The sequence below is a fragment of the Pseudogemmobacter sp. TB195 genome (genome assembly GCF_058313095.1).
This window is the reverse complement of the sequence record NZ_JBZEGG010000020.1, coordinates 1-56,168: the sequence shown is the minus strand read 5'-3', so window position 1 is coordinate 56,168 and position 56,168 is coordinate 1. Positions and strand designations below refer to the sequence as shown.

The 56,168-nt window shown below is 63.6% G+C and carries 53 protein-coding genes and 1 tRNA gene (1 of these 54 running past the window's edge); 30 read left to right on the top strand and 24 right to left on the bottom strand.

The annotated features are described in order from the left end of the window. The 3 genes from AC4FS3_RS19420 to carB all read right to left on the bottom strand — a co-directional run. On the bottom strand, positions 1–439 hold the start of the coding sequence (locus AC4FS3_RS19420; protein WP_491021916.1) for a DEAD/DEAH box helicase. 923 nt of this gene lie to the left of the window's left edge; 439 of the gene's 1,362 nt are visible here — the first part of the coding sequence; its start codon is at positions 437–439; its stop codon lies beyond the left edge, outside the window. Between the two features lie 300 nt (positions 440–739). Next, a complete protein-coding gene (locus AC4FS3_RS19415) occupies positions 740–1,336 on the bottom strand; it encodes a PRC-barrel domain-containing protein (protein ID WP_491021915.1) in 597 nt (198 codons plus the stop codon). Positions 1,337–1,555: 219 nt separating this feature from the next. Next, positions 1,556–4,885, bottom strand: coding sequence for a carbamoyl-phosphate synthase large subunit (gene carB, locus AC4FS3_RS19410; RefSeq protein WP_491021914.1), 3,330 nt, complete (start codon positions 4,883–4,885; stop codon positions 1,556–1,558). 227 nt (positions 4,886–5,112) lie between these two features. On the opposite strand from carB, the gene AC4FS3_RS19405 reads away from it, so the two are divergent. The 5 genes from AC4FS3_RS19405 (at position 5,113) to AC4FS3_RS19385 (ending at position 11,668) form a co-directional block, all read left to right on the top strand. Continuing rightward, positions 5,113–6,270, top strand: a complete 1,158-nt coding sequence (locus AC4FS3_RS19405; protein WP_491021913.1) for an aminodeoxychorismate synthase component I — start codon at positions 5,113–5,115, stop codon at positions 6,268–6,270. Beyond that, on the top strand, positions 6,228–6,845 hold the full coding sequence (locus AC4FS3_RS19400) for an aminotransferase class IV (RefSeq protein ID WP_491021912.1): 618 nt from the start codon (positions 6,228–6,230) through the stop codon (positions 6,843–6,845). Before AC4FS3_RS19405 ends, AC4FS3_RS19400 begins: the two co-directional genes overlap by 43 nt. A 576-nt stretch (positions 6,846–7,421) precedes the next feature. Then, positions 7,422–7,778 carry a roadblock/LC7 domain-containing protein gene (locus AC4FS3_RS19395; RefSeq protein ID WP_283177065.1) on the top strand — a complete coding sequence of 119 codons (357 nt, stop codon included), beginning with the start codon at positions 7,422–7,424 and terminating at the stop codon, positions 7,776–7,778. Between the two features lie 378 nt (positions 7,779–8,156). After that, positions 8,157–10,292 (top strand): dynamin family protein, encoded by a 2,136-nt coding sequence (locus tag AC4FS3_RS19390; RefSeq protein WP_491021911.1) that lies wholly within the window; start codon positions 8,157–8,159, stop codon positions 10,290–10,292. Then, positions 10,289–11,668 (top strand): dynamin family protein, encoded by a 1,380-nt coding sequence (locus tag AC4FS3_RS19385; RefSeq protein WP_491021910.1) that lies wholly within the window; start codon positions 10,289–10,291, stop codon positions 11,666–11,668. The genes AC4FS3_RS19390 and AC4FS3_RS19385 overlap by 4 nt, the downstream gene beginning before the upstream one ends. A 23-nt stretch (positions 11,669–11,691) precedes the next feature. Here AC4FS3_RS19385 and recQ read toward each other — a convergent pair whose 3' ends face one another. Further along, positions 11,692–13,755 (bottom strand): DNA helicase RecQ, encoded by a 2,064-nt coding sequence (recQ, locus tag AC4FS3_RS19380; RefSeq protein WP_491021909.1) that lies wholly within the window; start codon positions 13,753–13,755, stop codon positions 11,692–11,694. Further along, positions 13,755–14,042, bottom strand: a complete 288-nt coding sequence (locus AC4FS3_RS19375; RefSeq protein WP_491021908.1) for a YggT family protein — start codon at positions 14,040–14,042, stop codon at positions 13,755–13,757. Before AC4FS3_RS19375 ends, recQ begins: the two co-directional genes overlap by 1 nt. 591 nt (positions 14,043–14,633) lie before the next feature. Here AC4FS3_RS19375 and AC4FS3_RS19370 point away from each other — a divergent pair. The 5 genes from AC4FS3_RS19370 to AC4FS3_RS19350 all read left to right on the top strand — a co-directional run bounded on the left by AC4FS3_RS19370 (position 14,634) and on the right by AC4FS3_RS19350 (position 19,057). Next, the gene (locus tag AC4FS3_RS19370) at positions 14,634–16,112 is read left to right on the top strand and encodes an MFS transporter (RefSeq protein WP_491021907.1); all 1,479 of its coding nucleotides are present in this window, start codon (positions 14,634–14,636) and stop codon (positions 16,110–16,112) included. Beyond that, positions 16,109–17,029, top strand: a complete 921-nt coding sequence (mepA, locus tag AC4FS3_RS19365; RefSeq protein WP_491021906.1) for a penicillin-insensitive murein endopeptidase — start codon at positions 16,109–16,111, stop codon at positions 17,027–17,029. The genes AC4FS3_RS19370 and mepA overlap by 4 nt, the downstream gene beginning before the upstream one ends. A gap of 264 nt (positions 17,030–17,293) precedes the next feature. After that, entirely contained in the window at positions 17,294–17,914 is a 621-nt protein-coding gene (locus AC4FS3_RS19360) for a queuosine precursor transporter (RefSeq protein ID WP_283177060.1), read from the top strand. A gap of 251 nt (positions 17,915–18,165) precedes the next feature. Beyond that, positions 18,166–18,588 carry an alternative ribosome rescue aminoacyl-tRNA hydrolase ArfB gene (gene arfB, locus AC4FS3_RS19355; RefSeq protein ID WP_491021905.1) on the top strand — a complete coding sequence of 141 codons (423 nt, stop codon included), beginning with the start codon at positions 18,166–18,168 and terminating at the stop codon, positions 18,586–18,588. Then, entirely contained in the window at positions 18,581–19,057 is a 477-nt protein-coding gene (locus AC4FS3_RS19350) for a GNAT family N-acetyltransferase (protein ID WP_491021904.1), read from the top strand. The genes arfB and AC4FS3_RS19350 overlap by 8 nt, the downstream gene beginning before the upstream one ends. A gap of 146 nt (positions 19,058–19,203) precedes the next feature. Here the strand turns inward: AC4FS3_RS19350 and AC4FS3_RS19345 are convergent, their stop codons facing one another. The 3 genes from AC4FS3_RS19345 to pncA all read right to left on the bottom strand — a co-directional run bounded on the left by AC4FS3_RS19345 (position 19,204) and on the right by pncA (position 21,539). Then, positions 19,204–19,512, bottom strand: a complete 309-nt coding sequence (locus AC4FS3_RS19345; RefSeq protein WP_491021903.1) for a DUF2834 domain-containing protein — start codon at positions 19,510–19,512, stop codon at positions 19,204–19,206. Between the two features lie 43 nt (positions 19,513–19,555). Then, a complete protein-coding gene (pncB, locus tag AC4FS3_RS19340; protein WP_092895550.1) occupies positions 19,556–20,848 on the bottom strand; it encodes a nicotinate phosphoribosyltransferase in 1,293 nt (430 codons plus the stop codon). 76 nt (positions 20,849–20,924) lie between these two features. Continuing rightward, positions 20,925–21,539, bottom strand: a complete 615-nt coding sequence (gene pncA / locus AC4FS3_RS19335; protein WP_491021902.1) for a bifunctional nicotinamidase/pyrazinamidase — start codon at positions 21,537–21,539, stop codon at positions 20,925–20,927. A 96-nt stretch (positions 21,540–21,635) separates the two neighbouring features. Here pncA and trhO point away from each other — a divergent pair, with 96 nt between their 5' ends. Beyond that, the gene (trhO, locus tag AC4FS3_RS19330; protein ID WP_491021901.1) at positions 21,636–22,553 is read left to right on the top strand and encodes an oxygen-dependent tRNA uridine(34) hydroxylase TrhO; all 918 of its coding nucleotides are present in this window, start codon (positions 21,636–21,638) and stop codon (positions 22,551–22,553) included. Between the two features lie 126 nt (positions 22,554–22,679). Here trhO and AC4FS3_RS19325 read toward each other — a convergent pair whose 3' ends face one another. Both AC4FS3_RS19325 and AC4FS3_RS19320 read right to left on the bottom strand, forming a co-directional pair. Beyond that, positions 22,680–23,810, bottom strand: a complete 1,131-nt coding sequence (locus tag AC4FS3_RS19325) for an S-(hydroxymethyl)glutathione dehydrogenase/class III alcohol dehydrogenase (protein WP_092895544.1) — start codon at positions 23,808–23,810, stop codon at positions 22,680–22,682. A 192-nt stretch (positions 23,811–24,002) separates the two neighbouring features. Continuing rightward, a complete protein-coding gene (locus AC4FS3_RS19320) occupies positions 24,003–24,131 on the bottom strand; it encodes a hypothetical protein (RefSeq protein WP_283177053.1) in 129 nt (42 codons plus the stop codon). Between the two features lie 22 nt (positions 24,132–24,153). Here AC4FS3_RS19320 and AC4FS3_RS19315 point away from each other — a divergent pair, with 22 nt between their 5' ends. Next, positions 24,154–24,453: an I78 family peptidase inhibitor gene (locus AC4FS3_RS19315; RefSeq protein ID WP_491021900.1), complete on the top strand. Its 300-nt coding sequence runs from the start codon at positions 24,154–24,156 to the stop codon at positions 24,451–24,453. A 37-nt stretch (positions 24,454–24,490) separates the two neighbouring features. After that, a complete protein-coding gene (locus AC4FS3_RS19310; RefSeq protein ID WP_491021899.1) occupies positions 24,491–24,793 on the top strand; it encodes an I78 family peptidase inhibitor in 303 nt (100 codons plus the stop codon). Positions 24,794–25,717: 924 nt separating this feature from the next. On the opposite strand, the gene AC4FS3_RS19305 is transcribed toward AC4FS3_RS19310, so the two are convergent. Continuing rightward, positions 25,718–26,149 (bottom strand): c-type cytochrome, encoded by a 432-nt coding sequence (locus tag AC4FS3_RS19305; protein ID WP_491021898.1) that lies wholly within the window; start codon positions 26,147–26,149, stop codon positions 25,718–25,720. Positions 26,150–26,288: 139 nt separating this feature from the next. Here AC4FS3_RS19305 and AC4FS3_RS19300 point away from each other — a divergent pair, with 139 nt between their 5' ends. Then, a complete protein-coding gene (locus AC4FS3_RS19300) occupies positions 26,289–26,735 on the top strand; it encodes a hypothetical protein (protein WP_491021897.1) in 447 nt (148 codons plus the stop codon). Between the two features lie 279 nt (positions 26,736–27,014). On the opposite strand, the gene AC4FS3_RS19295 is transcribed toward AC4FS3_RS19300, so the two are convergent. Further along, positions 27,015–27,278, bottom strand: coding sequence for a penta-EF hand family protein (locus AC4FS3_RS19295; protein ID WP_198839041.1), 264 nt, complete (start codon positions 27,276–27,278; stop codon positions 27,015–27,017). A 478-nt stretch (positions 27,279–27,756) separates the two neighbouring features. Between AC4FS3_RS19295 and AC4FS3_RS19290 the strand changes: the two genes are divergently transcribed. Continuing rightward, positions 27,757–28,662 carry a LysR family transcriptional regulator gene (locus AC4FS3_RS19290; RefSeq protein ID WP_198839040.1) on the top strand — a complete coding sequence of 302 codons (906 nt, stop codon included), beginning with the start codon at positions 27,757–27,759 and terminating at the stop codon, positions 28,660–28,662. Positions 28,663–28,762: 100 nt separating this feature from the next. Here the strand turns inward: AC4FS3_RS19290 and AC4FS3_RS19285 are convergent, their stop codons facing one another. From AC4FS3_RS19285 to AC4FS3_RS19275, 3 genes are read right to left on the bottom strand one after another with little or no spacing between them, the layout of a single operon-like run. Continuing rightward, on the bottom strand, positions 28,763–29,791 hold the full coding sequence (locus AC4FS3_RS19285; protein ID WP_491021896.1) for an OmpA family protein: 1,029 nt from the start codon (positions 29,789–29,791) through the stop codon (positions 28,763–28,765). 54 nt (positions 29,792–29,845) lie between these two features. After that, positions 29,846–30,553: a GNAT family N-acetyltransferase gene (locus AC4FS3_RS19280; RefSeq protein WP_491021895.1), complete on the bottom strand. Its 708-nt coding sequence runs from the start codon at positions 30,551–30,553 to the stop codon at positions 29,846–29,848. Then, entirely contained in the window at positions 30,550–31,269 is a 720-nt protein-coding gene (locus AC4FS3_RS19275; RefSeq protein WP_198839037.1) for a competence/damage-inducible protein A, read from the bottom strand. Before AC4FS3_RS19275 ends, AC4FS3_RS19280 begins: the two co-directional genes overlap by 4 nt. Positions 31,270–31,433: 164 nt before the next feature. Here AC4FS3_RS19275 and map point away from each other — a divergent pair, with 164 nt between their 5' ends. From map to AC4FS3_RS19260, 3 genes are all read left to right on the top strand, one after another. After that, complete coding sequence (map, locus tag AC4FS3_RS19270; protein WP_491021894.1) at positions 31,434–32,255, top strand: type I methionyl aminopeptidase; 822 nt, start codon at positions 31,434–31,436, stop codon at positions 32,253–32,255. Next, on the top strand, positions 32,255–32,725 hold the full coding sequence (locus AC4FS3_RS19265) for a YbaK/EbsC family protein (protein ID WP_491021893.1): 471 nt from the start codon (positions 32,255–32,257) through the stop codon (positions 32,723–32,725). Before map ends, AC4FS3_RS19265 begins: the two co-directional genes overlap by 1 nt. A gap of 134 nt (positions 32,726–32,859) precedes the next feature. Beyond that, the gene (locus tag AC4FS3_RS19260) at positions 32,860–33,951 is read left to right on the top strand and encodes a hypothetical protein (RefSeq protein ID WP_491021891.1); all 1,092 of its coding nucleotides are present in this window, start codon (positions 32,860–32,862) and stop codon (positions 33,949–33,951) included. A gap of 171 nt (positions 33,952–34,122) precedes the next feature. On the opposite strand, the gene AC4FS3_RS19255 is transcribed toward AC4FS3_RS19260, so the two are convergent. Together AC4FS3_RS19255 and AC4FS3_RS19250 are read right to left on the bottom strand one after the other, a co-directional pair. After that, positions 34,123–34,896: a DUF6478 family protein gene (locus AC4FS3_RS19255; RefSeq protein ID WP_491021890.1), complete on the bottom strand. Its 774-nt coding sequence runs from the start codon at positions 34,894–34,896 to the stop codon at positions 34,123–34,125. Positions 34,897–35,070: 174 nt separating this feature from the next. Further along, a complete protein-coding gene (locus AC4FS3_RS19250; RefSeq protein ID WP_491021889.1) occupies positions 35,071–35,721 on the bottom strand; it encodes a hypothetical protein in 651 nt (216 codons plus the stop codon). Positions 35,722–36,074: 353 nt separating this feature from the next. On the opposite strand from AC4FS3_RS19250, the gene pheT reads away from it, so the two are divergent. Further along, on the top strand, positions 36,075–38,495 hold the full coding sequence (pheT, locus tag AC4FS3_RS19245; protein WP_491021888.1) for a phenylalanine--tRNA ligase subunit beta: 2,421 nt from the start codon (positions 36,075–36,077) through the stop codon (positions 38,493–38,495). A 55-nt stretch (positions 38,496–38,550) separates the two neighbouring features. Continuing rightward, the gene (xth, locus tag AC4FS3_RS19240) at positions 38,551–39,330 is read left to right on the top strand and encodes an exodeoxyribonuclease III (RefSeq protein WP_491021887.1); all 780 of its coding nucleotides are present in this window, start codon (positions 38,551–38,553) and stop codon (positions 39,328–39,330) included. 6 nt (positions 39,331–39,336) lie between these two features. Here xth and AC4FS3_RS19235 read toward each other — a convergent pair whose 3' ends face one another. Both AC4FS3_RS19235 and dksA read right to left on the bottom strand, forming a co-directional pair. Then, a complete protein-coding gene (locus AC4FS3_RS19235; protein WP_491021886.1) occupies positions 39,337–40,518 on the bottom strand; it encodes an FAD-dependent monooxygenase in 1,182 nt (393 codons plus the stop codon). Positions 40,519–40,660: 142 nt separating this feature from the next. Then, entirely contained in the window at positions 40,661–41,083 is a 423-nt protein-coding gene (dksA, locus tag AC4FS3_RS19230) for an RNA polymerase-binding protein DksA (protein ID WP_092901232.1), read from the bottom strand. Positions 41,084–41,266: 183 nt separating this feature from the next. Between dksA and AC4FS3_RS19225 the strand changes: the two genes are divergently transcribed. The 6 genes from AC4FS3_RS19225 to AC4FS3_RS19200 all read left to right on the top strand — a co-directional run bounded on the left by AC4FS3_RS19225 (position 41,267) and on the right by AC4FS3_RS19200 (position 47,526). Next, on the top strand, positions 41,267–42,106 hold the full coding sequence (locus tag AC4FS3_RS19225) for an AAA family ATPase (protein WP_283177039.1): 840 nt from the start codon (positions 41,267–41,269) through the stop codon (positions 42,104–42,106). Between the two features lie 826 nt (positions 42,107–42,932). Continuing rightward, positions 42,933–44,225, top strand: coding sequence for a DUF2927 domain-containing protein (locus AC4FS3_RS19220; RefSeq protein WP_491021885.1), 1,293 nt, complete (start codon positions 42,933–42,935; stop codon positions 44,223–44,225). Positions 44,226–44,282: 57 nt separating this feature from the next. After that, positions 44,283–44,450 (top strand): hypothetical protein, encoded by a 168-nt coding sequence (locus AC4FS3_RS19215; protein WP_171909442.1) that lies wholly within the window; start codon positions 44,283–44,285, stop codon positions 44,448–44,450. Positions 44,451–44,467: 17 nt separating this feature from the next. Then, positions 44,468–45,649: a vWA domain-containing protein gene (locus AC4FS3_RS19210; RefSeq protein WP_491021884.1), complete on the top strand. Its 1,182-nt coding sequence runs from the start codon at positions 44,468–44,470 to the stop codon at positions 45,647–45,649. Positions 45,650–45,727: 78 nt separating this feature from the next. Beyond that, positions 45,728–46,777 (top strand): aromatic ring-hydroxylating oxygenase subunit alpha, encoded by a 1,050-nt coding sequence (locus tag AC4FS3_RS19205; protein WP_491021883.1) that lies wholly within the window; start codon positions 45,728–45,730, stop codon positions 46,775–46,777. 41 nt (positions 46,778–46,818) lie between these two features. Next, a complete protein-coding gene (locus AC4FS3_RS19200; RefSeq protein WP_283178755.1) occupies positions 46,819–47,526 on the top strand; it encodes a M48 family metalloprotease in 708 nt (235 codons plus the stop codon). 198 nt (positions 47,527–47,724) lie between these two features. Here the strand turns inward: AC4FS3_RS19200 and rpsI are convergent, their stop codons facing one another. From rpsI to AC4FS3_RS19180, 4 genes are all read right to left on the bottom strand, one after another. After that, positions 47,725–48,228, bottom strand: coding sequence for a 30S ribosomal protein S9 (rpsI, locus tag AC4FS3_RS19195; RefSeq protein WP_092895504.1), 504 nt, complete (start codon positions 48,226–48,228; stop codon positions 47,725–47,727). A gap of 5 nt (positions 48,229–48,233) precedes the next feature. Then, positions 48,234–48,698: a 50S ribosomal protein L13 gene (gene rplM / locus AC4FS3_RS19190; protein WP_092895502.1), complete on the bottom strand. Its 465-nt coding sequence runs from the start codon at positions 48,696–48,698 to the stop codon at positions 48,234–48,236. 154 nt (positions 48,699–48,852) lie between these two features. Then, positions 48,853–49,659 carry an SseB family protein gene (locus AC4FS3_RS19185; protein WP_283177033.1) on the bottom strand — a complete coding sequence of 269 codons (807 nt, stop codon included), beginning with the start codon at positions 49,657–49,659 and terminating at the stop codon, positions 48,853–48,855. After that, positions 49,656–50,312: a uracil-DNA glycosylase family protein gene (locus tag AC4FS3_RS19180; protein ID WP_491021882.1), complete on the bottom strand. Its 657-nt coding sequence runs from the start codon at positions 50,310–50,312 to the stop codon at positions 49,656–49,658. Before AC4FS3_RS19180 ends, AC4FS3_RS19185 begins: the two co-directional genes overlap by 4 nt. A 201-nt stretch (positions 50,313–50,513) precedes the next feature. On the opposite strand from AC4FS3_RS19180, the gene AC4FS3_RS19175 reads away from it, so the two are divergent. From AC4FS3_RS19175 to AC4FS3_RS19165, 3 genes are all read left to right on the top strand, one after another. After that, a complete protein-coding gene (locus AC4FS3_RS19175) occupies positions 50,514–51,812 on the top strand; it encodes a Na+/H+ antiporter NhaA (RefSeq protein ID WP_491021881.1) in 1,299 nt (432 codons plus the stop codon). Between the two features lie 219 nt (positions 51,813–52,031). Beyond that, entirely contained in the window at positions 52,032–52,682 is a 651-nt protein-coding gene (locus tag AC4FS3_RS19170) for an ABC transporter ATP-binding protein (protein ID WP_092895495.1), read from the top strand. Next, the gene (locus AC4FS3_RS19165; RefSeq protein WP_491021880.1) at positions 52,669–54,414 is read left to right on the top strand and encodes a KpsE/RkpR family capsule polysaccharide export protein; all 1,746 of its coding nucleotides are present in this window, start codon (positions 52,669–52,671) and stop codon (positions 54,412–54,414) included. Before AC4FS3_RS19170 ends, AC4FS3_RS19165 begins: the two co-directional genes overlap by 14 nt. Before the next feature lie 88 nt (positions 54,415–54,502). Here AC4FS3_RS19165 and AC4FS3_RS19160 read toward each other — a convergent pair whose 3' ends face one another. Then, a complete protein-coding gene (locus AC4FS3_RS19160) occupies positions 54,503–55,690 on the bottom strand; it encodes a BaiN/RdsA family NAD(P)/FAD-dependent oxidoreductase (protein WP_491021879.1) in 1,188 nt (395 codons plus the stop codon). A gap of 75 nt (positions 55,691–55,765) precedes the next feature. On the opposite strand from AC4FS3_RS19160, the gene AC4FS3_RS19155 reads away from it, so the two are divergent. Beyond that, positions 55,766–55,840 (top strand) — tRNA-Gln (locus tag AC4FS3_RS19155). The last annotated feature ends 328 nt before the right edge of the window (positions 55,841–56,168 follow it).

Here is a 56,168-nt window from a genome sequence, read left to right as displayed (position 1 = left end):
GGCTGACATCGCCGCGCCCAAGCAGGTCGATCAGGCGGCCAGGCGTTGCCACCAGCACATCGGCGCCGCGCACCAGCGCCTGGGCCTGTTTGTTGATCGAAGCCCCCCCGACCACAATCACCACCTTCACCGCAGTACCCTGGGTGAACATGGTGATATTGTCCTTGATCTGCGTCGCCAGCTCGCGCGTCGGCACAAGGATCAGGGCGCGGATATTCTTCGGCCCCGGCGGGTGGCCAAGGTCAAGGATGCGGTGCAAAAGCGGCAGGCCGAATGCGGCGGTTTTGCCGGTTCCGGTCTGAGCGAGGCCCATCAGATCCTTCCCCGCCATGATATGCGGGATGGCCTGGGCCTGAATGGGGGTCGGCGCCTTCAGCTGGGTCTTTTCCAGCGCGGCGAGAATTTTCGGCGAAAGGCCGAGATCTGCGAAAGTCGTCATGTTCATTCCATACGTCAAGGAAGACAGCGGCCCTCGCCCCCGGAGAATTCCGGATGCCGTGCGCGCCATCGGCGCCCCTGCGTGATGGTGGGAACCTGTCGTCCGGGCCTTTCAGTGCTCACGCGGCACGGGCTGTCGGACCGGGCAGAAATGGGCTTACCACACCCGAAAGTCAAGACAGAACGACCCGCAGCTGACTGCGGGCCGTCCCGACCAGGATCGTGGGCATGGAAATGATCCTGGTCATACACCCGTCAGGCCCTGAGCCCGCCCGACGGGTGATCGGGATAAGACTTGCGCTTACTGCGCAGGCTCCCAGGCGGGCAGCGCTTTCAGCGCCTCGGCGCCAAGCGTGGTCGCCGCAATCACCGTGCCGCTCTCATTGCGGTAAAGGGTGACCTGGTCATGGCCCAGATTGACGCGATGCGTGCCGATACCAAGGAAGCCGCCGACATCGGCGACGACGCCCTGAACCGGCCCTTCGGTGCTGAGCACAAGGTCGGCGACCGAGCCCATATTCGAGCCATCGGCCGCATAGAGCGTGGCGCCCATAAGCTGATCGGCGGTCACAGCCGTCCAGTCGCTGACCACACTATACCCTTCGGGCACGGTGAAAGTGTCAGTGGCAGGCATTTCGGCGGGGGCCACCGGGGTCTCGGTCGTATCGGGCAAAGGCGGCACATCTGCGGTTGCCGGGTCAGGCGCTGCCGGCGTGGCCTCGGGTTGCCCCTCGATCAGCGGATCTGCAGGGGCGCCGGTCTCATCGACAGTTCCGGCTTCCGGCATCGTCTGCGCCGGATCAGATGTGGTCTCCTGCGCCAGGGCGGCGGTGCCAAGCATCAGCGAAGCGGCCAGCGCGATAACAGGCGGGGCGGCGAAGGGGGGGATCCGTTTCATGGTTCACTCCTTTGGTTCGTTAGCCTCACGTTCAGTGGACGCGGGGATAACTGGCCGAATGCGGAATGGGTCCATGCGCCCCGAAAGCATGGCGAAGCCCCGCCGGAATCGTCATGAAAATATGGGGGAAAACCGCCAGTTCACGAGATTGTTGAGAAAACTGACGCAAAAGCCGCCCCGAAGGGCGGCTTTTACCGGATGAGTGCTGCTCGGGGCAGATCAGCCCTGCAGCGTCCTGACCCCATAGCCTTCGCCACGCGCTTTCATCGCGGCGACAGCGGCAACCGAGGCCGCGGCCGTGGTGAAATACGGGATGCGGTCCATCAGGGCCACCCGGCGGATGTCACGGCTGTCGGCGACGGACTGCGTGCCCTCGGTCGTGTTCATCACCAGCGCGATGTCTTCGTTTTTCAGCCGGTCGACGATATTCGGGCGGCCCTCATAGACTTTATTGACCGATTCCGCCTCGATCCCTTCGGCTTTCAGCCAGGAGGCCGTGCCGCGCGTGGCGACGATGGAAAAGCCCATCGAGATCAGATCGCGCGCCGCCGAGGCCAGCGCCTCAGACTTGTCGGCATCCTTGACCGAGAGGAACACACGCCCTGTCTCGGGCAGCACCATGCCCGCGCCCATCTGCGCCTTGAGGAAGGCCAGCGCGAAGCTGCGGTCCCAGCCCATGACCTCGCCGGTCGAGCGCATTTCCGGCCCGAGAAGCGGGTCCACACCGGGGAAGCGGGCGAAGGGCAGCACTGCCTCTTTCACCGAATACCAGGGCGTGATCGGGTCGGCGAGCGTCATCGCATCTGCCAGCGGCAGCGGGCTGTCGGGGCCGACACCTGCATCATAGGGCGCGCGCTGCGGGAAGGCCGAGAGCTTTTCGCCCGCCATCAGCCGCGCCGCGATCGAGGCAATCGCCGAATCGGTGGCCTTGGCCACGAAAGGCACCGTACGCGAGGCGCGCGGGTTGACCTCAAGCACGTAGATCACATCATCCTTGATCGCGAACTGCACGTTCATCAGGCCGACAACCTGCAATGCCAGCGCCATCTGCACGGTCTGTTTCTTCAGCTCGGCCACGGTCTCAGCTGACAGCTGGTGTGGCGGCAGGCAGCAGGCAGAATCGCCCGAATGGACCCCCGCCTCTTCGATATGTTCCATGATCCCCGCGACATGGACCTCTTCGCCATCCGAGAGCGCATCGACATCCACCTCGACCGCGCCCGAGAGATAGCTGTCCAGAAGCACGGGGCTCGTGCCCGAGACCTGCACGGCGGTCGCGATATAGCGTTCCAGCTGAGCGTCATCGCGCACGATCTCCATCGCGCGGCCACCGAGCACATAGGACGGGCGGATCACCAGCGGATAGCCGACGCGCGCGGCGATCTCGAAAGCCTCGTCGCGGCTGTGGGCGATGCCGTTGACCGGCTGTTTCAGCCCAAGATCGTTCAGGAGCGCCTGGAAGCGTTCGCGGTCTTCGGCGAGGTCAATCGCGTCCGGCGTGGTGCCGAGGATCGGAATGCCCTCATCCTTCAGCGCCTGGGCCAGTTTCAGCGGGGTCTGGCCACCGAACTGTACGATCACGCCATGCAGCGTGCCGTTTTCCTGCTCGACCCGCAAAATCTCCAGCACATGTTCCAGCGTCAGCGGCTCGAAATAGAGCCGGTCCGAGGTGTCGTAATCCGTCGAAACCGTTTCCGGATTGCAGTTGACCATGATGGTCTCATAGCCGGCCTCGGTCAGCGCGAAACAGGCATGGCAGCAGCAGTAATCGAACTCGATCCCCTGGCCGATCCGGTTCGGACCACCGCCGAGGATAACCACCTTTTTCGCCGCCGAAGGCCGCGATTCGCATTCGACATCGCCCATCGCGGGCATCTCATAGGTGGAATACATGTAAGGCGTCTGCGCCTCGAATTCGGCAGCACAGGTGTCGATCCGCTTGAAGACGGCAGTCACGCCAAGGCCACGACGTGCGCGGCGCACCGAAGATTCGGCCTGGCCGGTCAGCCGCGCCAGACGCGCATCTGTAAAGCCCATGATCTTCAGCGCGCGCAGGCCTTCCGCCGTAGATGGCAGGCCATGGCTGCGGATTTCATGTTCCTGATCGATGATTTCGCGGATCCGCGCGAGGAACCAGGGATCGAAAGAGGTGATCGCCTGGATTTCGTCATTGGTCAGACCCTCACGCATCGCCTGCGCGATCACACGCAGCCGGTCGGGGGTCGCCACGCTCAGAGCTTTGGAAATCGCGGCGCGGTCAGGCGCGCCGGCAATCTCGATCTCATCAAAGCCGGACAAGCCGGTTTCCAGCGAGGCCAGCGCTTTTTGCAGCGATTCGTGGATAGTGCGGCCAATCGCCATCACCTCGCCCACCGATTTCATCGCAGTGGTCAAAAGCGGCTCAGCGCCGGGGAATTTCTCAAACGCGAAGCGCGGGATCTTGGTCACAACATAGTCGATGGTCGGCTCGAACGAGGCCGGGGTCACCTTGGTGATGTCGTTGTCCAGCTCATCGAGCGTGTAGCCCACCGCCAGTTTCGCGGCGATTTTCGCGATCGGGAAGCCGGTCGCTTTCGAGGCCAGCGCCGAGGACCGCGACACGCGCGGGTTCATCTCGATCACCACCATACGGCCATCCGCCGGGTTGATCGCCCATTGCACGTTGGAGCCGCCGGTCTCGACCCCGATCTCGCGCAGGACGGCAATCGAACCGTTGCGCATGATCTGGTATTCCTTATCGGTCAGCGTCAGCGCCGGGGCGACGGTGATCGAATCGCCGGTATGAACGCCCATCGGATCGATATTCTCGATGGCGCAAACGATGATGGCGTTATCCGCTTTGTCGCGGACCACCTCCATCTCGTATTCCTTCCAGCCAAGCAGCGATTCATCGACCAGAACCTGCGCCATCGGCGAGGCTTCAAGGCCGGACTTAACAATCGCTTCATAATCGTCACGGTTGTAAGCTACGCCGCCGCCGGTTCCCCCGAGCGTGAAAGCGGGGCGAATGATCGCGGGCAGACCGATATGTTCCAGATCACCCATGGCTTTCGCGACGCCTGCCGCAATGTCGTATTTGCCGTTCGGCAGCTTCGGCGCCGCGACGATGGTCGCCTTCGGGTTCTCGATCCCCAGCCGGTCCATCGCCTCGCGGAACAGCTTGCGGTCCTCTGCCATTTCAATGGCTTCGCGCTTGGCCCCGATCAGCTCGACATTGAATTTATCGAGCACGCCCAGATCCGCCAGCGCCAGCGCGGTGTTCAGCCCGGTCTGGCCGCCCATCGTCGGGAGAATCGCATCGGGGCGCTCTTTCTCGATGATCTTCGCCACGACTTCGGGGGTGATCGGCTCGATATAGGTGGCATCCGCCAGCCCCGGATCGGTCATGATCGTCGCCGGGTTCGAGTTCACGAGGATGACCCGATAGCCCTCTTCGCGCAGCGCTTTGCAGGCCTGGGCACCGGAATAATCGAATTCGCAGGCCTGGCCGATCACGATAGGACCAGCACCGATAATCATGATCGAGTGGATATCTGTCCGCTTCGGCATGTCGGGAACCTCAGGTTTTTTGGCTGGCTGTCGCTAAATTTTCCGGGGTTATAGAGGGGCGCGGCATGGGCGCAAGGGCAAACCGACACCCGCGCCAGAGCACGCCGGGCCGCGTCTCCCATCGCGCCCCCCTGTCGCGCCACCGATCTCGGCCAGTGGTCGCGATGGCTCCCACCCGTTATTCCGGCTGGCGCAGTCCTCCGCCAGCCCCTATTCCTGTGCCCATTATGCAAAGCAGCAGACGCCAGATTTTTTTCGAACACGGCCCCGGGGAGAGCCCGGCGCTGTTTGATGACGCGTTGTCGGTGAAAACCGCACGCAACCCTGAGGAAGTCGAGACGGTATTGCGCGACGCCGAAGAGGCGCGCCGGGCCGGGGCATGGATTGCGGGTTATATCTCGTATGAGGCGGGATATGCGTTCGAGGACCGGCTTCTTCCGCTGATGCCCGGGGATCGCCGCCTGCCGCTGGTGCATCTCGCGACCTTTACCGGCCCCCGTGACCCCGCAGCTGTTCTGGCGAGGATGGAAGAAGAGGCCGGGGCGACGCGGATCGCCGCCCCCGAGCCGGTGATCACGCGCGAAGACTACAACCGCGCGATTGCCCGGGTGCTGGATCTGATCGCGGCGGGCGATATCTACCAGGCCAATCTGACCTTCCCGATGGCCTCGCGCCTGCTTTCGGGCACGCCCGAGGGGCTTTATGGCCGGCTGCGGCGCTCTGGCCCGGTCGGGCATGGCGCCTTTGTCGATCTGGCGGGCGAGCCGGCGCTGGTCTCGCGCAGCCCCGAACTGTTCTTCCGCCTTGAGGCCGATGGCCGGATCACCACCCGCCCGATGAAAGGCACCCGCCCCCGCGACGCCGACCGCGCCCGCGACGCGGACCTTGCGCAGGAGCTGCGCTCCAGCCCCAAGGACCGGGCCGAGAATCTGATGATCGTCGACCTGCTGCGCAATGACATCAGCCGGATCTCGCAGATCGGCAGCGTGAAAGTGCCCGAGCTTTACACCGTCGAACATTACGCGACCGTGCATCAGATGGTGTCCGAGGTGCAGGGCCAGCTTGCGCAGCCTGCCAGCCTGCCCGATCTGATCCGCGCCTTGTTCCCCTGTGGTTCGGTCACCGGCGCGCCGAAAATCCGCGCGATGGAGGTCATACGCGAGGTCGAGCCTTTCGCGCGCGATGCCTATTGTGGCGCGATCGGCTGGATGGCCCCCGATGGCAGCGCCGATTTCTCGGTCGCGATCCGCACGCTGACGGTGGATGGCGGTGAAATCAGGATGAATGTCGGAGGCGGCGTAGTCTATGGCTCGACCGAGGCCGGCGAATGGGAGGAGGCGCTATGGAAAGCGCGCTTCGTCAATGCGGCGGTGAGCCGGGACTGACGCTGATCGAGACGGTGCTCTGGACCGGGGCCACCGCGCCGCGCTGGCCGCTGCATCTGGCGCGGCTGCAGCGCAGCGCGCTGGCACTTGGCTGGGCGCGGCCGGAACCTGCGGCGCCTGCGGGGCCCGCAACCCCCGCCCGCCTGCGGCTGACCCTTGGTGCAGCGGGGCGGCTGCTCTGGGAAACACATCCCCTCCCCGCTGCGAAACCGCATTGGAGCGTCAGCCTCGCCGGACAGCGGCTGGCTTCGGATGATCCCTGGCTTTCGGTAAAATCTTCGCGCCGCGCTATTCATGACGCGGCCCGGGCGGCCTTGCCCGCCGGGATTGACGAGGCGCTGTTTCTGAACGAGCGCGGCGAGATCAGCGAGGGCACGATCACCACGGTATTTTTCGACCGTGGCGCCGGGCTGCGCACACCGCCGCTGAGCTCTGGCCTGCTGCCGGGTGTCCTGCGCAGTGAGCTGGCCTGCCCCGAAGAGATCCTGCGGCCCGAAGACCTGGGCATCGTCCGGCTTTGGGTCGGCAATGCGCTGCGGGGTCTGATTCCGGCAGAGTACCGCGCCAGGGCGTGACCGACCCGCGCCCCCGGGTGTCGCAGCCGGGCTACCCTCTTTAATGGGCCGCGCTTTTCCGGACCCTGGCCGCTCCCGGATCCGCTGCCGTCTGGCTCAATACGTCCTTCTGCTTACAGAGCCGGAGTGCATATCAACTTTTAATTGATTAAATCACGGCACGGTTGATTCACATATCGAAGCGATACAATCATGCGATGATCATCACTTCACTTCGAAAGAAGGGCCGGCCATCGTTGTTGCAGATCCAGCCCGAAAAATCACAACCATCAATTGAATTAAGTCGGTAAATTATCCGATATTCACAACCAAAGAGTCAGCAAAAATTATTAAATGACACAAAAAACAACCAGAGGAAAAAGACCTTAAACCGCATCAACCTGAGAAGGTACAAAATGTATAATTATATGATTTGTATACATATTTATTAATTACAAAAATCCCAAAGACAAAAATCGACATTATTGCGCCAAAATCATTACCGCATTTTCCCAAAATGGATCCAATCAGGCCAACATTAAAACAAATGTTGAATTCAGAAATGATACATCTTGCAAACAAAGGATCTCACCCGAAATGTCGACCAACATCACTGAACTGAAAAAAATCGCCGGCTTTATCGGCGCCTGCCTTGTTGACAGCGAAACCGGCCTGATGCTCGCAAGCGAGTCGAGCGGCATCAAATTCGACCTCGAAGCCGCCGGCGCTGCAAACACCGAAGTGGTGCGCGCAAAGAACGCTGCGATGGCCGCTCTGGGTCTTGATGATCATATCGAAGACATCCTGATCACGCTCGGCACCCAGCTGCACCTGATCCGCCCGCTGGCCTCGAACCCGAATGTCTTCGTTTATGTTGCGCTGGATCGCAGCAATGCGAACCTAGGTCTCGCCCGCATCTCCGTGAAAAACGTCGAAGGCAAGCTGAAGGTCTGATACGGCCCTGGCATTTGGGCATCTTCGGTCTTCGGGCGCCTTCCGGGACGCCAGAAGACCGGGCTGTGCCGGGGCGGTAAATGCCTGCAAGCCCCGAAGGGGACCGGACAGAGTGCGTTCCAGGACGTTCAAAGCCAAGACTTGGCCCTCAGACCGCCATAACCCAGCCACCATTAAGGATAACTGTCCGGCTGTGACGTGATGCAAGCGGACAGGGGTAACGAGTAGTGCGGCCAGAACGGCCCGACAGGGCCAGTATCCCCCTTTGTCCCGGCGCGCGGCCGGGGCAGCGGAATGTCAGCGGCGGCGAGGCATTTGCCCGGTGCTGGCCGTTTTTCCAGTCAGCGTGGCCGGAATCCCGGCCGGAAGGAGGCCGTCGTGAAAATCGCTCCGCAACTGCGGCAGGAGCTCGCCTTTTTGCGCGACGGGCTCGACAGGGCCGACCACCTGGTCGATCCGAAAACCAGTTCGAATTTTGCCCCCTTGCGCAACCGGCTGGAAGACTGGACCGCCCGCATCGCAGTGATCGGTCAGGTCAAGGCCGGGAAATCCACCTTCCTCAATGCCTTTTTGCAGCAGCATGATTTCCTGCCCTCGGATATCAATCCCTGGACATCGGTGGTCACCAATATCCGCGTCAATATCGCCTCGGATCCTGCCTCGGGCGCGCGTTTCGAATTCTTCGACGAAGCCGACTGGCAGGAGATCACCGACAGCGGCTCTGCCATCCGCCAGCTGACCGAAGACCTGTTGCCGGGCTTTGACAGCGACGTGCTGCGCCGCCAGAGCGAAGAGATGCGCGAACGCGCGCAGCGCCGGCTCGGGCGCCATTACCATGCGCTGCTTGGCAGCAGACATGACCATGACCACCTTTCGGCCGGTCTGCTGAAGCGCTATGTCTGCGCCGGCCCGGGAAGCGATGACGGGCTCGACCGCGAAGCGCTTGGCCGCTATGCCGCACTCACAAAAAGCGCCAGTGTTTACATGAGCTTGCCGGAATTCCAGGTGCCGACCATCATCACCGACACCCCCGGGGTAAATGACCCGTTCCTTCTGCGTGACGAGCTGACCTGCCGCAGCCTCGACAAATCCGATGTCTTTATCATGGTGCTTTCGGCGCATCAGCCGCTGACCGATGTCGACGTCGCGCTGATCCGGATCCTGGCGCGCCAGGACGACAAGGATGTGGTGATCTTCATCAATCGCATCGACGAGCTTGACGATTACAGCGCCCAGGTGCCGCGCGTCATCGCCGATGTCGAATGCCGGCTGCGCGCCGCGATCCCGGAAATCGACTTTCGTATCGTTGCGGGGTCTGCATGGCTCGCCGATCTGGCGCTGCGCGAAGACGAAGGGGCCGATCAGCTCCGCGAGGCTGCCGACAGTGACGAGCTTGCGCAGTATATCCGCGAAACCTGTGGCCGCCTGCCGCGCGACCGCAAAGACCGGCTGATGCTCGCCTCTGGGCTGAACCGGCTGAAAGACACGCTCTCGGCCACGCTTGACAGCGGTGTGGGCAGCCAGCAGCTCAACCAGTTGCGCGGTGATATCCGGGCCGAGCTGAATGCGGCCCGGTTCATCGACAACCGCGAACGCGACGCTTTGCGGGTGCAGATGGAAAGCCTGCGCAGCGATATCGCGAGAATTGCGGCCCGTGATGTGGGGTCTGAAATCTCAGGCATCCGCGATCTGCGCAAACGGCTTGAGGACCTCGTCGACGCGGCGGATACGCAGATCGAAGAGGTGGTGTCGAAATCCTGGACCGGGCTTGAGGCGCGGCTCATGGATGCGATCGGCGATTTTGTCGACCGCCAGAAGAACGCCTTCGAGGACCGGCTTTTCGGCGATGCTCAGCCAGGCGATGCCAGTACAACGCTCGATTTCGACCTGCTGCCGCTTCAGTCGGCGCTCGAGGCCGAAACGCGCCAATGCTATATAGGCTCGCGCAGCGGAACGGATGCGGCGTTGCAAATCTGTATCCAGGCTTGCCGCCATGCGATTGGTTCGAAATTCCAGGACAGGACATCCGGGGATCCGACCGCCGAGATAACGCTGGAGGGACTGCCCTGCTACAGTTTCACCTCGACCCTGACCTTCGCGAAACGCAACCTGCGCGTCGGCATGATCGTTGACCGCAGCTGGGCCTTCTGGCGCAAGCCCTCGCTGAATGTCGACAAATCGCTGGGCGCTTTGCGCATGCTGACCACCGAAGAGCTGCGGCCTTCGGTCGAGAAAATTCTGGCGGCCTATAATGAGGCGCAGCTGGAGCGCGCCAGTGCGGGCATGTCGCGGATCCGTGTGATGCTCAGGATGTTCGACGCGATCCTGTCGGAAAACGCGATCCGGCTGCAACAGGACAAGACAGATATGGAACGCATTGCACTGAACCCCGAAGCCCGGAAGGCCGTCTTGCAGCGCCTGCAAACCAAAATGGAGGCCCTGGAGCACCGCCTGACCGCGCTTGCCGCGCTGGAAACCGGGCTGAAGCTTCCCGAACCTGGGGCTGCCGCATGAAAATGACAGATCTGACCGCCCTTTTGCGGGAAAAACGCGCAGGTGCTGGCACTGGTTCACCCTTGCGCGTGGTGATCTGCGGCGAAGTCAGTGCCGGAAAATCCACCGTGATGAATGCGCTGATGCGCGACCAGCTGCTGCCGGACAATATCGGGCAGAGCGCGCGCCCGGTGCTGGTCGCCGGCTGGCGCGAGATCCCCGGGATCGAGGCCTCCGGGCGGGATGGTCGCGAGATCCGCGCCGCCCTCCCCGGCACGAAAGAGCTGTTTCATGTGGCCGACTTCATCCGTCTCTGGCTCGATCAGCCGCATCTGTCCGGATTTGAGCTGATCGAATTGCCGATGACCCGGGCCGAAGAGCTGACCGGCGATCAGATCGACCTCGTGCAATCGGCCGATGTGATGATCTGGGTCACCATCGGCTCGCAGGCCTGGCGGCTGACGGAAAAGGCGATTGTCGAAGCCCTGGGCGAGCCCCGGCCCGACCGTTCCATCCTGATCGTGTCGCGTGGTGACAAGCTGCGCTCGGACAAGGATCGCGGCCGGCTGATGGAGCGGATGGAGCGTGAGACCGCTGCCCTTTTCGGGCATCGCTTCTTCCTCTTTGGCGACCGCCGCAAAATCGCGGCATCTGCCGGGTCTGAAGCAGATTGGCAGGCAACCGGCGGCGCGCCCCTTGCGGCGCTGCTGCGTGGCTTCGCCGCCCAGCCGGGCCGCACCGCCTATGACCGCGAGCCGCGCGAGAAATCGGTGGAAACCCGGGCCGCCCCCGATTTTGAGACCAGGTTCGCGGCGGAAGCCGTAGACGACATACCATGCGTCGCGGAAGCGGCGAAAGTGGAAGAAGCGATCCTTTCCGCCCCCGGGTCTGAGACGGAGGTCTGGGCCCCTGCAAGCCCGGCTCCCGACACGATTGCCGAAAGCACTTCCGAGGCCGTCGCAGAGGTTGAGCAGATGCCCGTCGCGGCAGCCGGGGCTAAAGTCGGGGTCGAGGCCGATACAGGGGTTCAGCCTGACCGCGAACCGGTTGCGCCTGTTGCCCCAAAAGCCACACCAGCCCAGCCTGGGATCTTGCAGGCGGGCCTGCTGCATGAAGATGGCGCAGGCCATACCCTGCTTGCGGGCGATGCGGAAACCCTGGCACAGCTTGCTGACTTTTGCCGCGAGATGCTGACGCAGCTGCAAGATGAGCGGCTGACGGCAGAGGGGGGGCCGGTCAGCTTCTTCAGTCTCTCGACCGCAAAACGGCGGCTGCTGATCCAGGTGCAGAACGGCGCCGGCGCGGTCTTTATGCTCGCCGATGCGATGGTGATGAACCAGGGTATGGCGCAGATGGCGATCAGCCAGCTTGGCGGCGACAGGCGGGTGACCGGCTGAGCCGCGCCACCGGGCGGGAAGCCTCAGCGCGTACCGGCAGCCCGATGCAGAATATCAAGGAAGGCCGGGCCGAATCGCTCGGCCTTTTGCTGTCCCATGCCCTGAACCCGCTCCAGCTCGGTCAGGCTTGACGGGCGGCGTTCGGCAATCTGGCGCAAGGTGGCCGCATTGCAGGAAAGATGTTTGCCGATCCCGTCCTCGCCCCGCGCGAGCCGCAGCTGCGCCTCGGCCAGAAGGTCATAGACCGCGCCCGCCGCCTGCCCCGCCAGCGCCATCCGCGCCGGATGCGGCGCCTGCATCCCCGACGCGATCACCTGGAGGAATGCCAGCCCGTAGCTTTCCAGCTTTTTCGCGCCAACCCCGGAAATCTGCGCCATCTGATCCAGGGTTTCGGGCCGTTTCTCGGCCATCTCGATCAGGGTGCGGTCGGCGAAAATCACATAGGCCGGGACCCCCGCCGCCTCGGCAAGGGCACGGCGTTTGGCTTTCAGCGCCGAGAGGATCGGCGCATCTTCCTCGGCCACCAGCGCCTTGACCACCGATTTCGGGGCGCGGATATCGGGGCGGCGAAGCTGGATGTCCACCTCACCGCGCAAGACCGGGCGGGCGGCATCGGTCATTCTCAGCGCGCCGTGGCGTTCAAAATCCGGCCGCAGAAGATCGCGCCCCATCATCTGCAGAAAAACCGATCCCCAGGCGGCTTTCGAAAGCTCGCGCCCGACCCCGAAGGTCGGCAGATCCTGATGCCCGCGCGCGCGCACCTTTTCGGTCGAGGTGCCGGTGAGAATGTCAATCAGATGGCCGGCGCCATAGCTTTCGCCGGTCCTGAGCACGGCGGAAAGCGCCTTGCGCACGGGTTCTGTACCATCAAACACCGCCGGCGGCGTGGTGCAGAGATCGCAATTGCCGCAAGGCCCGCTTGCCTCGCCGAAATAGGCCAGCAGCACCTGGCGGCGGCAGGCCAGCGCCTCGGCCAGACCCAGTAGCGCGTTGAGGCGGCCATGATCGGCGGCCTTGCGCTCGGGCGGCGCGGCCCCCTCGTCGATCTGGGTGCGGCGGTAGCGGATATCATCGGCGCCATAAAGCGTCAGCGCCTCGGCGGGCGCGCCATCGCGCCCGGCACGGCCGATCTCCTGGTAATAGGATTCGATGGACTTCGGCAAGTCGGCATGGGCGACCCAGCGGATATCGGGCTTGTCGATCCCCATCCCGAAGGCCACCGTCGCCACCACGATCAGCCCGTCATCGCGCTGGAACCGGGTCTCGACATTGCGACGGTCACCCGCCTCCATGCCGCCATGGTAATGCAAGGCGGAATGGCCCGCCTCGCGCAAAGCCTGGGCCAGCGTCTCGGTCTTGGCGCGGGTGCCGCAATAAACAATGCCGGACTGACCACGCCGCGCCGCCGCATAGCGCAGGATCTGTTCGCGCGGCGTGTCTTTGGCCGCGAAGGAGAGGTGGATATTCGGGCGGTCAAAGCCGCGCAGAAACGTCTCGGGCTGCGCGCCATCAAACAGGCGCTGCACGATTTCGGCCCGGGTTTCCTCATCCGCGGTGGCGGTGAAGGCGGCAAGCGGCACGTTCAGCGCGCGCCTGAGTTCCCCGATGCGCAGGTAATCAGGGCGGAAATCATGGCCCCACTGGCTGACGCAATGCGCCTCATCGACCGCGATCAGCGTCACATTGATCCGGCGGAGCAGCGCCGAAGTCGCCCCCGCCGCCAGGCGTTCCGGCGCCATGTAAAGAAGCTTCAGCCGCCCCTCATCCAGCGCCTGAAAGACCTCTTCGGTTTCCTCATCGGTATTGCCGGAGGTCAGCGCGCCCGCCTCGACCCCCGCCTCGCGCAGGCCCCGGACCTGGTCGCGCATCAGGGCGATCAGCGGCGAGATCACCACCGTCACACCGTCGCGGCACAGAGCAGGCAGCTGGAAACACAGCGATTTCCCGCCACCCGTCGGCATGATCGCCAGCGTGTTCAGCCCGGCCGTCACCGCCTCTACGATCTCGGCCTGGCCGGGGCGAAAACCCTGGAATCCGAATATCTCCGCCAGCAGCGCGGCGGGAGAGAGAGGGACGCTGTCGCGCATCACATGAAGGCGTATTGGTTGTTGAGAAGGATCATCCGAAGCCCGATGATCACGAGCAGGACCACCAGCGGCGCGAAATCAATGCCCTGCATCGTTGGCAGAATGCTGCGGACGCGGTTGTAAACCGGCTCGAGCAGGCGGTTCAGGCTGTACCAGATCTGGGCCACCAGCGGCTGGCGGATATTCAGCACCTGGAAATTGATCAGCCAGCTGAGAATGACATGGGCGAGCACCACAAATTGCGCCACACCGAGGAGAAGCATCAGAATATCGAAAACGGACTTCATCTTTTCCTCATCATGCCAGCTTTGGAACAGGTAGCGCGAGCCGGGTCTCAGGGCAAGTCAAAGCGGGCTGACGCCAGTCTGTCATGCGCCCGCTCTGTCTGGCGCATGATCTGCCGTGCCCCAGGTCTGCCGTGCTGCAGGTCTGTCTCTCCCCAATGGTGACAGGGCAGCGGTGAAGCCCCGGTTAACGGATGCAGCCGGAGCGTTGCTGCGCGCGTGGAAACATCCTTGTCCTCAGGTTCGGATCCCCCCGCGGCGCGCACGATCACGCGCAGTTCAGAGCCGGGCGCCATACAGAGAACACGATGTACCCCTGGATGGGCATGGCCCTCGTGATCGCCAGAGCACGGCGGCAACCGGAACTTGCGCCCTTTGACACCCATCTCTGCCTGCCCCGGGATATCGCCCCCTGGCCTGAGCTGAACCATGGCCGAAGCGCCTGGCTTGCCGACCTGATGCCCGCCGTTTCCCGCCTGAATCACGGCCTGGTCACACGCCGATGTCACCCGCCCCTGGCCGCCGATGCAGGCCTGAGCGCTTGCGCCCGGGGCCGTTTCGCGATTCACTGATGACCGAAACAGAGGGCGTGTGATGGTCAGTGCAAAGAAACGGATCTGGGGCTGGTATTTCTTTGACTGGGCCAGCCAGCCCTATAGCACGCTCCTGCTGACCTTCATCTTCGGCCCCTATTTCGCCGAGGTGGCGCGCGGCTATTACATGGGCACCGGTCTCGACGAAGAGGCCGCCAAAGCCGCCGCCCAGAGCTTCTGGGGCTGGGGCATCGCCGCAACCTCGATCATCATCGCGCTTCTGGCACCGATCCTTGGCGCCATTGCCGATTCCACCGGACGGCGGCTGATCTGGGTCTGGATCTTCTCGTCCTTCTACGTGATCGGCGCCTGGGCGCTGTGGTGGGTGGCGCCGGGCGGCGAGATCGGCATCCTGTGGTGGGCCGTCGTGTTCTTCGGCATGGGCTTTATCGGGATGGAATTCGCCACCATCTTCACCAATGCGCTGATGCCGTCCTTGTCAGATCACGAGGATCTCGGCGCGATTTCGGGCTATGGCTTTGCCTTTGGCTATCTGGGCGGGCTGATCGCACTGGTCCTGATGCTGGGCCTTTTCATCACCGCCCCGCAGGACGAAGGCGGCGAATATGCCGGCGCAATCGGCGAAGCCGGCCAGCCACTGGTCGAGGATGACAGCCTCGCCGGGCCGGAACTCAGCGCAATCGAAACGGCCGAGGCCGGGCCGCGCACCTATCTTGGCATCCGGCCGATCCTCGGCGAAGACAGCGAGACGATGATCGGTACCCGCATCGTCGGCCCCTTCACCGCCATCTGGTTCATGATCTTCATGATCCCCTTCTTCCTTTGGGTCAAAGAACCGAAAACCGTCAGCCGCCCGCTGCAACTGGGCCGCGCGCTGACTGAACTGAAGGATCTGATTGCCTCGCTGCGGTTCCGCCGCAGCCTGAGCGCCTATCTCGGCTCCTCACTTTTATACCGCGACGCGCTGAACGCGCTTTACGCCTTTGGCGGGGTCTATGCCTCGGGCGTTCTGGGCTGGAGCGTCGGGCAGATCGGCATTTTCGGCATCGTCGGCGCGGTGGCTGCTGTGGCCTGTTCCTGGGCAGGTGGCCGCGCCGACCGCGCGTTCGGGCCCAAGCCGGTGATCGCAGTGGCGGTTCTGGTGCTGACGCTGGTTTGCCTCGTGCTGCTGGGCCTGACCCGCGACCAGATCTGGGGCATCGCGCTGGATTCCGCATCCAATGAATCCGATCGCATCTTTATGATCTGCGGCGCGCTGATCGGCGGCGCGGGCGGCGTGGTCCAGGCGGCATCGCGCACCATGATGCTGCGCCACACCACCCCCGACCGCGCCACCGAAGCCTTCGGCCTCTTCGCGCTTTCCGGCAAGGTCGCGAGCTTCATCGCCCCCTCGGCCATCGCGCTGGTAAGCATGATCTCGGGCTCGCAACGTATCGGGATCGGCCTGCCGCTGATCGCGCTTTTCCTGCTCGGGCTGGTGCTGCTGGCCTTCGTCAATGCCAAAGGTGAACAGCCATGATGAAACTGCGTGCCCTCCCTCTGCTCGCGGCGCTTTGTGCAGGTCTGATCGCGCCGCTGCCGGCAGCCTCACAACAGCTGGCAAAGGACCTGCTCGGCGCCTGGAAGACGCCCTCGCAACAAGACCCGATGCCGATCGGATCCTATGCGAAAGGCTGCGCGGCGGGGCTCTTGAAAATGCCGGAAAACGGCCCGCACTGGCAGTCGATGCGCCTGTCCAGAAACCGCAACTGGGGCCAGCCGGTGATGGTCGAATTCCTGATGGACCTGTCCTACGCCGCAAGCCAGATCGGCTGGGGCAAAGGTCTCTACATAGGCGATATCAGCCAGCCGAGGGGCGGCCCGATGATCACAGGGCATGCCAGCCATCAGATCGGGCTGGATGCCGATATCTGGTGGCTCGCGCCAAAACGGCTCGACCTTTCGGTGGCAGAGCGCGAGAGCCTCTCGTCGATCCCGATGCGTTCGGCCGATCAGAAATCGGTCACCCGCGCCTGGGGGCCGGCAGCGCAGAACCTGCTGAAGGTCGCGGCGTCAGACCCGCGCGTGGACCGGATCTTTGTTGCCGCCGCGATCAAACTGGAAATCTGCAAGACCGCGAAGAAGTCCGACACCGCCTGGCTGCAAAAGCTGCGCCCGGTCGCAGGCCATGACACCCATTTCCACGTGCGGCTGAAATGTCCGGCGGGCGCCACCGCCTGCGAGACCCAGACGCCCACGGTGGGCGACCTCTCCAAAGGCGGCAATGGCTGTGACGAGACACTGAACTGGTGGGTCACCGACTATCTGAACCCGCCAAAGCAGCAACCTGGCAAGAAGGACCCGGACGAAGAAGATCCGCCGAAGAAAAAACACCCGCGCCAGTTCACCATGGCCGACCTGCCACGCCAGTGCCAGGCCGTGCTCGACTCGAACTGAAGCAACAGATGTTCCCGGAGCCGCATACGGCCCCGGGAAGGCCTCCGGCGGGGATATTTAAGGACAGATGAAAAGCAGCCCTTCTTTCATCTGTCTCTAAATATCCCGGGGGACTCCGAAGGGGGCGGGGGGCAGCGCCCCCCGATGCCCGCGCAGCAGGCATTCGCGCGATTGACGGCAAGACGGGACAGGCGTAATCAGCGCCGTCCCCCGCGCAGGTGGGGGCCAAGTCTCCGCTACCTTGTCAAAACGGAAAACAAATCCATGACCCGCCTTCTGCCTGGCATTCTTGCCATGGCCGCCATCGTGCTGGCCTCGAACATCCTCGTGCAGTTTCCCTTTGGGGATTTCCTGACCTGGGGTGCCTTTACCTACCCCTTCGCCTTCCTTGTCGGAGATCTGGTCAACCGCTTTCAGGGACCGCGCGCCGCACGGATCGTGGTGCTGGCAGGGTTCCTGACCGGGCTTATCTGTTCCCTGATCGGCACACAGATCATGGGTGTGTCCGGCCCCCTGGTCACGCTGCGCGTCGCCATCGGCTCGGCACTGGCCTATCTGGTCGCGCAGATGACCGATGTCTCTATCTTTACCGCGCTCCGCAACCGTCCCTGGTGGCAGGCGCCGCTGATCTCGTCGCTGATCTCGTCCAGCATCGACACGGTGATCTTTTTCTCCATCGCCTTCTCCGCCCTCTTCACCTTCCTCGAGCCAGGCGTCGATGTCTCCTGGGCCGCCGCACCCGGGCCGCTCTTGGGCTTTGGACCGGCTGCTCCGTTCTGGGTCTCTCTCGCGATTGGGGACTGGTGCGTAAAAATTGCGCTTGCCCTGGTCGCACTGGTGCCTTTCCGCATCATAATCGGCAAGGTAACCGCTAGATTTGCGTAAATTTACTTGATCGATACCAAATCTGTGCCAGCATCACCCTATCGGAAACTTTTCGAAAGGAGGTGATCCAGTGTCTAGAGTGATATTGGAGAGAGGTGTCAAGACAGTCAGGAGGGGTGTTTTCTGAGGGCAGCCCCTCAGTAAGACGAACGACTGATTGGGCCTTCAATTCCTAACTGGCCCATCTCCTTGGAACTCGGAAAGGGTCGCCGATCAGGCGGCCCTTTCTCTGCTTTGCGCCCCATTTTCCCATGTTACATGTCACCGAAACCATCGCTATCGCCGACTGGGAGCTCTCGGAGAGCTTCATGCGCGCCTCCGGTCCCGGCGGGCAGAATGTCAACAAGGTCTCGACCGCAGTCGAGCTGCGATTCGAGGCCGAACGCTCGCCGCATCTGACTGGCCCGGTCAAAACCAGGCTGAAACGCCTCGCCGGGCGGAAATGGACGCTGGAGGGCGCGCTGGTCATTCAGGTTGATGAGACCCGCAGCCAGGCCCGCAACCGCGAGATCGCCCGCGAGCGGCTGATTGAGCTGATCCGCCAGGCGCTGGTCGTCCCGAAGCGCCGCATCGCGACCAAAGCCACCTGGGGCAGCCAGCAGCGCAGGCTCGCGTCAAAATCCGCGCGCGGTGAGGTCAAGTCGATGCGGGGCAAGGTGGGCGACGATGACTGACAGCCACACTGCTACCCCTAAGGCCACGATGATCCGTCCGGCCGAGGCCTGCGACGAAGCCGCCATTCACGCCTGTGCCGAACAGGCCTATTCCCGATATATCCCGCTGATCGGGCGCAAGCCGGCGCCAATGCTGGCGGATTACCGGGGGCAGATCGCCGCCGGTCATGTCTGGATCGCAGAAGATGGCAGTGATCTCCTGGGCTTCATCGTCTTTGCACCGCAAGGGGATGTGATGCTGCTGGAAAATGTCGCGGTGCTGCCTGCAGCTGCCGGACGCGGCATCGGCAAGGCCCTGATCGCCCGTTGTGAGGCGGAGGCGCGGTGCCAGGGGCTCCGGGCCATTTCTCTCTATACAAATGAGAAAATGGTCGAGAATATCGCGATTTACCCGAAGCTTGGCTATGTCGAGACGCGACGGGGCGCAGAAGACGGCTTCAGCAGGGTGTGGTTCGAAAAGCCGCTCTGACCGCGCGATGACCACGCAGGATCTGTTTAGACAGCCAGCCTCTCCGGGCAGCAAAGTTTGCCGTGTTTCCTGCACGGCTTATCGGAGGCCTCCCGGTTGCGGCGGGCCATGCCGCGCGGGAACAGATTGCCCACCGTCGCCCCGCGTCATGCCCGCTCGCGCAGCCAGAGGTAAAGCGGCAGCGACAGAGACAGACCGACGAAGAAGCTCGCGGGCAGCACCAGCCACCAGTGCCGGATCCTGTTGCGCGCAGCATCCCGCCAGGACCAGACCCAGAAGACGAGGATCGACAAAAGCACGTCGATGGAAAAACCCGCTGCGGCCCCGTTCGCGAAAAGAGATTGCAGGAAGAGCGGGATATCGAGGCCGTTCAGGGCAAAGAACGAGCCGAAGAACAGCCAGGGCACCAGCGTGCCGATAATAGCCATCGCCAGATAGAAATGTCTGACCGTCACAGTAATACTCCCGCTCCGCCCCTGCTCCCGGGGATGCGCCAGATCAGACCAGCACCTCTTGCGCCTGCTGGTCGCCAACCGCGAAGACGCGCTTGTAGCGCGCGATTTCCGCCGCCGGCCCCATTGCCTTGTTCGGGTTGTCGGACAGTTTCACCGTCGGGCGGCCATTGGCCGAGATCGCCTTGCAGACAAGGCTGAACGGCGCCAGCGCGTCATTCGGCACAAAGCCGCGGAAGTCATTGGTCAGATTGGTGCCCCATCCGAAGGAGACCTTCACCCGGCCCTGGAATTGCATATGCAGCTTTTCAATCATCGCCACATCCAGCCCGTCCGAGAAGATCACCAGCTTTTCGCGCGGATCTTCGCCGCGCTCTTTCCACCATTGGATCGCACGCTCTGCCGCCGCCGCCGGATCGCCGCTGTCAATCCGGATGCCGGTCCAGCCCGCCAGCCAGTCAGGCGCGCGTTTCAGGAAACCCTCGGTCCCGAATGTGTCGGGCAGGATCATCCTGAGATTGCCGTCATGTTCGTCATGCCAGTCGGCCAGAACCTGATAGGGCGCCTGGGCGAGTTCGGCATCATCCTTAGCCAGTGCCGCATAGACCATCGGCAGCTCATGCGCGTTGGTGCCGATCGCCTCGATATCGCGCTTCATCGCGATCAGGCAATTTGAGGTGCCGGTAAAGGCCTCTCCCAGCCCCTCCTGCAGCGCCTGGACGCACCAGTCCTGCCAGAGATAGCTGTGCCGCCGGCGTGTGCCGAAATCGGCCATCTTCAGCCCCGGGATCGCCCGGAGCCGTTCGACCTTTTCCCAAAGCCGGGTCATGGCGCGCGCATAAAGCACCTGGAGCTCGAATTTGTGCATATCCTTCAGCACAGCCCGCGAGCGCAGCTCCATGATCACTGCCAGCGCCGGGATCTCCCAGAGCATGACCTCGGGCCATTTGCCCTCAAAGGTCAGCTCATACTGGCCGTCGCGCTTTTCCAGGTAATAGGGCGGCAGTTTCAGCCCCTCGAACCATTCCATGAAATCGGGGCGGAACATCTGGCGCTTGCCGTAAAAGGTATTGCCGCGCAGCCAGGTGCTTTCTCCGCGTCTGAGGCTCAGCGAACGCACATGATCAAGCTGCTCGCGCAGCTCACCCTCGTCGATCAGATCGGCAAGGCGCACCGACTTTGTGCGGTTGATCAGCGAGAAGGTGACATTCGTGTCCGGGCGATTCCGGTAAATCGACTGACACATCAACAACTTGTAGAAATCAGTGTCCAGCAAAGACCGGACAATCGGGTCAATCTTCCAGTTGTGATTGTGCACGCGCGTTGCGATATCGACCATGTCTCAGCCTCCTCCGGGCAGTGAAGCGGTTAAAGCAACCCCCCGCGTCACTGTCCAGCATTCCTGTCAGGAAATATCAGCGCGGATCCACCATCACGACGCCCGCATCGGTCATTTGCGCCCGCGCCTCTTCCAGCGAGCCATCCAGATCAATCGCGCGGCTAAGATCCTCGCGCAATTCGACCCGGAACCCGAGCCGCACCGCATCCAGCGCCGAATAGGCCACGCAATAATCGGTGGCGAGGCCTGCCAGCACCAAAGTCGTGATCCCGCGCGCGCGGAGCCAGGCCTCCAGTCCGGTCGCGGTTTCCCGGTCATTCTCGAAAAAGGCCGAATAGCTGTCGATCCCGGCGCGAAACCCCTTTCTGAGGATCAGCTGCGCCGGGTCGGTCGCCAGATCCGGGTGAAACGCCGCCCCCTCTGACCCGATCACACAATGGCGCGGCCAGAGCACCTGCGGCCCGTAGGGCATCTCCGTCACCGTAAACGGCGCAGCCCCGGGGTGATTGTCGGCGAAAGAGCTGTGATCCGCCGGATGCCAGTCCTGGGTCAGCACCACGCAGCCAAACTCCGGCATCAGCGCATTGATCCCGGCGATGATCTCATGACCGCCTTCGACCGCCAAAGCGCCGCCGGGGCAGAAGTCATTCTGAACATCAATGACGATCAGCGCCGCATCGGTTTCGCGCATCTCAGGCCCTCCGAATTTTGGTCACCCTCACGCGGGCAGGCGCCTGCGTCAACCAATCCGCTTGATTTCACGCCCCCGGAGGTCCATTTCGCGCCTATGATCACCATCGCAGCCCTCTATCACTTTACCAGATTCCCCGACCCTGCCGCCCTGCGCCAGTCGCTGCTGGATCTTTGCGCGCGCTCAGGCGTGAAAGGATCGCTTTTGCTTGCGACCGAAGGCGTGAACGGCACCATTGCCGGCCCGCGTGCGGGCATCGATGCCGTGCTGGCGCATCTGCGCGCCCTGCCCGGCTGCGCGGATCTCGACTGGAAAGAAGCGCAGTCGGACGAGATGCCCTTCGGCCGCATGAAGGTGAAACTGAAGCGCGAAATCGTCACCATGGGCATCGAAGGCGTCGATCCACGCGCCTCGGTCGGCCATTACCTCTCGCCCGCCGAATGGAACGAGATGATCACCGCCCCCGATGTCGCGGTGATTGACACGCGGAATGATTACGAGGTGGGCATCGGCACATTCCAGGGCGCCATCGACCCCGGCACAAAAAGCTTCCGCGACTTCCCCGCCTGGTGGGAGGCCAATCGCGAACGCTTTCACAACAAGCGGATCGCGATGTTCTGCACCGGCGGCATCCGCTGCGAGAAATCCACCAATTACCTGATCTCGCAAGGCGTTGAGGATGTCTTCCACCTCAAGGGCGGCATCCTGAAATATCTCGAAGATGTGCCGGAAGAACAGTCGCTCTGGAACGGCGAATGCTACGTCTTTGATGGCCGCGTCTCGGTCGGCCATGGCCTTGTCCCCGGCGATTACCTGAGCTGCGGCGCCTGCCGCCGCCCGGTTTCAGCCGCAGATCGCCTGCACCCTTCCTATGAAGAAGGTGTCTGCTGCCCGGCCTGCGTCACGGAATACAGTCCTGACGACCGCACCCGTTTCCGCGAGCGCGAAAAACAGATGCGCCTGGCAAAGACCCGCGGCGAAAGGCATCTGGGCGCCAACCCGTCCGACGCCTGATCCTGCCCCCTTTTTCGGGGCCGGATACAGAAAAAGGGGCGCAACGCGCCCCTTTTCTTTTATCTGCAACATTTCTGCCGGAGACCGCCGCCCCTGAAGGGGCGGGCGGGCTAAGGCGGGTTGTCCTTAATAGACCACGACCGCCCGGATCGATTTGCCCTCATGCATCAGGTCAAAGCCGTGATTGATCTCTTCCAGCTTCAGCTGATGAGTGATCATCGGATCGATCTCGATCTTGCCATCCATGTACCAGTCGACGAATTTCGGAACGTCCCGCCGCCCTTTCGCGCCGCCGAAGGCGGTGCCTTTCCAGACCCGCCCCGTCACCAGCTGGAACGGCCGGGTTGAGATCTCGGCCCCCGCCGGCGCCACGCCGATGATCACCGACACACCCCAGCCGCGATGCGAGCATTCCAGCGCGTCGCGCATCACTTTGACATTGCCGGTCGCATCGAACGAATAATCGACACCGCCGAGATGATCCGCGCCGCGCTTCGTCAGATTGACGATCTCCTGCACCACCGAACCTTCGATTTTTGACGGATTCACGAAATGCGTCATGCCGAATTTGCGCGCCATTTCCTCTTTATCGTCATTCAGATCGACGCCGATGATCATATCGGCCCCGGCCATCCTGAGGCCCTGGATCACGTTCAGCCCGATACCGCCAAGGCCAAACACCGCTGCGGTCGAGCCGATCTCGACGCCTGCGGTATTGATCACCGCGCCGATGCCGGTGGTCACGCCGCAGCCGATATAGCAGATCTTGTCGAAAGGCGCGTCATCGCGGACCTTGGCCAGCGCGATCTCCGGCATCACCGTATGGTTCGCAAAGGTCGAGCAGCCCATATAGTGGTAAACCGGCGTGCCATCGAGCAGCGAAAACCGCGTGGTGCCGTCGGGCATCAGCCCCTGGCCCTGGGTATTGCGGATCGCGGTGCAGAGATTGGTCTTGCCCGAGAGGCAGGAATAGCATTCCCGGCATTCCGGCGTGTAAAGCGGGATCACATGATCGCCGGGCTTCAGCGTCGTCACGCCCTCGCCGACCTCGATCACGATCCCGGCCCCCTCATGCCCGAGGATACAGGGGAAGATCCCCTCCGGATCCGCGCCGGAACGGGTGAATTCGTCGGTATGGCAAAGCCCCGTCGCCTTGATCTCCACCAGAACCTCACCCCGTTTCGGGCCTTCAAGGTTCACTTCCATGATTTCAAGCGGTTTGCCTGCAGCAAGAGCGACGGCGGCACGGGTACGCATGGCTGATGTTTCTCCCTTAACAATCGCGCGTAACCTGGGGCAGACGGGCACGGAAAGCAACGCAGGAAGGGACATGTTTTCTCTGGTTTCCCGCTTTGCCGCGGCCTCTCTGTTGCGCGGGGCCAGCCTGGAGTGAATACGGGCCAGAGAGCTGCCGCCTCGCAAGGGATCGGCGCGATAAATGGCCTGCCTTCAGGGATCATCCCGCCAGGCATCCCGCCGCGCGGCATCGTCGGTCACGGCGATGGCAAGCCTCAGCGGATCACTGCGTATGTCGTCGATCAGGGGATCATAACCCGGGCGGAATGTGATTAAATCCACCGACACTGCCGGGAGGAAGATGATGCGAAGCCGCGCCTTTGGATTTGGACTGATGCTGTTTGCGGGCTTTGGCCTTGCGGGCTGTGCCGGAGGCGGCGGAGGCGGCCCGGCCCCGCGCAAGGTCGCTGATCCGGCGCTTTGCGGCGCGGATCGCATGGCCCATCTGACCGGCGGCCCGGCAACCTCGCTGCCTGGAGACGAGGTGGACGGCCCGCTGCGTCTGATCCGCCCCGGCGATATGATCACCGAAGATTTCAACCCTGCGCGCCTGAATGTCGCGCTGGATGCGCAGGATCACATCACCAGCCTCACCTGCGGCTGACACCAGCCCCGGTTCGCCGGACAGAAGGAGGAAAGCAATGCCCCTGTTACGTCTGACTCTGCTGCCGCTTTGCGCGGGACTTGCCCTGAGCGCCTGCGTCCCTGCGCCCCCGGCGGATACCACGCCGAGCCTGCCCGCGCCTGCCGATGACACTTGCGGCGCCCGCGCCGCCGGCCATCTGATCGGTCAGGATAAGGCCATGCTCGCGAGCCTTGCGGGGCGCCGCGATCCGATGCGGGTGATTTCGCCGGGCCAGGCGGTGACGATGGATTACAACCAGGCGCGGCTGAATGTCCAACTGGACGCGGCAGGAAAGATCACCAGCATGAACTGCGCCTGACCCGGCGCCTCAACAGGAAGCTGAAAACCCCTGCCTCGAGGGGCGGCGACCGGATCGCTGTGCAGCGACGTCGCCCCCGGGGAGCGAATCCCGGCACGGCATCCGCTGCGCAAGATCCGGTCCCGGCACCAGCTCAGCGCGCAAACGGTTGCAACCTGCTGTTTCGCTGTTTCTCTGTTTCTCTGGTTCGCTGATTCGTGAGCCCTGGGATCGACGACGCTGTCCTGGTCCCGACCCGTGCTCACGAAAAAACCGTGACCGGGTGCTGACCACGGAAATGTCCCGTCGGGTCATGACTGTCCCCTCAGGCGCAAAGTCCTCCGGAATGTTTGCTGATCATCCCCGGCCTGGCGCATCGTGATGCAGAACCGCTGCTGTCGGACGATCGCTTCCCGGTCTATGGTACCCTGGTGACGTGCCGGGCATCCATCAAGCGCTTCCAGCCGAAGGACAGCGTGACCTCCGACGGAGGCGTAGATCCGGGCGATCGGCCAGAAACCCGCGCACCGCCCATATCCTCCCCCACCCCACATGCCGCAAGCGCAACGCCGAAGTCGATTTGCGCAGCGAGAAACGCTCCTCCGGCGCGCGCCATGCTTCGACGACCGGTCCGGAGACCCGGGTCGTCCGGGCCGATCTGACCCGGGCGGCAGACCGCGGCTCTGACAGTGCCGAATGTGTCGCGGAGGCTGCACCAGATGCTGGTCACACCGCAAATCGCCGCACGTCACCAGGAATTCCCGTCACTCCACTATCGACGGCAGACCTGCCCGTCAGGCCGGCTATGCCAGGTCCCGGCGGCATCGGGCGCTGCTCAAGGCAAACAGGCCCGCACACCAGATTTTTTCAGCGTTCTGTTAAACCAGAAAAGCCGCTCCAACGCGATGCGGCGCGGCTTTTTTCAGGGCAAGAGGCTAAAACGGATTATTCGCGAAAGACCGAATGACAGGCTTTGCAGCTGGCACCGATCGAGGCCATACCTGTCTTGATAGTCTCGGCCGAGCTGGTGTCCAGCGCTCCGGCCGCCTGCCCGAAACCGGCGGATTTTGTGGTGAAATCCTCCCAGCTGGTCCAGATCGCAGGGAGGGCCTCTGAGACCGGGTCCTCTGCGCCTGCGGTTGCGAAAACCGTGTCGATCCGGCCTGCGGCGGCGATCAGGACGGTTTTGGCGGCGTCGGCGGCAGCGGCATCATAGGGCGCTTTGCCGCTGGCCATCTCGCCAAGGATCTTCGAGGTAGTGCCGATCTCTTTCATCAGCTTTGCGCGTTCAATGGCTTCGGGCTGGCTCGGTTCGGCAGCAAAGGCGGCGGTTGCAAGAAGGATTGAGGCGAAAAGCGCGGCGGTGACGGGTCTCATGGTCTGGCTCCGGTGCTGGACATGGATGGGTGGAGTTAAGCATGTGACCGGGCACGGCGATAGCGGGGTGATCGAGGCATGCTTCACAGCAGCGTGAACATGCCTGCGGACGCGCGGGCGGACGCGGGGCGGCACCGGAATGATTGCCACCGCCGCCACCCGTGCGGTCGCGGCGATGGGCCGGGATGGCTGTTTCCATAACCGCCTCCCCGCCCCCCCCCTGCCTGCTGGCGCCAAGACCGCGGGGGAGGCGACATACCAAAGGGATGAGGCCGCCGCGCAAGGTGCTGCGGCGGGCGCGGGTAGGGCAAGGGATGTCGAGGAACGAAGGCCAGGATTGCGCGGCACGCGCGCCCGGAGCAGATCTCTGAATATCGGTGACAGGTGGCGCGGGGCGCGGTGGGTCTGCGGCGCCGCAACGCTGGCCGAGACTGAAGCGGTGATCCTCTCCATCGGAGTGGTGCCGCGCGATCCTGGCCTTCGTGCCGGGATGAGCTTGCATGTGCTGCGCGACGCTGATCGGCTGGCGGGGAGTGAAGTCCGGCGCTCGTATTGCGACGTCAGGGGCCAGGAGTGCCGGGTTTGATGTGGTGAGATGTCTTGTGGGGACGCAATACCTGGCCGGTGTGGGCCCGGGCGCCGCGCGGCGGGATTGCGGGCGGCCCGTTCAGCTGGCAGGACCCGTATATCATCTGATCGGGGGCGCGACCGGGGCCGCCGGGCCGGTTGCGAGACGCGCCGTTGATCAGCGCGCCATTGTTCAGGCGGTGAGGCTGGCGACCACGCTTTCACGCACGGCAAAGGGAGGAAAAGGGTTGGGGGGCGGCCCGGACGCCACCCCCCAGTCTGCTGCGTATCTGCCGCGTTACTGCGCGGGCAGCTGCACGAGGCCTGCATCAACTGCGGCCTGCAATTCCTCCGGCGAGACCGCGCCATTGGCATCGGTATCGATGGCAGCGAAGCCCTCTGCGGTCAGATCTGGCCACACCGATTGCAGCTCGGCATGCGACCAGTCACCGCTGGCATCCAGGTCCTCGATCATCGGCAGGGCGGTCTGAGCGACTGCTGCGCCAGCGAAAAGGCCAAGCGACATTGCGAAGAGAGCCATGCGTTTCATCGGGCGTTTCATCGGGTCATCCTTTCGGTATTTCCGTTTCAGTCTGACGGGGCGCGGCATCACCGGCCCCGACGTCCAATCTGGGCAGGATCGCGGCAGGGTAAAGAGCCGCCGCCAGCCGGCGGGGATCGCCCGCTGAAACCGTCCCTGCACGCGGATTTTCTCCGCCTGGAGCGGCTTTGCGCCCTTTTCCCGCCAGGGCCGGCCCGCGCTTTGCGCAAGGGCCTGCCTGTCGGATGGGCACAGACAAACCGCCCATCCGGACCAGGGTCGCCGTTTCCGTGCCTTCAACGATCCCTGCAAATTCCCCGGATAGGTCGCGTCTCTGCCCCGATCCCGCCCGAATTGGGGGGCAAAGAGAGCGAAGGCCCAGGATCTGGAGGGTCTTTCCCGGGCAAAGATGCGCTGACCGCGCAGCCCGGACCTCCGGGCACTATGGCTGCGTCGCTACCCCAGTTTTCTGCCCTCAATTCTGCTGCCGAGGAACCCGATGGATCGACTGACCGAGATGGAAGCTTTTGCCACCGTTGTGGATCAGGGCGGATTCACAGATGCGGCCAAGAAGATGGGGATCTCGAAATCCGCCGTCTCGAAACATGTCTCCTCGCTTGAGGCACGGCTTGGTGCGCGACTGCTGAACCGGACCACCAGACGTGTCTCACCGACCGAGATTGGCCTTGCCTATTACGACCGCGCCCGCCGCGTGCTGAATGACGCCGGCGAAGCGGATGCGCTGGTGACGTCGATGCAATCGGCCCCTTCAGGGCTGCTCAGGATTTCGGTTGCGACCGATTTCGGGGTGAACCTGCTTTCGCCCATTCTGGGGGATTTCCTGCTGGAATACCCCGATATCACCGTGAATATGGTGCTCAACAACCGTTATGTAGAGCTGATCTCGGAAGGGTTCGACATGGCGATCCGGGTGGGTGAGCTGGAAGACAGTTCGCTTCGCGCCCGCAAACTGACCGAGACCACCAAGCGCATGATCGCCTCGCCGAGCTATTTCCAGCGCTATGGCCGCCCGATGAAGATCGACGATCTGAACGAACACAAGCTCCTGCATTATTCCAACCAGGCCAATGGCAATGTCTGGAAGCTGACCGCGCCCTCGGGTGAACGCCGCCAGGTGCGCTCGAATGGCTGGCTGACGGTGAATGACGGGCAGAGTCTGCTGAACGCCGCCCTGGCGGGGCTTGGGATCGCTTATCTGCCCTCGTTCCTCTATGCGGATTCGATGCGCCAGGGCCAGGTCGAAGAGGCCATTCCCGGCCTGCCGACCGAAGTTCTGGGCATCTATGCGGTCTACCCGCCGGGCAGGTTCACCCAACCGAAAGTGCGCGCCTTCATCGACTTCCTCGCACGCCGCTTTATCGACAAAGGGCCGGATAAGTGGTGACCCCGCAAAGGAGAGCCGCACAGGTGACCACCGGGGCGACTGAGTGCCCCGGAATCTGAAATTCCGCTGTCCCGTTACACGCCTTGTCGGGAAGCCAAACTCAGGTCGGGGCCGGAATGGCCTCGACCCTTCTGTTTTTCTGGCGCCCCTCATCATTCGCATTGCTGGCGCGCGGCGCAAGCGGGCCGGCGCCTTCGGCGGTCATCCGGGCGGCCGGAATCCCGAAATCGGTGATCAGGGCCTGACGCACCGCCTCGGCCCGCCGCTTCGACAGCGCGATATTGGCACCAAGCGCACCCGAGAGATCGGTATGCCCGACCAGGATGAGACGCCGGGCCGGATCGGCCTGCAACCAGGCCGCGACCAGGGTGAGCGAGGCGTAATCGCGATCGCTGAGCGCGGCGGAGCCGGTCTCGAATACCAGATCGTCCAGTGCAAAGGGCAGGCCGGCATCAAGCTGCGACTGCCCGTCTGCCTCAGCCCCGGGGGCGGCAGGCGTCACGGGTTTGATCAGGGGAACCGCCACAGGATCTGGCCGACCGGGGCTTGTGCCCGACATACCAGGCTCCGAATTACCCGGGACCCCGATACCCGGGATTGGCGCCGGCAGCGCCTCGCGTCCGACTGAAATCACCTGCACAAATCCCGCGCTGGCCGAGCGGCTGACCATCAGCCCCACGGCCTCATCGCCCCGACGGGCAGAGAGAAAGCGGAATTCGTTGAGATCAACATGCATCCCCGGCTCAGGCAGCACCTCGGTTGCAAAACGGAAATCAAAGCCGCCGCATCTGCGTGCCTCGCAATCCAGTACAACCTCGTATCCCAGCGCCAGAAGCTGGTCGCGCAACGGCGCCAGCAATTCCAGGGGCGAGGCGCCGGCGCTTTCCAGCTGCCAGGCGCGGCGGTCGACCTGACCCTCGAAAGTTTCCACCGTCAGCTCGTCATTGCGCCATGGCGCCACCGGCAGATCATAGCTGTCATAGGCTGCAGGCTGCGCGGTGGCGCCTGCCACGGGATAAGAGAACAGCGGCTGAAATGGTTCTGCCGCGCGCAAGGGTTGCGGCGCGGCGAAGGGCAGCACAGGGACAAGAACCAGCACAAGGGCCGGCAGGGGCAAGCGGAAGGTCACGGCAAACGGAACCCCTGTAACGACCTCGGTCAGACCGGACCAAAGAGCCTGAACTCAGCCCTTTCGGATCCGGTAATGGTATTTTCCCACAATCGACATGCCGGCGCGATCATAAAGCGCGCGGGCGGCGGTGTTCTGCTCTGTCACTGCGAGGCTGAGCGAATGGCCCCCCGCATCTGCGGCCCAGTTTGCCGCCGCAGCCAGAAGACTGGCGCCTGCGCCCTGGCGGCGCATATGCGGCGCGACCTCGATCGCATGGATCATCGCATGATGCCCGGAAAGCGCCACGAAACAGGCGCCGGCCGGGCGGTCGCTGTGCCGCGCGAGGATCGCGGTCTTTGCGCCGGACACGCGCTCCATCACCCGGATCCGGGCGGGGCCGATCCCACCCTGTTCCCAGATTTCGCGGGCGGTCTCCAGCGGCGGCCAATGCGGGAAAGCGGCCAGCGGCGGCAGATCCTGTTGCAGATCCGCGACCGGAGCCGCATAGATCACCACCGGGTCGATCACCGCATAGCCCCGCGCCTCAAGCGCGGCATCAAGGGCTGCGTCACGCTCGTAAATCGTGAAAAGCGGCTCGGCCATTGCGGCCTCGGCAGCGCTGAGCGTCGCCTCGTTCCAGGACCCATGCACGGTGGCCGCCGAGACGCGTTTGCCGCCCCCTGCCCCGTCGCGCAGGTGGAACGGCCCCAGGATACGGGTGGCAAAGGGCGGCCAGGTGGCCTCCATAACATCGGCTATGAGTTTTCCCGGCCAGTTCATCCAAACATCCCCACAAGACGCATCATCGCCTGATCAAGCCGCCCCGGATCGGTGCCGCGGATCACCAGATTGGTGCCGAAAGCGCCGTTCTGCTGGAACGGGTAAGAGCCCATGCTGAGATCGGGATATTCTTCGGCCAGACGGCCAAAATCGCCGGCAATCTCGCCCTCGCCACGCATGACACGCAGGTTTTGCGACAAAAGCGGCGCCCCGCCGGTGAGGCGCGGGAGGACCGAAGCCAGCATGGATTCGAAGATATTCGGCACCCCTGCCATGACATGGACATTGCCGAGGATGAAGCCGGGCGCGACCGAGATCGGATTGTCGATCAGCACCGCGCCATCCGGGATCCGGGCCATGCGCTGGCGGGCCTCGTTGAAGGGGAGGCTCTGACGATCGTAATGCGCCCTGAGCAGCGCCATCGCATCCGCCCTGTGTGAGATTGCCGCCCCCATCGCCTCGGCCACCGCATCGGCGGTGATATCGTCATGGGTCGGACCGATGCCGCCCGAGGTGAAGACATAGTCATGCGAGGTCGAGAGCGCCCGGACCGCCGCGACGATGGTGGCATGTGCGTCGCCGACCACACGGGCCTCGGTCAGGTCAATGCCGGCGCGGGTCAGTTCACCCGCCAGGTGCCAGAGATTGGAATCGCGGGTGCGGCCGGAGAGGATCTCGTCCCCGATCACCAGCATTGCGGCTTTGGGATTGGCCATAGGCGCCTCATCAGATGCGTTGCGCGTAAAGGTATAGCGTGGCGGTGGGGGTTTTCCACCCCCACACCCCCGGAGGATATTTACAGACAGAAAATGGCAGGGCGCCGGTGGCTCTGGTGTTTTTATTTGCGATTGCCTATCTAAAGCCTTGAAAGCGAGGGGCGATGGACACGCGCGGACGGATCACAAAGGACGGTATTCGCATCTATGAAGAGGCGGATTTTGCGGGGATGCGTGCGGCGGGGCGGCAGGTGGCCGAGATCCTCGACATGGTTGCGCCTCTGGTGCAGCCGGGGGTGACCACGGCGTCCATCGACGATTTCATCCGCGAGGAGATCCGGCGGCGCGGGCTGATTTCGGCAACCATCGGCTATAAAGGCTATCAGCACGCCTCCTGCATTTCGATCAACCATGTCGTCTGTCACGGGATCCCGGGGCCGAAGGTGCTGGCCGAAGGCGATATCACCAATATCGACGTGACGGTGATTGTCGATGGCTGGTATGGCGACAGCAGCCGGATGTATGCGGCCGGCAAGATGCCGCGCAAGGCCGAGCGGCTGATCGAGGTCACCCATGAAAGCCTGATGCGTGGCATTGCCGAGGTGAAGCCCGGCGCGAGCTTTGGCGATATCGGCCGCGCGATCCAGACCCATGTCGAAGCGCAGCGCATGTCGGTGGTGCGCGATTTCTGCGGCCACGGGCTGGGACTGGTGTTCCATGCGCCGCCGAATGTGCTGCATTACCATACCCGCAGCGCCGATAAGATCATCCTCGAAGAGGGCATGTTCTTTACCATCGAGCCGATGGTCAATCTGGGCCGCCCGGAGACCAAGACATTGGCCGATGACTGGACCGCCGTGACGCGCGACAAATCGCTTTCGGCCCAATATGAGCATTCGATCGGCGTGACCGCGACGGGCTGCGAGATCTTTACCCTCTCGCCCGCGGGCACCTTTTTCCAGACCTGGGACCAGGCGGCGGCGTAATGGCAGCGACGCGCGGCACCGATCAGCTGACGCGCGCGGGTGTGGCGTTCACGCTCCACCCTTATAACTATGATCCGGGAGCGGAAAAGATCGGCATGGCGGCGGCTGAGGCGCTTGGCCTTGACCCGCATCTGGCGCTGAAATGCCTGATGGTCGAGGTTGACGGCAAGCCCGCCTGCTGTGTGATCCCGTCGGATGCAAGCCTGTCAATGAAGAAGGTGGCGGCGGCTTTTGGGGCCAAACAGGCGGCGATGATGCAGCCGGCAAAGGCCGAGAAGCTGACAGGCTATCATACCGGCGGCATATCGCCTTTCGGGCAGCGCAAAGCGGTGCCGGTTGCGCTGGAAGTGACGGTCTCGACGGCGGAAAAGGTCTGGATCAATGCCGGCCAGCGCGGGCTTTTGCTGGGGATAGCCCCCGGGGATGCCCTGACGGTGAGCGGTGGCAAAGCGGCAGCTCTGATCGCCTGAGATATGCATTTATTGATGCACGCATGCAAATTTTGCATATCAGGTCTTCGCATACTTTCGCATACAAAAGTTGCGTGACAGGCGCGCAGCCCCTAGCAGGGGTCAGCCAGCCATGATGCCACAGGAGCACTGCCATGTATGAGGACCGGATCCGTCACGGGGCCCTGCGCGACAAGGTGGTCTCTGCCGCTGAGGCGGCAAGCCTGATCCGGGACGGGATGGTGGTCGGCATGTCGGGCTTTACCCGTGCGGGTGAGGCGATGGCCGTGCCGCTGGCGCTGGCGGAACGGGCAAAGACCGACCCGCTGAAGATCACGCTGCTGACCGGGGCGAGCCTCGGCCATGACCTCGATAAGATCCTGGCAGAGGCGAAAGTGACGGCGCGGCGGATGCCGTTCCAGTCAGATCCGGGGCTGCGCCGGGCGATCAACGCGGGTGAGGTCATGTTCATTGACCAGCATCTGTCGGAAACCGTCGAACAGCTCCGGCGTGGCCAGATCCCGGGGGTGGATGTGGCGGTGATCGAGGCGGTGGCGATCACCTCGGATGGCGGCATCATTCCCACGACCTCAATCGGCAATTCCGCGAGTTTCGCCATTCTGGCGGATAAGGTGATCGTCGAGATCAACCTTTCGCAGCCGCTGAGTTTTGAGGGGCTGCATGACGTGTTCATCCCGACCTATGCGCCGAACCGGATGCCCATTCCGGTGGTGACGGTGGACAGCCGGATCGGCATGCCCTGGATCGCCATTCCGCCCGAAAAGATCGCGGCAATTGTAATTACTGAGAAACAGGATTCGGCGGCAGCGATTTCGCCTCCGGATGATGAGACGCGGGCGATTGCCGGCCATCTGATCCGGTTTTTCGAGGGCGAGATGGCGGCGGGGCGGCTGACGAAACGGCTCGCGCCCTTGCAGGCCGGGATCGTCAAGAGAAAGCCCGGATCGGGTTTTCTGTCCTCGCCTCCCTCTGGCGTCACACGTTCAGCCGGATGTCAGCTCCGACCGGCGGCTTCCAGGCAATGGCGGCGGAAGGCGCGCTTGAGCATATCGAGCTCGGCGCGCAGGAGGTCGAATTCGGCGCGCAGATCGTCTTCCATGGCGACGCCGGTGATGATGGTGAAATGGGCAAGCACCGGCTCGGCCGCCGCGCCCTTGCGCCGGATCAGGAAGGTCTGGACCCCTTCCGACAGCACCTCGGACCGGACCGGCACTTTCACCGCGTAATCGCCGGAGCGGCCGGGGATCGGGGTGACGGTGACGCCGGGCTGCATTGTGCCGTCCAGCGTGACTTCAAGGGTCGGGGCGGTGTCGCCTGCGCCCGAGAGGATCCCCTCCCAGGTGCCGGCGCGGATGCGGGTGCGGGTCAGGGTGACGGCGTCCGGCATGGTCAGTTCCTTACAGTTCGGCCCTGGGGCGCCGGCTGATCGTCAGATCGCGCAGCGTCACCTGGTTCATTTCGGGCCCTTCGAAAATCAGGTCGATCCAGAGCTTTTCGATCCGTTTCTCATTGACCCTTGTATAGGCGAGGTCGAATTCGACACTGGCGTCTTTGCCGTTCAGCGGCAGCTCGCGCACCACCTGTTCGACATTCGGCCCATGGCGGATGTTCAGCCTTGCAAAGACTTCGAGCGGTTTTTCCACCTCGATGATGGCGTCAAGCCGGATCAGGTGCCGCAACCGCAGCCCCTGCGCCGCCGCATCGGGCAGATCCAGCACCAGCGACAGGAAACTGCCGTCAAAGCGGAAGACATCCATACGAAAACCAAAAGGCGCCACATCCTCTTCGCGGGTATTGCGCAGCTGGCGGACGGTCAGTTCCGAACGACGGCAGTCATGGAACAGCGTGGTGCCCTCGCAGATCAGCGATTTGCCCTCGACCGCCGTCATGCCCGGGACGGGGATCGGGCCTTTCCACAGATCCGGGCGCCAGGCCCAGTCGGTACCCGGCAGGCGGCGGAAGGATCCTGCGCCGATCAGCGGCAGGGTCAGGCGGTATTCGGCCTCGAACAGGACGCGGTCGACCTCGCGGCGGGTCTGACGGGCAAGGCCGCGCAGGCTGCGCAGGCGGTCAAGCGGGGTCGTGGCGGCTTCGCCGGCGTTTTCCGACCAGCGCGCCAGCGCGCGGCGGAAGATGAGCCGGTCAAGTTTCTCTCTCAGTCGCCCTGCCATTGCTTTCCGTTTCGTATGTCTGGCCAAAATTCCCGGGGCCGGATGCCGCGTTGTGTCCCGCCCGCCGAAACAGTCCCTGGCCCACATCTGGCCCATGCCCTGGTTAGCAGGCCGGGCCGGGTGTTGCAGCAGAAAACATCGCCCCCGCTGCGGGCCAGATCCCCGGCGCCCTTTTCAGGGTGCCGCAACCGCTGGCTTTTTCACCGTCGAACCGTTGGCGGCGCGGATCGAAGTGATGGATTTTTCCAGCAGCGCGCGACTTTGGTCGGGGGACAGGCTGCTCGTTTCGGGCGCCATGACCGAGACCGAGACCAGACGCCCCCGCAGCCCCAGCACCGCGCGCCAGTATTCCCCCACCTGGCGGTCAAACATCCGCATGACAAGCGCGCCTCCCGACAGCGCTGTCTGGCGCACAACGACCGAGGCAGGGTTGCCATCACGCGCAAGGGCGGCGCGACCGGGGCGCGACATGAAATAATCCGACAGCGCTTTGGCGCCGGATTGCAGGATCTCGGCCGATCCCTCGCCGCCGATGGTGACACTGATCACGGCGGGAACCACAGCACCTTTCGCCGCACATTCACCGATCAGCACCACCGCGCCATCGGACGAATCGCTGCTGGCACCGGGATGGATACAATAGCCGGCGGGCGGCTCGATCCGGATCTCGCCGCCGATAAAGCTCATCGCGCCGCCTTTGCTGGCCGTGCCGCCCCCTGTGCCCCCACCTGTTCCACCGGGCGCGACACAGGCCGAGAGCAGCGCGGCGCAGGCAAGCCAGGCGAAGAGGCGCGAGCCTTTGCCCCCGGATCTGGTCGGGGCCACAAATTGCTTAATCAGGGAAAACGTCGACGTTGAAATCAGAGGCGCGTCATACAAAGTACTTTTCCTTCACACTGCCCGGCCCGCCGCCTGTCACACTGTCTGTCATCTGTTCCGGCACGTTTTCGGGCGAGTAACGGTCCGGTGATGGTTAAATCGCCCGGCCCTTCCGGGCAAGCATTCTGTCGAGGCGCCGGGCTTGCCGTCCGGGTCATTCCTGCTGCCCGTTACAGGGCATATGCCGCTGCCGCCTTTCCCTTTGAACGCCATTGCGCTAATGCCCTTTGCGATACAAGCGACTGCCCACCTGCGACACCACCGGCTGCCCTATAGCCTCGCCTCAGCGGAACCTGACGATGAAATTCACCCTCTCCTGGCTCAAAGACCATCTGGAAACCGGCGCTTCCGTCACGGAAATCGCCGATGCGCTGACCGATCTGGGGCTTGAGGTCGAGGGGATCGAAGACCCGGCGGCACGGCTCGGGGCCTTCCGCATCTGCCGCGTGATCGAGGCGGTGCAGCACCCCAATGCCGACCGGCTCCGCGTTTGCCGTGTTGCGACCTATCCGGGCGGGCCGGGATCGGATCCGGTCGAGGTCCAGGTGGTCTGCGGCGCGCCCAATGCGAAAACCGGGCTGGTCGGTGTGTTCGCGCCGGTGGGCACCCATGTGCCCGGCACCGGGGTCGATCTGAAACCAGGTAACATCCGCGGCGTGGATTCAAACGGGATGCTGTGTTCCGAACGCGAGCTGGAACTGTCGGACGATCATGACGGCATTATCGAACTGCCCTCGGATGCGCCGCTGGGCGCGCGCTACATCGATTATAAGGGCGTCAATGATCCGGTGGTCGAGATCAAGATCACCCCGAACCGCCCCGATGCGCTTGGGATCCGGGGCGTGGCGCGCGATCTGGCCGCGCGTGGGCTGGGCCAGCTGAAACCGCTGGAAATCACGCCGGTTGCCGGCACGTTCGACAGTCCGGTGACGGTGCGGATCGAGCCTGCGCTGAAATCCAAAGCCGCGCCGCATTTTGCAGGCCGCGTGATCCGGGGGGTGACGAACGGGCCCTCGCCCGCCTGGCTGCAAAACCGGCTGAAGGCCATCGGGCTGCGCCCCATTTCGGCGCTGGTCGATATCACCAACTATTTCACCTTCGCGCTGAACCGCCCGCTGCATGTCTTTGACGTCGACCGGATGGAGGGCAGCGAGCTGCATATCCGCCCGGCAGTTGCCGGCGAGACCCTGCTGGCGCTGGATGGCAAGACCTATGCTGTGCGCGCCGGTGATATGGTCATCGCAGACGCGCGCGGGCCGGAAAGCCTTGCAGGGATCATGGGGGGCGAGGAATCGGGCTGCACCGACGCGACCACCACGGTCTTTCTGGAATCCGCCCTCTGGGATGCGATCACCGTCGCCGCCACCGGGCGCGCGCTCAAGATCAACTCGGATGCGCGCTATCGGTTCGAGCGTGGCGTTGATCCGGCTTTCACCCTGCCGGGGCTGGAACTGGCGACGCAGATGGTGCTGGATCTGTGCGGCGGCGAGGCCAGCCATGTCGTGAGCGATGGCGCCGCCCCCGACACCACCCGCGCCTACCGGCTGGATCCGGCACGGCTGATCAGCCTTGTCGGCATGGAGATCCCCGAGGCCGAACAGATCCGCACGCTGCAAGCCCTTGGCTTCACGATGGACGGGCTGATGGCCGCCCCCCCCTCCTGGCGGCCCGACGTCCAGGGCGAGGCGGATCTGGTCGAGGAAGTCGCGCGGATCGCGAGCCTGACGAAACTGGTCGGCGCGCCTTTGACCCGAGCGCTCCCGGGCGTGCCGAAGCCGATCCTCACGCCGATGCAAATCCGCGAGAAAGCCGCGCGGCGCCAGATCGCCGGCCTCGGCTATAATGAATGCGTGACCTACAGCTTTATCGACGGCGCTTCTGCGGCCCTGTTCGGGGGTGGCACGGATGCGGTGAAGGTCGACAATCCGATCTCGTCCGAGATGAGCCATCTGCGCCCCGACTTGCTGCCGGGATTGCTGGCGGCAGCGGCGCGCAATCAGGCGCGCGGCTTCCAGGATATGGCGCTTTTCGAGGTTGGCCCGGTTTTCTCCGGCGGTGAGCCCGGGGAACAGGTGCTGCTGGCCTCGGGCCTGCTGGTCGGCGCCTCGGCGCCGCGCGATCCATGGGCCTCGCGCCGTCCGGTCGATGTCTTCGATGCGAAAGCCGATGTCGAGGCGGTGCTGGCCACACTTGGCGCGCCCGCAAAGGTGCAGATCACCCGCAAAGCCGATGCCTGGTGGCATCCCGGCCGCTCGGGCGTGATCGGCCTTGGGCCGAATACGCTTGCGACTTACGGCGAGATCCATCCGCGCGTTCTGGCCGCGATGGGGGTCAAAGGCCCGGCGGTCGGCTTTACCGTACAGATCGCCAATATCCCGGCGCCCAAGGTGAAGACACCGACCCGCCCGGCGCTGGTGATCAGCGACCTCCAGGCGGTCGAGCGTGATTTCGCCTTCGTGGTCGATGCAAAGACCGAAGCCCTGGTGGCCGTCAACGCCGCCCTTGGTGCCGATAAGGCCCTGATCGAGTCTGTCCGCGTCTTTGACCACTTCACCGGCGATAAGGCCGAGGCACAGATGGGCGAGGGCAAGAAATCGCTCGGGCTGACCGTCCGGCTGCAACCGACCGCCGCCACGCTGACCGATGCCGATATCGAAGCCGTCTCGGCAAAGGTCATCGAAAAGGTCACCAAGGCGACCGGTGGCGCGCTGCGCTCGTAACCCCTTCCGGCGCGGGGGCCTCTCCTCGCGCCGCTCACCTCTCCGGGAGAATGCCATGAAGATCGCCACCTTCAACATCAACGGCATCAAGGCCCGGATCGAGGCACTGCCGCGCTGGCTGCGCGAGGCCGAACCCGATGTGGTCTGCCTGCAAGAGATCAAATCCGTCGATGAGGGCTTCCCGCGCGAGCTCTTTGAGGAGATGGGCTATCAGGTCGAGACCCATGGCCAGAAAAGCTTCAACGGGGTGGCGATCCTGTCGAAATACCCGCTTTCCGATGTGACACGGGGCCTGCCGGGGGATGACAGCGACGAACAGGCGCGCTGGATCGAGGCTGTGGTTGAAGGCCCGCGCGTGGTGCGGGTCTGCGGGCTTTATCTGCCGAACGGGAACCCGGCGCCGGGGCCGAAATATGACTATAAACTCGCCTGGATGGAACGGCTTGAGGCCCGCGCGCGCACCCTGCTGGCGCTGGAAGAGGCGACGCTTTTCTTAGGCGATTACAATGTGATCCCCCAGTCCGAGGATGCCGCAAAGCCCGAGGCCTGGCTGGAGGATGCGCTTTTCCTGCCCGCAAGCCGGGCTGCGTTCCGCAGGCTTCTGAACCTCGGCCTGACCGAAGCGATCCGCACCCGCGACCCGCGCCCCGGTGTATACACATTCTGGGATTACCAGGCCAATTCCTGGGAGCGTGGCAACGGGATCCGTATCGACCATGTGCTGATGACGCCCCAGGCAGCGGATCTGCTGGAAGAGACCGGCATCGACAAGGATGTGCGCGCCGGGGACAAGCCGTCAGACCATGTGCCGGTCTGGGTGCGTCTGGCGGCGTAAGCGATCTCAGCCGATCTTCGTCACATCGTAATCATAAAGCCAGTTGAACCGCGACAACGCGGCACCGGGGGCAATGCGGCCACCAAGCCGCAGCCCCAGATGCGCCACCGCGCGCAAAGGGCCCGAAAGGTGATAGGCGCGCGCATTGCGGCTGGCCGCCGTCACGATGCGCTGCGTGCGCCGCGCGCGAGACACCTGATAGGCCACCAGCCCGGCCGTGCCGTGGCGTTCCAAGATCGCCGCCAGCGTCCAGACATCCTCCAGCGCCATATTCGCGCCCTGAGCAAGGAAGGGCAAAGTCGGATGCGCGGCGTCGCCAATGAGCGCCACCGCACCTTCGGGCAGCACCCGGACCCAGGTCTTCGCGACCGGATGGCGGAAAAGCCCCCAGAGCCAGACATCCCCGGCCTGGTCGAGCCAGCCCTTCACACGCGGGCTGAAATCGGCAAAAGCCAGCCGCAGCTCCATCGTATCATCGCGGATAGACCAGCCCTCTTCGGTCCAGCGGTCACGCTCTTCGACGGCGACGATGTTGCGCAGCGTGCCGCCACGCAGCGGATAGCTGACAAGATGCCGCCCCGGCCCCATATGGACCTCGGCGACCTTCGGCTCGGACGGATCGCAGGGCACAAGGCAGCGCCAGGCGACCTGCCTGGTGAAAACCGGCTTCGCCTCGCCATTCAGCGCGGCGCGGGTATGGGATTGCAGCCCATCGGCCCCGATCAGGATTGAGGCGGGTTCCAGTGCACCGGTGCAGGTCTCAACCACCGGCTGCGCCCCGCTCAGATCGACGCGGCGCACTTTTTGCAACAGCCGCAACTCGGCGCCGGCAGCTTTGGCGCCATCAAGCAAAAGCGAGATCAGATCGGCGCGGTGCAGGAAATGCCAGCCCTGATCAGGGCGGAGCCGCGCCACATCGAGCCGCGTCACGAGGCTGCCGTCAAAGCCGTCGCAGAGCTCGACCGCCCCGGCGCGCAGCGCGGCGGCCTCCAGCGCGGACCCCAGGCCAAGCGCCTGCAAAACCCGAGCGCCATTCGGGCTGATCTGCAAACCGGCACCGACCTCGCGGATGGCATCGGCCTGTTCCATCACGATCACCCGCGCGCCCTTCAGCGCCAGCGCCCGCGCCAGCGCAAGACCCGCAACCCCCGCCCCGAGTATGGTCACCGCCTGGTCTTTGAGCGTCATTCTGTCCTGATCCTGAGAAACCGGTCAGCCCGCCGGCAATGACAAAGCCGGGCAGAAGCCCGGCTTTCTTTTCCTGTGTCAGCGGCCTGTTTGCAAGCCTTGCCACGCCTGGCGCTGTCCCGGAACGGGCCTTTGACAGCCCTCAGTCGTCACGATGTACCTTTTCACGGCGCTCATGCTTTTCCTGTGCCTCGAGCGTCATGGTCGCGATCGGGCGCGCATCCAGCCGCTTGAGGCTGATCGGCTCGCCGGTCATTTCGCAATAGCCATATTCGTTGTTCTCGATGCGGCGCAGCGCCGAGTCGATCTTCGAGATCAGCTTGCGCTGCCGGTCACGGGTGCGCAGTTCCAGCGCGCGGTCGGTCTCTTCCGAGGCGCGGTCAGCGAGATCGGGCACATTGCGACCGCTTTCGGTCAGGTTGCCAAGGGTCTCGGCGGACTGGCCAAGCAGCTCCTGCTTCCAGATGATCAGCTTGCGACGGAAATATTCCAGCTGACGATCATTCATAAAGGGCTCGCCCTCGGCGGGGCGGTAATCGTCGGGCAGGAAAACTTCGGCCTTCATCGCAGATCTCTCCTTGTCGCCGGCGGGCGCCGACAGGTGGGCTTCTGTCATATGCGCACTCCCGTTGGCGCGGCATTTAGCTCATGTGGGCAGCAATGTCACTAGCAGTTGCGATAAATTCAACGCGCCGATAGGGTCCGCGAGGCCCATTGGGCACCCAATCCGGCAAGGGCGTGTGAACACATGAAATTCCAGTCTACCACAGGATATATCGCGGCTCCCGACCTCGCCGTGGCGGTGAATGCAGCAGTGGTTCTGGGCCGTCCGCTGCTGGTGAAGGGAGAGCCCGGGACCGGCAAGACCGAGCTGGCGCGTCAGGTCTCGGCCAGCCTCGGCATGGAGCTGATCGAATGGCATGTGAAATCCACCACCCGCGCCCAGCAGGGGCTCTATGAATATGATGCGGTCAGCCGGCTCAGAGACAGCCAGCTCGGCGATGCCCGGGTCCATGACGTGCAGAATTACATCCGCCGTGGGAAACTCTGGCAGGCTTTCGATGCGCCCGAGCGGGTGGTGCTGCTGATAGACGAGATCGACAAGGCCGATATCGAATTCCCGAATGACCTGCTGCAGGAACTCGACCGGATGGAGTTCCATGTCTATGAAACCGGCGCGACGGTGAAGGCCCGGCAGCGGCCGGTGGTGATCATCACCTCGAACAACGAGAAAGAGCTGCCCGACGCCTTTCTGCGCCGCTGTTTCTTTCACTATATCCGCTTCCCCGATGCCGAGACCCTGGCCGCGATCATCCGTGTCCATTTCCCCGATATCAAGGAAACCCTGCTCACCGCCGCCCTGACTGAGTTCTTTGCCATCCGGGAAACATCGGGGCTGAAGAAAAAGCCCTCGACCTCGGAGGTGCTGGACTGGCTGAAGCTGATCCTCGCGGAAGACCTCGCGCCCGAGGACCTCGCACGCGATCCCCGGCATCTGCTTCCGAAACTGCATGGCGCGCTTTTGAAGAACGAACAGGATGTGCAGCTTTTCGAGCGGCTGGCCTTCATGTCACGGGGGAATCGCTGAGCCCCGGGTCGCGCGACAGGGGATCAACCCCGAATTGCTTTTGCCCGAATCCTGCCCCGGTGTTGTGTCCAGCCTGAGGGACGATTCGGGCGACTTTGCCCCGATTACGCCACGATCTTGCCACAATCACATCACGACATTACAATTTCTGAAACATATTGAAATATTGCGTGACAATTTTGGGCCATATCTGGTTCCTGAAGCAAAAGTGACCGCGATGGCTAGTGACTCGCTGAACACGCAGATTCCGCGCAATTGACACATACAGGCCCCGATCACGACAAAGGGATTGTGTTGAATAGAAACACAGAAGCTTTGGTGATGGAGACACAACCTGTATGCTGGCAACAATGGACATCGTTCTGACCGCGACCGGACGTACCGGCGGCCCGGACAATGTCTGGTCCAACCGGTCGCAACCGGCGGGTCTTGCCGCACTCCATCCCTCTTCACCAGCATTCTCTGACCGCCAGCGCATCCCTGCCCGGATCGCCCTGCCGTCAGAGATTTCGCGCGTCGCTGCCCGGAAGGTCCCCGGGACGGCTGTGAACGACGCGGTTCCGGGGGGCACCCATATGTCTGCTCGCCCCCCCGTTACCGCGCCGTCGGATGCGCTCGTCACGGACCACCATCGGCTCAGGCCAGCATGTGATGCGGGGGCATCGCGTGCTGGCCTGGCCGGAGGCCAATGCAACTGCCGGGGGCAAACCTCCGCACGCAAAGATCGAGCTGCCACTCAATGCGACACATTCCGCTGCTTGCCGCCGCCCTGGCGGCCCTTACCGCCTGCGCACCCGCGCCCAATGCTGACGTAACCAAGGGACGGATGCTTCCTGCCACCGAGGCCGGCATCCTTTCGGCTCCGGCTTTCGTAGACCCCGTTGCGGGTCTGGCGCCGGTCGCCTCGGTGCGTCACAGCCCCGCCGATATGACAGCCGCCTTCCTCGGGCTTGGCTTCCGGCTGGAAAGCGGGCGCGAGCTGCCGTATTTCAGCCGCTTTGAAGGGCCGGTCACCGTGTCCCTCACCGGCAATGTACCCGCCACCGCAGGCGCCGATCTCGACCGCCTGCTGCAGCGGTTTCGCAGCGAGGCCGGCCTGAATGTGCGCCGTGTGAGCGCCTCGGAACCGGCTTCCGTCACCATCGAATTCAGCACCCGCCGCGAGCTCGGCCGCGCGGCTCCGAATGCCGCCTGTTTCGTGGTTCCCAATGTCTCCAGCCTCGCGGATTACCAGGCCAATCGCGGCACCTACCGCGTCGACTGGACCCGCGTGACCGAGCGTAAGACCGTCGGGATTTTCGCGCCCTCGGATGCCAGCCCGCAGGAAGTGCGCGACTGCCTGCATGAGGAACTGGCCCAGGCGATGGGCCCCCTGAACGACATGTACCGGCTGACCGATTCGGTCTTTAATGACGATAATTTCCAGGCCGTGCTGACCGATTTCGACATGAAGATCCTGCGCGCCTGGTATTCGCCAAAGCTGCGCTCTGGCATGTCGAAAGCCGAAGTCTCCGCGCAGCTGCCGGCAATTTTCGGGACCGGCGGGCCGCTGACCCAGGACACCTCGATCACGCCGCCGGCCTGGAAGGAACTTATCGCGGTTGCGCTGAACCCGGGCTATGGCAATGCACGCCGCAAAACCGCCGCCGAAAAGGCGATTGCAATGGCCCATGCCCAGGGCTGGAAAGACAGCCGCCTCGCCTTTGCCTATTTCGCCCATGCGCGGCTTCTGGTCGGATCGGACCGCGTCGCGGCCGTGTCGGAATTCACCAAAGCCGCCGCGATCTGGCGGACCCAGCCGGCCGGCGCCGTCTATGTCGCGCATATCGACATGCAGCTGGCCGCACTGTCGCTGGCCAATGGCCAGCCCGACCAGGCGCTGCGCTTCACCGAAAGGGCGATCCCGGTGATCCGTCAGTCGCAAAACCACGGGCTGCTGGCCACCACCCAGCTTATCCGTGCCGAGGCGCTCGACATGCTGGGCCGCAAGGCCGAAGCCGACCGGCTGCGAGTGGACAGCCAGCCGCTTGCGCGCTATGGCTTCGGCTCTGAGGCCAATATCCGGGCGCGGACGCGTGAAATCAGCGCGCTCGGGCTGCGCGGCCTCTTCCGCGGCTGATCGCCGGGCTGAGACAGCCCCCGACCAGCCCAGACAGGCAGGACGGGGGCGAACAGAATGCTGGCAATCGGGGGTTTCCTTCTGGGGGCAGTGATCGGCGCGGTCCGCGCCCGCCAGCTGGGCGGCAAAGCGGCAGATATGGCGCAATATGCCTTTGGGATCGGGCTTTTGCTGGGGGTGACCGGCCTGTTTGCGCAGGTCATCCTGCTGCGCCTCTACAGCTGACACCGGAGGGCGGCGCGATGTTTCTGCCCTTTTTCGAATCGCTGCGCCGCGAAGCTGTGCCGGTCAGCCCGCGCGAATTTCTCGCCTTTCTCGAGGCGCTGGAGGCGGGGCTTGCCACCAATGATATCGACGCCTTTTACCATCTTGGCCGGATCACTCTGATCAAGGACGAACGTCATCTCGACCGCTATGACCGCGCCTTCGCCCAGGCATTTGCGGGCCTCGATCAGATCCCGGATGAGGCGGTGATCGAAGCGCTGGACCTGCCCGGCGACTGGCTGGAAAAGCTGGCCGAGAAATTCCTCTCAGATGCGGAAAAGGCGGAAATCCAGGCGCTTGGCGGCTTTGACAAGCTGATGGAAACGCTGCGCCAGCGGCTGGAAGAACAGAAAGGCCGCCATCAGGGTGGCAATAAATGGATCGGCACCGCCGGCACCTCGCCCTTTGGCGCTTATGGCTACAATCCCGAAGGCATCCGCATCGGCCAGAACGAGAGCCGCCACCGCCGTGCGGTCAAGGTCTGGGACAGGCGCGAATTCCGAAACCTTGATGACAAGGCCGAGATCGGATCGCGCAATATCAAACTGGCCTTGCGCGCGCTGCGCCGCTGGGCGCGGGACGGCGCGGTGGAAGAGCTTGACCTTGCCGGCACCATCCGCGCCACGGCGAAACAGGGCTGGCTGGATGTACAGACGCGGCCCGAGCGACGCAATGCGGTCAAGGTGCTGTTGTTTCTGGATATCGGCGGCTCGATGGACCCGCATGTGAAGGTTCTGGAAGAGCTGTTTTCGGCAGCGAAGTCCGAATTCCGGCATCTTGAGACGTGGTATTTCCACAACTGCCTTTATGAGGGCGTCTGGAAGGACAATCAGCGCCGCTGGACGGACCAGACGCCCACCTGGGATATTCTGCGCAGCCATGGGCCTGACTGGCGCGCGATCTTTGTCGGCGATGCCGCGATGTCACCCTATGAGATCAGCCATCCAGGCGGTGCCAATGAGCATTGGAACCGCGAATCCGGCCAGACCTGGCTGACCCGCGCCACCGAACAATGGCCGCATCACCTCTGGATCAACCCGGTGCCCGAAGGACAATGGAGTTACAGCCAGTCCACCCGGATGATTGATGCTATTTTCGAGGGCCGCATGGTGCCGATGACCCTGGACGGCATCACGCGCGGCGTGAAGGCGCTACGCTGAACGCGCCTCTTGCCAGGCGCGGGATTAATCTGGCACATTCGTACAAATGCCCGTGATGGCACGAATGGAGGCAAGCCGATGCCAGCCGATACCCGCCATGATGACGTCCTTCCAGGCCAGCAATATCTGAACCTCGATCCTGGTCTCTATATCCGGCCCGAGGTGTTTCAGGAGGAGCGCGCCAGGATCTTCAACCGCTCCTGGCAGCTGATGGGTCCGGCCTCGGATGTAGCTCAGAGCGGGCAATATCTGGCGATCGACATTGCCGGGATCCCGGTCTTTGCGATCCGGGGACGGGACGGGGTGCTCAGGGGGTTCCGGAACGTCTGCCGCCATCGCGGAGCAAAGCTCCTCGCGGATGGAGCCGGCAAATGCGGGCTGATCGTCTGCCCCTATCACAAATGGTCATTCGCAGACACGGGCCGGCTGGTTCAGGCGCCATGGTATGGCAAAGACCCCGCCATCATCCCCGAGGACTGGCCGCTGGAGCCGGTCTCGCTGTCGGAATGGCGCGGGCTGCTCTTTGCTGCGATTGATCCGGTGGAGAGCCTGCTGGACCAGCTGGGCGATCTGCCCGAAGAGCTGGCAGATGAGCCGATGGAGAGCTACCAGGCCACCGACACCGCCACGGTCAGTTTCGACGCGAACTGGAAGGTCTATACGGACAATTTCGTCGAAGGCTACCACATCCCCGGCACCCATCCGGGTTTCTTCGCGGCGATAGATTTCGAGGCCTTCGCCACCACCGCCCATAAAGGCTATGTGAAGATGACCGCGCCGCCGAAAGACGGGCTGTTCTACCGGGGCAAATGGCTCTGGATGTGGCCGAACTGGACGCTGTCGCTGTTTGACGGCGGCATGAATGTCAGCCGGATCAACCCGTCCTCGGTCGGCCATACCGATCAGCATTACCATTTCTTCTTCGCAGATACCGCAGCCGGGGCCGAGGAGGCGCGGCAGAAATCGGTACAGGGCACGCTTGCGGTGGTGCGCGAGGATTACCAGGTCTGTGTGGAAACCCATCGCAATTACGCCGCCGGCGCCTATACTTCCGGCCCGCTCTCCGGCCACCATGAACGGGGCGTGCAATATTTCCAGGAGCGGGTTGCGCGGGCACTTGCCCTCTGAGGGCTGTTCAAACCGCCCGACTGCCCTGTATTCAGGGCATGATCCTGCGCCTCATGCCCTTTTTGCTGCTGATTGCCTATGGCTTCCTGATGATGCGCTTTTCGGTCTGGCGCTCGAAACGGATGCTGGATCAGCAATCCCGCCCGCTGGATGATCCGGAGATCCAGGCGGTTGCGGCGCGACTTGCCCGGGCCCTTGATCTGCCAGAGGTCAAAGTGAACCTCCTCGACATCGAGCCGGTGAACGGGCTTGCCGCACATGATGGCCGCATCTTCCTGACGCGGGGGTTTCTGACGAAAAAGCAACAGGGCCATGTGACGCCCGAAGAACTGGCTTCGGTGATCGCGCATGAGCTTGGGCATGTGGCACATGGCCATACGCGGCGGCGCATGATCGATTTCACCGGCCAGAATGCGGTCGGCATCCTGCTCGCGGGCGTCCTTAACCGATTTCTCCCCGGCATTGGCGGCATGATCGCCAATTTGTTGTCACGCACGCTGATGGCCAGGCTGTCGCGGCGCGATGAATTCGAAGCGGATGCCTGGGCCACCGCCCTGATGATCCGCGCGGGTTACGGCTCCGGGCCTCAGATCAGCCTGTTCCGCAAGCTCGAGACCCTTACCGGCGGCGGAGGAGGCGAAGTGCCGGTCTGGCTGCGCAGCCACCCGAAAACCGCCGACCGCATTGCGGCCATAGAGGCCAATGAGGCGCGCTGGACCCGGCCTGCTTTGCCAGCCCCCGTTGAATAGCGACGCAGAGGGAGGGGCTCTGCCCCTCGCGGCTTCGCCGCTCACCCCGGGATATTTGAGGACAGATGAAATCAGCAAAGGCTTTTCATCTGTCCTCAAATATCCCCGCCGGAGGCTTCCGCAGCCAGCCAGAAGCAGCGGCTGAACGCAAAAGGCGCGGAGGTTTCCCCCCGCGCCTTTCGTGTAATGTGAAACGGATCAGCGCTTCGAGAACTGGAACGAACGGCGGGCTTTGGCCTTACCGTATTTCTTACGTTCCACGACGCGGCTGTCGCGGGTCAGGAAGCCAGCGGCTTTCAGAGCACCACGGAGCGACGGCTCGAACAGTTGCAGCGCTTTCGAGATGCCGTGCTTCACCGCGCCAGCCTGACCCGAGAGGCCGCCACCGGCGACAGTCGCCATGACGTCATACTGGCCTTCAACATTCGCCACCTGGAAGGGCTGACGCAGGATCATCTGCAGCACCGGGCGCGCGAAATAGGCGGTGTAATCGATATACTCGCCTTTGTTGTTGCGGATCAGGAACTTGCCCGAACCCGGCTTGATCCAGACGCGGGCAACCGCATCCTTACGCTTGCCGGTCGCATAGGAGCGGTTCAGCTTGTCACGCACCGGGGCGCGCACAGCAGCCTCGGCAGCGGCGGCCGGAGCAGCGGTGCCCACAGCGGCCTTCAGATCGTCGAGAGACTTGATATCGGCCATTTAAATCACGCGCTCCGGGTGTTCTTCGGGTTCAGCGGCTTGACGTCGAGGACGGTGGGCTGCTGAGCTTCATGGGCATGTTCTGCGCCGGCATAGACGCGCAGATTCGACATTTGCTGACGGCCCAGGCTGTTGCGGGTGATCATGCGCTCGACAGCTTTGATCACGACGCGCTCGGGATGGTTGCCTTCCAGCACTTCGCGCACGGTGCGCGACTTGATGCCGCCCGGGTGGCCGGTGTGCCAGTAGTAGCGCTTGTCTTCGCGCTTGTTGCCGGTCAGCTGGACCTTGTCCGCATTGATCACGATGACATTGTCACCCATGTCCATGTGGGGCGTGAAGGTCGGCTTGTTTTTGCCGCGCAGGATATTGGCGACGATCGTGGCGAGGCGACCCAGAACGACGCCCTCAGCGTCGATCAGGATCCACTTCTTCTCGATATCCGCCGGGGTAGCGGTGAAGGTTTTCATCGGTGGTTCCATCAAGGATAGAGGCGAGGGAATCCCCCCGCGAATTCGGATGGGGGCTTATCGCTGATGACACTGACATGGTCAAGCGGTTGATTTCATATAAAACATAATAAAATCAATGCTTTAATATTTGGGGTTGAATAATACCCCATCCTCAGCGCAGATAAGGTGGTTTTTCCGGATTCATCCCGGGCCCAGGCGAGGCCTGCCGCTCTTGCGGGACCGGCGCTTCGGGTTCGGGAAGGTCGAACCGCTGCGCCTCAGCCGTTAAGGCGGTCAGCGCCCTGTCATCCGGTCCGAAAAAGGCGACATCCAGCGCCGCCGCGTCGAGGCCCGAGAACACCAGCGCTTCCTGCACGGCGCGCGCCAGTGCCGGCTCTGCCTCGGGTCTTGCGCCAATGAAGGCGAGGAGATGGCCACGCCGCCCGTCATCATATTCGACGCCGGTCAGAAGCGCCGCCCGGGCCAGCCCGCGAGCCGAGGCGAATTTGTCCTGGAGCGCAAGGCTCAGCCCCGCCGGGACGGAAGGCGCGAAGAACCGCGCCGGGCGGCCAAGCGCTTCCTCCGGGGCAGGGTCCAGCGCCTCAGACAGCCAGTCCATCGCTTCGGGAGGCAAGAGCATCTCAGACGGCGCGACCCCCAGATTGACGCCGAGCCCGATCCCCTGACCGCGCAAGAGCCCCGCGATCACCCGCCCCGGCAGCGCCGCCCAGGGCGCAATACCGCCGGTGAAATCCGCCAGCCGCTCTTCGCGGTCGAAGACCAGAACGACTGGGCCGGATTCCAGATCGAACACCTTAGGATCCAGGGTCTCTCCCGCCGCCTCGCGTTCCAGCAAAAGATACAGCTCGCCATCCGCGAGCCGGTCATAAAAGCGCAAAAGCGCCGCCTCATTGCCGGAATCGGCGCTGAGCGCCGCATGGGCCTCGTCTAGCAGGCTGGGAAGCGTGGACTCGCTCATGGCATCTCCATCACACTGCGGATCCGGGCGCGCAGCTCCGGCAGCAGCTCGTCCCCGAACCAGGGGTTGCGTTTCAGCCATCCCGTATTGCGCCAGGAGGGATGGGGCAAGGGAAAGATCCCGCGCGACCCGAAATCGCGCCAGGCACGGACTGTGGCAGTGACATCGCGCGACCCGAGATGCCAGCGGATCGCAGCGCCTCCGACCAGCAGGGTGAGCCGCAGATCGGGAAGACTGGCGATCACGCGCTCCCGCCAGGTCAGGGCACAAACTGCGGGTGGCGGCAGATCGGACCCTTTCGCGTCATAGCCCGGAAAGCAGAAGCCCATCGGCACAATGGCGATGCGCGAGAGATCATAGAACTGCGCCTCCTCGAGCCCGGTCCAGATGCGCAGCCTGTCGCCACTCGGATCCGTAAAGGGGCGCCCCGAAAGATGCACCCGCGCGCCCGGCGCCTGGCCCGCAATCAGCAGCCGCGCCCCCTGCCCGGCCGGCGCCGGGCGGAACCAGACCACAGGTCGCGGCTCTTGCGCGGTGGCGGTCATCTGGAAACGCGCCTCACAAAGGCGGCAGGCTCGGATTTCGTCGGTCAGATCCATGGGATGAAAATAGGAACTGTGCTTTTCTTTTACCAGCAGGGCCGAGGCGGCCATCCCCCTCGTCTCCTGCGGAGACTCACCCCCGGGATATTTAAAGACAGAAAATATACCTTCTTCTGCTCATTTTCTGTCTCTGAATATCCCCGCCGGAGGCATACCGGACATGCCACCAGGCACGGGCTACGCCTGTAAGCGGGCAAGGTTGCAACAGGCCGGGGGTGATCGGGGAAGCCATGGTTGCGGGCCAGGGCGGGCATGGCTAAGCCGGAGGGGTCAGCTGCCCGACACCTTGCCCGCCATGTAGTCTTGCCCGCCATGTATCGAATCTCGCCCCATATCCGCACCTTTGCCCTGGCCCTCCTGGCCGGCGCCGGGCTGGCGACATTTTGGGTCAACCTGGATCCAGGCAGCTATTACGATTTCATTGAATGGCGAATCTCTGATCTGGTTCTGCCGGGCTGGGTCTGGGCCGGCTCGGTCAGCCTTACGCCTTTTATGATCGTTGCCGATATTCTGATGGCGCTGTTTTTCTTCCTGATCGGCAAAGAGCTCTGGGAGGCGATGACGCTGGAGCGTGGCTCGCTGTCGGGCCGGCGTGCGATCCTGCCGCTGGGCATGACTGCGGGCGGGCTGATCGGGGCTGGCGCGGGCTGGCTGATCCTGTCTGCGCTGCTTGAGACCGCAGAGGAAGCGGTGCGCGGTGGCGGATGGCAGGCACCTCTGGGCAGCGATACGCTGCTGGTCTGTCTTTTTGGCCGCATGGTTTTTGGCCGGCGGCCGGCGCTGCATCTGGTGATGCTTCTGGCGATTGCCACCGATATCCTGGCGCTGGTGATCCTTGGGCTCAGCAATCTTGCCGTCTCACCGCGGCTGATGTGGCTCCTGGTTACGCTGGCCTCGGCGCTGGTGGTGCACCGTTTTTTCGGCCGCAGACCCGGCGCGGGCGCCACCGAGCGCGAGCGGCGCGCGGCGGCGGCGCTCTGGCCCTATGCGATCGCAGGCGCCTTCTGCTGGTTCGGGGTCGCGGCCGCAGGCCTGCCGGCGACGCTCGGTCTGTTGCCTCTCCTGCCGGCCATCGCCCATGCCGACCGCAGCTTTGGCCTTTTCGCCGAGGCCGAGAGTTTCCTGCATGACCCGCTGAACCGGCTGATCCGGCTTCTCGTATGGCCGGTCATCCTCATTCTCTTCCTCTTTGGCCTGATCCGGGGGGGCGTCGATCTCGCGGCCTTCGCGCCGACCACGTTGGTAATGCTTGGTGCGCTCTGGCTCGGAAGACCGGCGGGGATGGCGCTCGTGGTCCTTATGCTGGCGGCGATCTTCGGCTCGCGCCTGCCGCGCGGGCTCCGGGTGCGCGATCTGGTGTTGTCGGTCATGCTGCTTTCAATCGGCTTCACCGTACCCGCCGTTGCGATCGAGGCCAGTCTGCCCGGCGGCGCCATGCGGGAGGCGGCACGGATGGGCATGGCGATCAGCCTGCTTGCCGGCCCGATTGCCGTGCTCGTCGCGCGTGCCCTGCTGCGCCGGAGTCCGGGACCCTCTGCCCCGACGCCGTGACCCGTCCGTCCCCCGTAAAATCGTGGGGCTCACAATTCTGTGTCACAGGACTGTCGCCGCAGACATAATGCGGCCAGAATGTGCAGCGACACTGGTCAGAACGCGTTAACGCAAATGCCGGATTATCCACCTGGTCTGTGGATAGCTCTGCCGCCCCCGGGGCGTCAGAGGCCCTAAGACGGAAGGACATAGGGCCAATAGCCCGGAGCAGGTTACAATATGATCGAGTTCGACAGTGTTTCCAAATCCTTCTGGACCGGCACAAGGCGCAAGGTGATCCTTGACCGCGCCTCTTTCCGTGTCGAACAGGGCCGCTCTCTGGGGATCCTCGCCCCGAATGGCACCGGCAAGACCACCCTGATCCAGATGATGGCAGGGCTGGAGAAACCCGATGATGGCCGCATCACCAAAACCAGCCGCGTCTCGTTTCCGCTGGGCTTCATGGGCGGGGTCTCGGGCAAGATGTCGGCCCTGGAAAACAGCCGCTATATTGCCCGGCTTTACGGGCTTGACCCCGATTATGTCGAAAGCTTCTGCCGCTGGGTCTGTGATCTTGGCGACTATTTCCGAATGCCCTATGCGACCTATTCCTCGGGGATGAAATCGCGCTTCAACTTCTCGCTCCTGCTGGCGCTGGAATTCGACATCTACCTGATCGACGAGGGCATGCCCTCGACCGGCGATGTGGAGTTCAACCGCAAAGCCGGTGGCATCTTGCGCGAAAGACTGAAGAACGCGACGGTTGTCATCGTGTCGCATTCAGCGCAAACGCTGGAAAAATTCTGCCGCCAGGCGGCGGTGCTGCGCAATGGGCAGCTTTATATGTTCGACACCCTCGAAGAAGCGAAACGCCTCTATGACTATGCTTAAGGCCGCGCGGTACAACATTCGCCGCCAGGAGACGCCTGCTGCCCCGGCCCCGCGTCCGGCGCCTGTGCTCGTTGCCACGGCGACGCCGGGCGAGATGCTGTTCGACAATCCGGAAGACGGATTCGGCGATCAGAAATTCGAAACGGCGGGGGGCCCGGTCACATCCGGGGTCAGGGCCGGGAACGCCGGCAGTTCTCAGGCACAAGAGCCCGCCGCCGGGACGGAGGCGAATCATCCGGTCGCGCATGAGCTGGCAGCGATCCGCAAGGAAGGGCTGACCGGGCGCCAGCTGCGCACCGCCCGCCGCCTTGCGCAAAGCCACAACTTGCCCGCGACTTCGGATCACGATGCGGTGCGCCTGCTGCGCGCCGCCGGGATCAACCCGTTTGAGCGCGGCTCGATGCTGGATATGGTTTCAGCAGAACCCGGCACCGCGGTTGCTGCGGCCGGCGAAGGCGGCGGCGGCAAGGCGGGCGGCGGAACCGGGCGGGCGCTCTCGCCCCTGCCCGGCGACGGCGTGCAATTGCCCCAGACCATCAAGCCGATCCAGGTGCCCTCGACCGAACAGCGGATCGAGGTGAATCACGCCGCCGAGATCCTGCGCATGCAGCAGGACATCGCCAAACGCCGCCGCCGCAAGCTGGCGCTCCTCTTCGTGCGGATGTTCATCTTTGTCCTGCTGCCGACGCTGGTCGCGGGCTGGTATTTCTCGTCGATCGCGACGCGGCAATATGGCACCAAATCGGAATTCGCGGTGCATAAGGCGGAAAGCCCGCAGGCCGGGGGCGCGCTTGGCGGCATGTTGCAGGGCACGTCGCTTGCCACCTCGCAGGATTCCATCGCGGTGCAGGGCTATCTGCAATCGCGCGAGGCGATGATGCGGCTGGAAGGCGATGTCGGGTTCCGCGAGGCATTTATGGGCCCGGCGATTGATCCGATTCTGCGCCTGCCACCCGAGGCCTCGCTGGAAGACGCCTATAAGCTTTATAAATCCCACATCCTGATTTCCTATGACCCGTCTGAGGGCATCATCCGGATGGAAGCGATTGCTCCGGATCCGCAGCTTTCGGTCGAATGGTCGAAGCAGCTGATTTCCTATGCCGAGGAACAGGTCGACCAGCTCACCCACCGCCTGCGCGAAGATGCGATGCAGTCCTCGGACGAAGGTTACACGGATGCCGAGGTCAAGCTGCTCGAAGCGCAGCAGAAAGTCATCGCGCTGCAGGAACAGTTCAAGGTTCTCAATTCCGAGACCGAGCTGACGCTGCTGACAACCCAGATCGGCACTCTCGACAATCAGCTGATCCAGGAACGGCTGTCCCTGGCGCAGATGGAGGCGAACCAGAACCCGAACGCGGCCCGGCTGGAGCCGGTCAAACGCCGGATCACCACGCTGGAGGCCGAGATCGCGACATTGCGCACCCGGCTGACCGAAGGTCAGGGCGGCGAGAGCTCGCTGGCGCAGATCCAGGGCCAGCTGCGACTTGCCCAGGCCGAGGTCGAGACGCGTCAGATGATGCTGGCGCAGTCGCTTCAGGCCAAGGAAACCGCGCGAATCGCCGCGAACAGCCAGACCCGCTATCTCTCGATCTCGGTGGCGCCGGTGCCGCCCGATGTGCCGACCTATCCCCGCGTCTTCGAGAATACCCTTGTGACGCTGCTGATTCTGATCGGCATCTATCTGATGATTTCGATGACGGTGGCCATCCTGCGCGAACAGGTCTCATCCTGATCCGTCATTCGTCCTGATCTTTCAACAGCAGCAAAAAGGGCGGCCATCGGGCCGCCCTTTTTCATTCTGCTCTGGCTGCCGGCGACGTTCAGGCCACCTGCCCCGCCGCCCAGCCCGAAGACCAGGCCCATTGGAAATTATACCCGCCAAGCCAGCCGGTGATATCCACCAGCTCGCCCACCACATAAAGACCCGGCACCGCCTTCGCCGCCATGGTCTTTGCGTCCAGCCCGTCAGTGTCGACGCCGCCCAGCGTGACCTCGGCCGTGCGATACCCTTCTGAGCCCACCGGCACCAGCTGCCAGTCATGCAACCCCGCCGCCAGCTGGTCGAGCTTTGCATCCGCCATTTCCGCCAGAGGCCCCGGCTCGCCCTGGCCCAGATGCTTCGCCAGCCGCTCCGGCAGCACCGGGCTCAGCGCCTGGGTCAACGTGCCCCGCCCGCCCTTACGCTTCGCGGCTTTCAGCAACGCGGCAAAGCCTGCATCCCGCCCCCGCCCCGGCAGCAGGTCAACCGAGATCCGGTCCCCCTCGCGCCAATAGCTCGAGATCTGCAATATAGCCGGCCCCGACAGCCCGCGATGGGTAAAGAGCATCGCCTCGTCAAACCGCCCGCCCCGGCAGCTGATCTGCACCGGCGCCGAGACCCCGGCCAGCGGCGAGATCCAGGCCAGTTCCTGTTCTGCAAATGTCAGCGGCACCAGCGCCGGCCGCGTATCCGTCACCTTCAGCCCGAGGCTTTCCGCCACCCGGTATCCCCAGGGGCTCGCCCCCATTTTCGGAATCGACTTGCCGCCTGTGGCCAGCACAAGCGACCGCGTCTCCTGCACCCCGCGCGGCGTGGCAACCCGAAAGCCATCGCCCGACCGGCTCACCTCTCCGGGTTCCGTCGCAAGCCAGAGCTCGACCCCGGCATCGCGCATTTCCCCCACCAGCCAGGCCACAACCTGTTTCGCCGATCCGTCGCAGAAAAGCTGCCCGAGTGTTTTTTCATGCCAGGCGATGCCGGCCTGATCGAATCGCGACACAACATCCCACTGGCTGAACCGCTTCAGCGCCGAAAGCGCGAAACGCGGATTGGCCCCAAGGTAATTCCCGACGCCGATCCCGGTATTGGTGAAATTGCATCTTCCGCCACCCGAAATGCGGATCTTCTCGCCCGGATTCGCGCCATGTTCGATCACAAGCACCCGCCGCCCGCGCCGTCCCGCCTCAACAGCCGCGAGCATCCCCGCCGCACCAGCGCCAAGCACGATGACATCCCAGATCCCGGCCATACAAACTCCTGCCAAATTTCCTTCATATCCCCTCTTGCAGCCTGCAAGAGCCTTCGCTAAACACCCGCTCACGGTTGGGGCGTCGCCAAGTGGTAAGGCAGCGGTTTTTGGTACCGCCATTCCCAGGTTCGAATCCTGGCGCCCCAGCCAATCTTCCTGTGACAGTTGAGAAGACCAGCCGCAAGCGGGAAACCGTGTGCGGGCAAGGGGTTGGGCTGTTGACGGTCTGGGGCGATGGGGACGGAATGCCCCAGGGGATGCCCCGGTATGGGTCAGACCCAGCTCGTCGTCAAACTTCCGACAGAATACACGACTATTGGTTCGCATCCACGCCTCGGGGACCAAAGAATGACGCCGAAAGAATACGATGACAAACTCAGGCGACAGTCCCGGCGTGGCCTTGGGATGCCCCCACTGAAGTGGTCCACCCACAGGGATATGCTTATCCCGTTTTCAGGAGGACCAGATTATGGCTGGC

Coding starts and splice junctions, on each gene's coding strand:
- AC4FS3_RS19215 (WP_171909442.1), top strand. CDS start 44,283: ATGCTGGCAATCGGGGGTTTCCTTCTGGGGGCAGTGATCGGCGCGGTC.
- AC4FS3_RS19160 (WP_491021879.1), bottom strand. CDS start 55,690: ATGGCCGGGATCTGGGATGTCATCGTGCTTGGCGCTGGTGCGGCGGGG.
- rplM (WP_092895502.1), bottom strand. CDS start 48,698: ATGAAAACCTTCACCGCTACCCCGGCGGATATCGAGAAGAAGTGGATC.
- AC4FS3_RS19170 (WP_092895495.1), top strand. CDS start 52,032: ATGATCGAGTTCGACAGTGTTTCCAAATCCTTCTGGACCGGCACAAGG.
- AC4FS3_RS19275 (WP_198839037.1), bottom strand. CDS start 31,269: ATGGCCAATCCCAAAGCCGCAATGCTGGTGATCGGGGACGAGATCCTC.
- AC4FS3_RS19175 (WP_491021881.1), top strand. CDS start 50,514: ATGGCTAAGCCGGAGGGGTCAGCTGCCCGACACCTTGCCCGCCATGTA.
- arfB (WP_491021905.1), top strand. CDS start 18,166: ATGTTACATGTCACCGAAACCATCGCTATCGCCGACTGGGAGCTCTCG.
- AC4FS3_RS19180 (WP_491021882.1), bottom strand. CDS start 50,312: ATGGCCGCCTCGGCCCTGCTGGTAAAAGAAAAGCACAGTTCCTATTTT.
- AC4FS3_RS19375 (WP_491021908.1), bottom strand. CDS start 14,042: ATGAAGTCCGTTTTCGATATTCTGATGCTTCTCCTCGGTGTGGCGCAA.
- AC4FS3_RS19310 (WP_491021899.1), top strand. CDS start 24,491: ATGCCCCTGTTACGTCTGACTCTGCTGCCGCTTTGCGCGGGACTTGCC.
- AC4FS3_RS19255 (WP_491021890.1), bottom strand. CDS start 34,896: ATGGCAGGGCGACTGAGAGAGAAACTTGACCGGCTCATCTTCCGCCGC.
- AC4FS3_RS19260 (WP_491021891.1), top strand. CDS start 32,860: ATGTATGAGGACCGGATCCGTCACGGGGCCCTGCGCGACAAGGTGGTC.
- AC4FS3_RS19360 (WP_283177060.1), top strand. CDS start 17,294: ATGACCCGCCTTCTGCCTGGCATTCTTGCCATGGCCGCCATCGTGCTG.
- AC4FS3_RS19265 (WP_491021893.1), top strand. CDS start 32,255: ATGGCAGCGACGCGCGGCACCGATCAGCTGACGCGCGCGGGTGTGGCG.
- AC4FS3_RS19395 (WP_283177065.1), top strand. CDS start 7,422: ATGTCGACCAACATCACTGAACTGAAAAAAATCGCCGGCTTTATCGGC.
- dksA (WP_092901232.1), bottom strand. CDS start 41,083: ATGAAGGCCGAAGTTTTCCTGCCCGACGATTACCGCCCCGCCGAGGGC.
- AC4FS3_RS19350 (WP_491021904.1), top strand. CDS start 18,581: ATGACTGACAGCCACACTGCTACCCCTAAGGCCACGATGATCCGTCCG.
- AC4FS3_RS19325 (WP_092895544.1), bottom strand. CDS start 23,810: ATGCGTACCCGTGCCGCCGTCGCTCTTGCTGCAGGCAAACCGCTTGAA.
- AC4FS3_RS19315 (WP_491021900.1), top strand. CDS start 24,154: ATGCGAAGCCGCGCCTTTGGATTTGGACTGATGCTGTTTGCGGGCTTT.
- AC4FS3_RS19185 (WP_283177033.1), bottom strand. CDS start 49,659: ATGAGCGAGTCCACGCTTCCCAGCCTGCTAGACGAGGCCCATGCGGCG.
- recQ (WP_491021909.1), bottom strand. CDS start 13,755: ATGCGCGACAGCGTCCCTCTCTCTCCCGCCGCGCTGCTGGCGGAGATA.
- carB (WP_491021914.1), bottom strand. CDS start 4,885: ATGCCGAAGCGGACAGATATCCACTCGATCATGATTATCGGTGCTGGT.
- rpsI (WP_092895504.1), bottom strand. CDS start 48,228: ATGGCCGATATCAAGTCTCTCGACGATCTGAAGGCCGCTGTGGGCACC.
- AC4FS3_RS19225 (WP_283177039.1), top strand. CDS start 41,267: ATGAAATTCCAGTCTACCACAGGATATATCGCGGCTCCCGACCTCGCC.
- AC4FS3_RS19210 (WP_491021884.1), top strand. CDS start 44,468: ATGTTTCTGCCCTTTTTCGAATCGCTGCGCCGCGAAGCTGTGCCGGTC.
- mepA (WP_491021906.1), top strand. CDS start 16,109: ATGATGAAACTGCGTGCCCTCCCTCTGCTCGCGGCGCTTTGTGCAGGT.
- AC4FS3_RS19295 (WP_198839041.1), bottom strand. CDS start 27,278: ATGAAACGCCCGATGAAACGCATGGCTCTCTTCGCAATGTCGCTTGGC.
- map (WP_491021894.1), top strand. CDS start 31,434: ATGGACACGCGCGGACGGATCACAAAGGACGGTATTCGCATCTATGAA.
- pncB (WP_092895550.1), bottom strand. CDS start 20,848: ATGGTCGATATCGCAACGCGCGTGCACAATCACAACTGGAAGATTGAC.
- AC4FS3_RS19220 (WP_491021885.1), top strand. CDS start 42,933: ATGCTTCCTGCCACCGAGGCCGGCATCCTTTCGGCTCCGGCTTTCGTA.
- pheT (WP_491021888.1), top strand. CDS start 36,075: ATGAAATTCACCCTCTCCTGGCTCAAAGACCATCTGGAAACCGGCGCT.
- trhO (WP_491021901.1), top strand. CDS start 21,636: ATGATCACCATCGCAGCCCTCTATCACTTTACCAGATTCCCCGACCCT.
- AC4FS3_RS19280 (WP_491021895.1), bottom strand. CDS start 30,553: ATGAACTGGCCGGGAAAACTCATAGCCGATGTTATGGAGGCCACCTGG.
- xth (WP_491021887.1), top strand. CDS start 38,551: ATGAAGATCGCCACCTTCAACATCAACGGCATCAAGGCCCGGATCGAG.
- AC4FS3_RS19300 (WP_491021897.1), top strand. CDS start 26,289: ATGATTGCCACCGCCGCCACCCGTGCGGTCGCGGCGATGGGCCGGGAT.
- AC4FS3_RS19415 (WP_491021915.1), bottom strand. CDS start 1,336: ATGAAACGGATCCCCCCCTTCGCCGCCCCGCCTGTTATCGCGCTGGCC.
- AC4FS3_RS19165 (WP_491021880.1), top strand. CDS start 52,669: ATGACTATGCTTAAGGCCGCGCGGTACAACATTCGCCGCCAGGAGACG.
- AC4FS3_RS19405 (WP_491021913.1), top strand. CDS start 5,113: ATGCAAAGCAGCAGACGCCAGATTTTTTTCGAACACGGCCCCGGGGAG.
- AC4FS3_RS19370 (WP_491021907.1), top strand. CDS start 14,634: ATGGTCAGTGCAAAGAAACGGATCTGGGGCTGGTATTTCTTTGACTGG.
- AC4FS3_RS19305 (WP_491021898.1), bottom strand. CDS start 26,149: ATGAGACCCGTCACCGCCGCGCTTTTCGCCTCAATCCTTCTTGCAACC.
- pncA (WP_491021902.1), bottom strand. CDS start 21,539: ATGCGCGAAACCGATGCGGCGCTGATCGTCATTGATGTTCAGAATGAC.
- AC4FS3_RS19400 (WP_491021912.1), top strand. CDS start 6,228: ATGGAAAGCGCGCTTCGTCAATGCGGCGGTGAGCCGGGACTGACGCTG.
- AC4FS3_RS19235 (WP_491021886.1), bottom strand. CDS start 40,518: ATGACGCTCAAAGACCAGGCGGTGACCATACTCGGGGCGGGGGTTGCG.
- AC4FS3_RS19385 (WP_491021910.1), top strand. CDS start 10,289: ATGAAAATGACAGATCTGACCGCCCTTTTGCGGGAAAAACGCGCAGGT.
- AC4FS3_RS19205 (WP_491021883.1), top strand. CDS start 45,728: ATGCCAGCCGATACCCGCCATGATGACGTCCTTCCAGGCCAGCAATAT.
- AC4FS3_RS19290 (WP_198839040.1), top strand. CDS start 27,757: ATGGATCGACTGACCGAGATGGAAGCTTTTGCCACCGTTGTGGATCAG.